The organism is Streptomyces sp. BK340 (assembly GCF_007827595.1).
Lineage (GTDB): Bacteria > Actinomycetota > Actinomycetes > Streptomycetales > Streptomycetaceae > Streptomyces.
Window position 1 is genome coordinate 1 of sequence record NZ_VISR01000003.1, and the last position, 55,288, is coordinate 55,288.

A 55,288-nucleotide genomic window follows, 5' to 3' on the forward strand; every position below is an offset into this window, starting at 1 on the left:
CGAGGACTTCCGCCCGGCACGCCGAGAGCACGCACCAGACGCCGCGAGGCCGCCCTTCGGGCGACGACGGGAATTTGACGACAGGACCTAGGGGCCGGCACCGAAGGCACGGGCGACGGCGAGGCTGTCCTCGTAGACATGGTGGCGCACGACCAGGCCGTCCCGGACGGTGAGGTGCGGGGCGAACCGGGCGGTGTAGGAGCGGCCGGTCGGTTCGGCCGTCTGCCGGATGGCGCCGAGGACGACCGCGTCGTCGCCGTCGACCAGGATGCGCTCGATCCGGGTGTCCGCCTTCTCCGGGATGTGGTGGGCGGCCAGCTCGCGGTAGTGGGCGACGGCGTCGGCACGGGTGGAGCGGTGCCGGATCCACGGGGTGTCGGCGCGGCCGTGCTCCTCCTCCGGCCAGCTCAGCTTCCAGTCGCTGTGCTCCGCGTACAGCTCGCCGATCCGCTCGGGGTCGCCCCGGCCGATCCGGCGGAGCAGTTCCTCCACGACGGAGCGGGTCGGGGTGGTGCAGGTGGGAAGCATGAGCGCCGAGCCCCTTTCTCGTCTTCTCGTCTTCTCTTCTCCGGGCCGGCCGCGGCGGGCGCGTGGTGATCACCCGGGATCACTGTGCCCCAGCCGTCCGGGGCGGCGCGATGACCCGCGGGGTAATCACCCGCCCGGGCGAATCGGCCTGCGGTACGGATGATCCGGGCGGCCGCGGGTGTTGTAGCCGGTCGCAGTGAGTCGTTGGACCGACCGAGGAGACGGTTGCCATGCCGCTTGAGGGCGAGTACGAACCCAGCCCGACGCAGTGGGTGCGCGAGCAGGTCGAGCTCTACGAGAGTTCGGGCGGGACGAAGGGCACGACGCTGATGGACACCGGGATGCCGGTGATCATCCTGACCACCCGGGGCGGCAGGAGCGGAAAGATCCGCAAGACGCCGCTGATGCGGGTGGAGCACGAGGGACGCTACGCCGCGGTCGCCTCCCTCGGCGGCGCGCCCAAGCACCCCGTCTGGTACTTCAACGTGAAGGCCGACCCCCATGTGGAGCTGCAGGACGGTGCGACCAGGCAGGACATGAGGGCCCGTGAGGTCACCGGCGCGGAGAAGGCCGAGTGGTGGGAGCGGGCCGTGGCCGCGTACCCGCCCTACGCCGACTACCAGAAGAAGACCTCGCGGGAGATCCCGGTGTTCGTCCTGGAGCGGTTCGGCGGGAGCTGATTCAGGCCGGGAAACGGCCCGTTCCAGAAAAATCTGTGTCCGGGAGGCATGAACCGGCTTCCGGCCGGGCAGTCGTGCGTCAGGGCCCCGCCGCGTTCCCCCGTCGCGGCGGGGCCCTTCTGTGCGTGTCGGCGAGAGGCCGTCGGACGCCGGCAGCGCCGATCGCGACGAGACGGCAACATCCCGCGTGACCTGGCCGATCACCATCTCAGCGCCGCGTCGCGCAGCCGCGCCCCTGTCCGGGCGGATCACACCGTGCCGGCGGACGAAAACGGGGAACGCGTCTGACGAGACGGGGAACGCGTCTGACGAGGAGGAGCCGACGCAGCGAGGAGGAGACATGCGTGGCGACGGCAACAGGTCGTACGGCCACAGGACGTTCACCCGGTCCAAGAGCCACTTCACGGACCGGATCACCTCCGACGGCAGGGACGGATGGCCGGTGGAAGCGGGACGGTACCGCCTGGTGGTCTCCCGTGCCTGTCCATGGGCCGGCCGGGCGGTGATATCGCGGCGGCTGCTGGGGCTGGAGGACGTGCTGTCGATGGCCGTCGCCGACCCGATCCAGGACGACCGCAGCTGGCGCTTCACCCTGGACCCCGGCGGCCGCGACCCGGTGCTCGGCATCCGGTTGCTCAGCGAGGCCTACGACAGGCGGGAGACGGACGCTCCGGGCGGGGTGAGCGTGCCCTCCGTCGTGGACGTGCCCAGCGGGCAACTGGTCACCAACGACTTCCAGCGCATCACCCTGGACCTGGCCACCGAGTGGACGGCCCTGCACCGCGCGGGCGCACCGGACCTGTACCCGGCCGGCCTGCGCGAGGAGATCGACGAGGTGATGGCGGAGGTGTACGAGGACGTGAACAACGGCGTCTACCGCGCCGGATTCGCCACCCACCAGGCGCAGTACGAGGAGGCGTGCGCGGCGCTCTTCCGGCGGCTGGAACTGCTTGCCGCGCGGCTGGCCGGGCAGCGCTACCTGGTCGGCGACACCATCACGGAGGCGGACATCCGGCTGTTCACCACACTGGTCCGATTCGACGCCGTCTACCACGGCCACTTCAAGTGCAACCGCTGGAAGCTGGCGGAGAACCCGGTGCTGTGGGCATACGCCCGGGACCTCTTCCAGACACCGGGCTTCGGCGACACCGTCGACTTCGACCACATCAAGCGGCACTACTACCAGGTGCACACCGGCATCAATCCCACCGGCATCGTGCCGCTCGGCCCGGATCTGGCCGGCTGGCTGACCCCGCACCACCGGGAGCGGCTCGGCGGCCGGCCGTTCGGGGACGGGACGCCGCCGGGCCCGGTGCCCCCGGGTGAACGGGTGGCGCCACGAGGACGCCCCGCATGAGGGCCGCGAGGAAGGAGTCACCAGCACCATGACGAAGAACAAGAAGAAGAAACTCCCGCTCGTCTACCAGCCGCTCGGCTTCGTGCTCAGCTGGGCGGGCGGGGCGCTTGCGGGGATCGCCTTCCGCAAGGCGTGGATGGCGATCCGCCATGAGGAGGACGCCCCCGACGCACTGGACCAGGACCGCGGCTGGGGCGAGATCCTGCTCGCGGCGGCGGTCCAGGGCGCCATCTTCGCGGTGGTGCGCAGCGCCGTCGACCGCGGCGGCGCCAAGGCCATCGAGCGGTCGACGGGTGCGTGGCCGGTCACCGACAAGGGCGGCCGGGACTGAGCCGGGGCCGCACGGCGCGCTCAGCCCTGCTTGGGTGCCGTGGGCCGGACCAGACGCAGGGTGAAGGAGTGGCCGGCGGGGTCGGCGTAGCCGCGTGTCTCGTGCGGCCCCGCCGGGTCCCCCGTGTCGACCGGCCGGCCACCGAGTCCGACGATACGGCGCTCGACCTCGTCCAGATCCTCCACCAGGAAGTCCAGGTGGGCCTGGAGGGAGTTCTCCGGGCGCGGCCAGCTGGGCGGCGTCGCGTTGACGTCACGCCGGAAGGCGAGCCGGACTCCGTCGGCACCGCGGATCTCCACCAGGTTGGCGGAGGCGTCCGTCTGGACACCCTCCAGCAACTCCAGGTAGAAGGCGGCGAGCCGCTCGGGCTCCGCGCAGTCGAGCACCACGACGCACGCCTTGACCATTGTCATGTTTCCTCCCAGGGGCTGTCCTCTCCCCTGCGGATGTCCCCGGACGCCGGTTTCAGTCGGCGACCAGCCACACTCCCTCGCGCATCAGCTCCCGCCCCTGCAGCTCGTTCTCCTCGCGCCAGGCCTGGACACGCTGCGGGAGGACGTTGAAGTACAGGTAGCGGGTGGTGAGTCGGCGCGGGTCGAAGCCGGTCTTGCCGGCGAAGATCTCGGCGTCCTCCTCGGGCAGGTCCTCGGGGGTCACGGCCCGGACGACGCCCTCGATGATGACGACGTCCCGGGTCGGTCCGATGCCGATCCTGGCCTTGCCGGTGGCCACGAGGTTTCGGCCGGTGGGGCTCGCGGCCGGGGTGGCGATCAGCAGTGTGGCGCCGTCCCAGACGAACGACAGCGGGACCAGATAGGGCGCGCCGCCGTCCTCGCCCGCCGTGGCGACCCAGGCGTCCTCGTCGTGCTCCAGCCGGTGGAGAGTGTCCTTCTTGCGCTGTTCCGCGGTGCGGGCGGGCGGCGGGGTCATGTCGTACGGCCTCCTCGGGACGGGCTTGTGCTCGTATGACGTGTGAACGGCGTCCAGTGTGACCGTCAGCCTTCCGTCTGCGCACGGAAGTGATCAAGGCGTGTCTGTGCCGCCGTCAGCAGCAGCTCCAGTGCGGCCGGGTAGGAACTGGTCCGCATGGAGGCGACGAGGTGGCGGGCGGTGGCCGCGATGTTCGGGTGGGTGTCGGCCGGCAGCCGGGCGTAGGTGTCCTGCCACACCTCGGCCTCCGCCTGCTGGGCGGCCCGGGGCAGGGCGGTGACGGCGGAGTCCAGGGCGCCGAAGGCGAGGGCCTGGTCGACGAAGGCGTGGTAGATCCGTACCGCCTCCGGATCCGGGAACCCGGCCCGGCGCAGCACGCCGATCATGCTCTCGACCGCCTGGATCTCGTGCACCCGGCCGGTCACCCGGTGGGCGCTGAGCATCGCCGCCCGGGGGTGGGCGAGGGCGCCCGCGTGCATGCGCAGGCCGAGGTCGCGCAGGTCTGCGCGCCAGTCGCCGGTGGGCCGCCAGACCCGCAGGGTACGGCCGATCAGCTCGTCGGCGATGGCGAGCATCAGGTCGTCGGTGTGCCGGAAGTACCGGTACAGGGAGCTGGGGTCGGCGCCCAGGGCGCGCCCGAGGCGCCGGACGGAGAGGGCGTCGGCGCCGTGCTCCTCGATCAGCCGGAGCGCGGTCTCGACGATCAGATCGGCGGAGAGCACGACGCCCTGTTTGGTGGGGCGCCTGCGCTGCCGGCCGGCGGCCGGGACGACACGGTCGGTCATGGGAGCCCTCCCTGGTGTGTGCCCGGCACCTTATGACAACACCGTTGACCTGTGAAGTCCACGGGCGGTTTCATCTGCGGTCACCGGGGCCGACCAGGCCCCCCGGTGCGAGCGGAGAACCGGCGATGAGCGAGACCCCCTTCGGTGTGGATCCACCCGCGCAGCCCGAGCTGCGCAAGTCCCTGAGCGTGCTGGACGGCGTCGCCGTCGCCGCCTCCAGTACGGCCGCGACCACCAGCATCGGCATCGGCCTCGGCGTGACGGCCGGTGTGGTCGGCCTGCATCTGCCGGCCATCATGCTGCTGGCCTTCGTGCCGATCCTCGGCATCGCCGGTGCCTACTCCCGGCTGAACCGGGTGGAGCCCAACGCGGGCAACGGCTACGTGTGGGTGGGCCGCAGCCTCAGCCCCTGGCTCGGCTTCATGGTGGGCTGGGTGAACTTCGTGGCGAGCGTGGCGTTCCTCGCGTACACCACGGCGGTCACCGGTTCCGCGATGCTGCAGCTGGCCGGGGACGCGGGCCTGCACCGGATCGGCTCGCTCGCCCTGGACCCGGACTCGACCGCGCAGACCACGGCGGTGGGCATCCTGGTCCTCGTCGTGGTGACCGTCACCGCCGTGACCGGCGTCCGCACCGCGGCCCGGCTGCAGACCTGGCTGCTGGTCTTCGAGTACACCGTGCTGCTGGGCTTCTGCGGATACGGCATCGTGGCCGGCCCGCACCCCTTCCGGCTGTCCTGGTTCAACCCGTTCGAGATCCCCTCGGCGACCGGACTGGCGCAGGGTCTGCTGCTGTCGGTGTTCTGCTACTGGGGCTTCGACGCCGCGTTCACCGTCAACGAGGAGGTACGCGACCCCCGGGACGCCTCCAGGGCCGGGACCATCACCCTGGTGACCATGCTCGGGCTCTTCCTGCTCGGCTCGATCGCCTTCCAACGGGTGCTGTCCGAAGGCGAGTTGGCCGGACACGGAGCACAGGGCCTGGCGTACTTCGGTGACCGGCTGGCCGCTCAGCCGCTGGCCGCACTGCCCCTGGTGGCGCTCATGTTCTCGGCGGTGGCCTCGCTGCAGGCCGGGGTCATCCCCACGGCCCGCGGCATGTTCGCGATGAGCCGGGACCGTACCCTCGGACCGGTGTGGTCCAAGGTCAGCCCCCGGTACGGGACGCCGGCGGTCGGCACGCTGCTGATCGGGGCCCTGGCCACGGCGGTCGCGGTGCTCGCGCTGGTGATCCCGCGCCTGTCCGACATGATCAACGCGACGGTGAACGCCGTCGGCATCGTCGTCGCCCTGTCCTACGCGCTCACCGCGCTCGCCGCCGCCGCGCGCTTCCGGTCCCTGCTGCGCGAGGACTGGCGCCAGGGGGTACGGGCGGTGGTGCTGCCCACGCTGAGCGCCCTCGCCCTGCTGGGTCTCGGCGGCTACCTCGGCTGGTCCTTCTACACCTCCGCCGACCACTTCGAGGTCAGTGCGGACAACGGCTGGTTCCTGCTGCTCATGCCGCTGCTGATGATCGCGTCCGGGTTCGTCGTCGCCGCGTGGGCGAAGTGGGTGCGCCGATCACCGTACTTCCGTACCGGCGTCGGTACCGACGCCGACTCCCAGCGGCTTCTGACCACCGCCAACTGACCTACCAGGAAAGGCATCATGCACGCTGATCTGCTCTTCACCGGCGGCCCCGTCCTCACTCCGGACGGCCGCACCGCAACCGCCGTGGCGGTCACCGGGGGCCGCATCACCGCCGTCGGGCACGACGAGGTGCGCGAGCTGGCCGGGCCGCGCACGGAGGTGGTCGACCTGGCCGGGCGGCTGCTGCTGCCGGGCTTCCAGGACGCGCACGTCCACCCCGTGCCGGCCGGCCTCGAACTGTCCCAGTGCGACCTGAGCGGCAGGACGACCGCCGAGGACACCGTGGCCGCCGTGCGCGCGTACGCCGCGGCCCACCCCGAGCGGGAGTGGATCCTCGGGGGCGGCTGGTCGATGGAGGCGTTCGAGGGCGGTACGCCGACGAAGGAGCTGCTGGACGCCGCCGTCCCGGACCGGCCGGTGTACCTGCCCAACCGGGACCACCACGGCGCCTGGGTGAACAGCCGCGCGCTGGAGCTGGCCGGCATCGACAGGAACACCCCCGACCCGGCCGACGGACGGATCGAGCGGGACGCCTCGGGCGAGCCGAGCGGCACGCTGCAGGAGGGTGCGATGCAGCTGGTCGGCCGGCTGACCCCGCCCGCCACCGCGGCGGACCGGCTGGCCGCACTGCTGCACGCCCAGCGGCATCTGCACGCGCTCGGCATCACCGCCTGGCAGGACGCGCTGGTCGGGGACTTCCTCGGCATGGACGATCCGGCCGGGGCCTATCTGACGGCGGCCCGGGACGGCTCGCTGACGGCCCGGGTTACCGGCGCCCTGTGGTGGGACCGGGAGCGCGGGGGCGAGCAGATCCCCGAACTCGTCGAGAAGCGGGCCGCGTCGAGCCACGGCCGGTTCCGCGCGGGCACCGTGAAGCTGATGCTGGACGGGGTCGCCGAGAACCACACGGCCGCGCTGCTCGACCCCTACCTGGACCGGTGCGGCTGCGCGACCGCCAACCGCGGCAAGAGCTTCATCGATCCGGCCCGACTGCCGAGGTACGTGACCGAGCTGGACGCGCTCGGCTTCCAGTGCCACTTCCACGCGCTGGGCGACCGGGCCGTACGGGACGCGCTGGACGCCGTCGAGGCGGCGCGCGCCGCCAACGGGCCGAGCGACACCCGGCCGCACCTGGCGCACTTGCAGGTGGTGCACCCGGACGACGTGCCGCGCTTCGCCCGGCTCGGCGCCACCGCCAACATCCAGCCGTTGTGGGCCGCGCACGAACCGCAGATGGACGAGCTCACCATCCCGTTCCTCGGGCCCGAACGGGCCGCGTGGCAGTACCCGTTCGGGGCCCTGCTGCGCTCCGGGGCGCGGCTGGCGGCGGGCAGTGACTGGCCGGTGAGCAGTCCCGATCCGCTCCAGGGCATCCATGTCGCGGTCAACCGCGTGGAACCGGACGGCACCGGGCCGGTGTTCCTGCCGGACGAGCGGATCAGCCTTGCGGACGCGCTCACGGCGTACACGGCCGGGTCGGCGTACGTGAACCATCTGGACGACACCGGCCGGGTGGCCGTCGGGGCACTCGCCGACCTGGTGGTGCTGGACCGGGATCCGCTCGCCGGGCCGCCGGAGGCGATCGCGGAGACGAGCGTGGCGCTCACCTACGTGGAAGGCGAACGGGTGTACACGTCCGGTGCGTGAGGTGCTCCGTTTGTCACCGGCGCTCAAGCACCGCACGGACAACTGTCCCTGAGTGATGAGCCCGCGGGAGTTACCCGCGGGTATCGTCACCAGAGTGCCGAAGAGAGCCGCGGCGGCGGGCATGGACACGGGCGGCCCCTTCAAGGCGTTGCCCCCGGGCCTGCCGGACCGCCTCAGACCGTATGTCCCCGAGATCACCGAGGAGGTGGTCCGCGCGATCGGGACCGGGATCCCCGAGTACGCGCGCCCGATGGACGACACGTACATGCAGGCCGTGAACCGGGGTGTGGACCACGCGCTACGCGGACTGCTGGAGCGGATGGCCCAGCCGGACACCGACTGGGAGCCGGTGCGGGAGACGTACGAGCGCATCGGCCGCGGGGAGGCCGAGGAGGGCCGCAGCCTCGACTCGTTCCAGTCGGCGCTGCGGCTCGGCGCCCGGGTGACCTGGCGCCGGGTCAACGCCCTGGTGGACGGCGGGCTGCTGCCCCGCAATGTGCTGGGTGCCTTCGGCGAGGCACTGTTCCTGCACCTGGACGAGATGGCGGCCGCGGCGACCGCGGCCTACACCGAGGCCCGGCTGCACGCGGCCGGTGAACTCCAGCAGCGGCGGGCCCGGTTGGCCGATCTGCTGACCGCGGATCCCCCGGCCTCGGCCGGGGCGATCAACGATCTCGCGCACGCCGCGCGCTGGACGATGCCGCGGGCGGTGGCGGTGGTGGCCGTGGACCCCGGCCCCGGGGCGGGGCCGATCGTGCCGCCGGAGTTCCTCACCCGGTTCGACGTCCAGCCCGCGCTGCTGGTGGTGCCCGACCCGGAGGGGCCGGGCCGGGCGCGGGCGGTGGCCGGGGCGCTGCAGGGGCTGCGCGCGGCGATGGGGCCCACGGTGGCGCTGCACGAGGGTGCGCGCTCGCTGCGCTGGGCCACCGAGGCGCTGGACCTCGTACGGCGCGGTGTGCTCTCCGGCACGGATCCGGCCGGCGGTGTGGTGCGCTGCCAGGACCACCTGTCCACGCTGCTGCTCCTGCGCGACGACGCGCTGCTGGACGCGATGGCCGAGCGGTGGCTGCGTCCGCTGGAGCAGGTGCGCCCGCCGCAGCGGGAGCGGCTCGCGGAGACCCTGCTGGGCTGGCTGCAGTCCGGCCGCGGGGTCGCGGAGGTGGCCGTGCGTCTGGCGGTGCACCCGCAGACGGTCCGCTACCGGATGCGGCAGCTCGACGAGTTGTTCGGTGAGCTGCTGCACGACCCCGCGGCCCGCTTCGAGATCCAGCTGGCGTTACGGGCCCGGGAGCTGCGCAGGGGTGCCGCGGCCGGGGTGTGGACCCCCGAGTGACTTCTTGGACAGGTGTCCGGCTATCCTGGACACCTGTCCAAGTAGATGAGGGGGCCGCCGGTCATGGAGATCGTGGCGAACGTGCTGGTCGGCCTGGTGGCCGCGCTGCACGCGTACATCCTGGTGCTGGAAATGTTCCTGTGGCAGAAGAAACCGGGGCGCGGGCTGCACGGGTTCGATCCGGACATGGCCCGGGCGACCGCGCCGCTGGCCGCCAACCAGGGCCTCTACAACGGCTTTCTGGCCGCGGGCCTGGTGTGGGGGCTGATCGCCGACGATCCGACCGGGTTCCGGGTGCAGGTCTTCTTTCTGTCGTGTGTCGTGGTGGCGGGCGTGTTCGGCGCCGTCACGGCCAACCGCCGCATCCTGTTCGCCCAGGCGCTGCCCGGCGCGCTGGCCCTGGCTGCCGTGCTCGTCGCGCGATGACCCCGGCGCCCCAGGAGGACCCGCGGGCCGCGCGCACCCGCGCCCGGCTGCGCGCGGCCCTGCTCGCGGAGTGCGCCGAGCGCCCGCTGGAGGAGGTGGGGGTGGCCGCGCTGGTGCGCCGGGCCGGGGTGGGCCGGGCCACGTTCTACGTCCACTACGACGGGCTGGAGGCGCTGGCGGTCGACACGTGCGCGGACGTAGTACGGCAGGCGGTGGACGCGCTGCACGCCTGGCGGGGGCGGCCCGACCCGGTCAACTCACCGCCCGCCCTACGGGAGTTCTTCGCGGGCCTCGCCCCGCACGCGGCCCTGTACCGGTCGTTGCTCGCGCCGGGCGGCGGCGGGCCGCTCGGCCGGGTGCTGCACCGGGATCTGCGGGCCCGCAGCCTCGCCGAGCGCGAGCTGGCGGGTGCGGCGGACGCCCCGCTGGTCGCCTCCGCGGTCGCGGCGACCTTCGCGGGGGTCCTCGCGGACTGGCTGCACGGGCTGTTGACGGCCGGGCCGGAGGAAGTCGCGGACCAGGTCTGGCAGTTGCTGGTCGCGCTCCACCGGAGCCGGTGACGGGTCACTTGCAGGCGGTACCGTTCCTCGTCCGCGGCCAGGCCTCCACTCCGCCGGAGGTACGGACGTAGGCCGTGTCCTTGTCGTCGGTGAGCCACAGGCGCCGGTCGCGGTGGTGGTACCCGGTGTCACGAGCGCCCGCAGGCATGCTCACTTGCTCGCGGTACGACGCCGTGAGCAGGCCGGCACGGCGAAGGACCCCCTCGGGGTCGCGGGCGTACTGGCGGCCGTCCAGGTCGAGGAAGTGCGCCGACTGCCAGTCGCAGTGTTCCGGGCCGCCCGAACCGCTGAGCCGGCTCACCGGCACCCGCCGGCCGCTGCGGTCCGTCCAGACCTCCCAGCCCTGGGCGGCCGCGAACTTCGCCGGGAGTTCGGCCGGATCGCAGGAGGCGTTCGTCTCCGGGCCCCAACCGGGCCGGTTCTTCTGGTCCTCGGCCACCACGACGGCCACTTTGGTGCGCCCCTTGACGTCGAAGGAGTACAGCACGCGGTCCGCCTCCTTGCGCTCCACCCGGTAGCCGTGGTCGGGCTGGACCGGCTGGAACATGTCGAAGTAGAGCTTCAGACCCTCCTCGGGTGTGCGTCCGCCGTCCGACGCGGACCACCCGTCGGGGCCGCCACCGTCGAAGATCTCCCCGTCGCACTCCAGCGCCCGGCCCGCGGCTCCGGAGGCCAGGCGGAGGGACCGGGGGCTGCCGTCGTCCACTGCCCTGGTGCCAACGTGGAGCGGACCGCTGTAGGGGGTCGCCGGTGGGGTGCCGTCGACCACCACCCGCACTCCGGTGCCGTCGTCGCACCCCACCGCCGTCACGGCTGCGAGTACCGCCACGGCCACAAGTCCCCTGCGCATGCCCGCCCCTGTCGACTGGACTGTCGTTACGCTCCTCCGACGCGGGGACGGGCCGGAACGTTCGGAGCCCGGCGAGCCTGCCGGACCATCCGGCGACGGCATGGCACGCGCTGTCCCCGCCGCCCTGGAACCCTGCCGTCCACATCACGGAAGGACACGCGGCGACAAACTCGAAGACATATGTCAATCGAACATGCTCAAATTCCTTCTATCGAGGGTAACTTGACGGTCGAGAGACGGTTTCCAGGCGCGCGTGGGAGGTGATGCCGTCGTGCAGGAGGGGCCCACGCCGTTCACTCGGCATCTGCGCATACGCGAGGACCGCGGGCACACGGTGCTGGAGTTCCGCGGCGAGATCGACATCGCGGCGGCGACGGAGATCGCTCCCGCCCTGGACCGGATCACCGACCGGCCCGGGGTCCGGATCGTGATCGACCTGCGGTCCGTGGAGTTCTTCGACTGCTCGGGTTTGCGCCTGCTCTACCGGGCCCGCAGCCGGGTGCTGGAGCGGGGCGGGCGGCTGCAGCTGGTGTGCACCCACCCGCTGATCCTGCGCGTCTTCCGGGTCACCGGGCTGTCCCGGCTGCTGCCGCCGCAGGCGACACTGGAGGCGGCTCTGGAACGACCCGAGGCCGCCTCCGGCTCGCTGTGACGACGGCCGCTTCCCGGCTAGGCGCCTCGCGGCTCCTCGAAGAGGGCGCTCACGGACTCACCGTTGTGAATGCGGCGTACGGCCTCGGCGAGGGCGGGGCCGATGGACAGCACGCGCAGCTTGCCGGTGTGCTCGTCCAGAGGTACGGGGACGGTGTTGGTGCACACGATCTCCAGCACGTCGGGCTGCTCGCTCAGCCGCTTGAGCGCACCGGCCGCGAACAGACCGTGCGTACAGGCCACCCGGATCGAGCGCGGACCCAACTCGCGTAGCCTCTCGAGGAGTTCGATGACGGTGCTGCCCTTGGCGATCTCGTCGTCCAGGACGATGACGTCCCGGTCGGCCACGTCCCCGATCACGGCGCTGATGCTCACCCGGTCGTCGGCGAACCGCTGCTTGGCCCCGGCCGCCACCTGCGCGCCGATCAGCCGGGCGAAGGCGGCGGCCTCCTTGGCGTTGCCGAGGTCCGGGGAGACGACCGTGGTGCGCGAGAGGTCGTACTGCCGAAAGTGCGCGGCCAGTTCGCGCAGTGCGTGCAGATGGTCCACCGGCACCGAGAAGAAGCCGTGCACCTGCGGTGCGTGCAGGGTCATGGCGAGGACCCGGCCGGCGCCCGCCGCCACCAGCAGGTCGGCGACCAGCCGTCCGCCGAGCGAGATGCGGGGCGCGTCCTTCTTGTCGGAGCGGGCGTAGGAGTAGTGGGGCATGACGACGGTGATCCGGCCGGCCGAGGCACCCCGGGCCGCGTCGCACATCAGCAGCAGCTCCACCAGGTGCTCCTGGACGGGTCTGACCAGCGGCTGGATCAGGAAGACGTCCCGTTCCCGGCAGTTGGCCTGAAGCTGCACCTCCAGACAGTCGTTGGCGAAGCGGCTGACCCGGGTCGGGCTGAGCGGCACGCCCAGGTGGGCGCAGACCTCCTGAGCCAGTTCGGGATGGGCACTGCCACTGAAGACGGCGATGTCTCGCACGATCCGCTCCTCGCATGATCAGCACGGGCTGCGTCGATCATGCTACTGGCGACGCGAGTCGGCCCGGCACGCACGTCATTCGGTGCCATTCCGTCAACGCAGCGGTCTGGAACCGTATGTGGTGGGAATCCAGTGAGGAGGAAGGAGGACTGTCGACATGACGACTTCCGAAACGCGGCTCCCCCGACGCATGCCAGGCTGGGCACAGGCGCTCACGGCGTTCGTGCTGGTACTCGCCGTGCTGTTCGCGGGGATCAGGCTGGCCGTGCTCCCGAGCGTCAAAGACCTGTTCGGCACCGAGTCGCACGACCGTTCCGGCCCCGCACTCCTCAAGTCCATTCGGGACATGAGCCGTTACGACGCCGCCTCCGGCACGTTCCAGGTCGTCGTGGACCTGGAGAAGAACGCCAAGTACCTGCCCGACGCTCTCCACGGCAGCCGCACCCTGTACGTCGGCGCGGGCACCGTGGAGGCGTACGTCGACCTCGGCCGGGTCGGCGAGAAGGACGTGTCGGTGAACGACGACCGCACCTCGGCCACGCTCCGGCTGCCGCACGCCCGGCTCGGCAGGCCGGCCCTGGACCCCGACCACTCCTACGCCGTGTCCAAGCAGCGCGGTCTGTTCGACCGGCTCGGCGACCTGTTCTCGGACAACCCCAACAGCGAGCAGGCGGTGCAGAGGCTGGCGGTGCTGCACATCGGCGATGCCGCGCGCAGCAGCGGGTTGACGGCGCGGGCCGAGACCAACACCACCGGCATGCTGCAGGGCCTGCTGCGCTCTCTCGGCTTCACGGAGGTGCGCGTCCTGTACGGATCCTGATCCGCTCCCGCCGATCAGCCGCCCAGCACGCCCGGCAGGGTCAGCACGCCCAGCGCGGTGGCGCCGACCAGCAGCCAGGCCACGTAGTCGCCGATGTGGCCCGACTGCAGGCGGCGCAGGGGCAGCGCCCAGTCCGGGGTGGCCAGCCGGCGCGGGTGGGTCACGGCGAGGGCGGCGAGGCCCACGGCGAGCAGGGTGGAGACCAGGCCCAGCAGGATGCCGTGCGGCGTCCAGTGGACGGAGGCATGCGCGCCGCCCGACCCGGCCTCGTTGACCGAGCGGGCCACCACTGCCGCGAGGCCGGGGGCCACGCCGACGGCGAAGGCGCCGGCGAGCAGCACGGCGGGCACCGCGGTCATGGAGTCGGGGATGCGGCTGAGTCTCCTGCCGGTCTCAGGCCGCTCCTCTGACCCACTGGTCTCGTACGCGGCGTCCTCCGGGCGCGGCCCGAGCCCCAGGAACACCCGGGCGGTCACCCGCAGGACGGCGCCCGCGGTCACCGCGGAGGCGAGCAGGTACACCAGGGTGAGCGGGCCGCCGGCCGCCTCCTCGGTGATCGCCTTGCCGAGACCCGTCCCGAAGGGCGGCAGGCCTGCCAGCGCGAGCCCGCCGATCGCGAACATCACCCCGAACGCGCGCATCCCGCGCGCCCTGCCGTGCAGCGCGTGCTCGTCCACGCTGCCGAACCGGTCCAGGAGAGCGCCGGTGCAGGCGAACAGCGCCGCCTTGACTCCGGCGTGCCCGAGGAGGTACAGGGCGATCCCGTCGTCGCCCTCGGGGGTGAGCACGCCGAGGCCGACGAGGAACAGGCCGGTGTGCGCGACCGTGGAGTAGGCGAGCAGCCGCTTGATGTGCCGTTGGTACCAGCACATGACGGCGCCGATCGCGGCGGTGAGGACGCCCAGGGTCACCAGGGCCCGGGTCAGGTCGGCCGCGGGGACGCCGCCGGGTCCGGCGAAGACGGTGCCGTAGACGCGCCAGATGCCGTAGGCGCCGAGTTCGACCATGACGCCGGACAGCAGCATGCACACCGGGGTGGGGGCGACCGCGTGCGCGTCGGGGAGCCAGAAGTGGAACGGCACGGCGGCCGCCTTCACCAGCAGTCCGGTCATGACCAGCACGAAGGCGGCGAGGACGAGGGCGTCCGGCCCGCCCTGCGCGGCCGCGCCGTCCAGGCCGCGCCCGATCTTCGTCATGGCCAGTTCGCCGGTGCGGGCGTACAGCAGGCCGATGCCCGACAGCATCGCGTACGCACCGAGGGAGTTGACGACCCCGAAGGTCAGCGCGCCCTGCACGGCCTTCGCCTCGTCGATCCGGTAGCCGGTCAGCGCATAGGCGGCGACGCTCATCAGCTCGAAGAACACGAACGCGTTGAACAGGTCGCCCGCGAGCGCGAAGCCGCACATCGCCCCCTGGAAGACCAGCATCAGCGCGGGGTACGAGCCGGCGTGGCCGCGCGGCGGCTCGTCGAAGTAGCGCCAGGAGTACGCGAGGGCGGACAGGGTCAGCAGCGAGACGAGCGCGGCCATGGCCAGCGCCGGACCGTCCCCGACCAGCACGATGCCGACGCTCTCCCCGTCGACGGGTTGCCAGCCGCCGACCCATTCCACCAACGGGGGTGAGGAGTTGAGGAGCAGCACGAGCGCGAGGGCGGCCGTGGCGCCGGAAACGGCACACCCGGTGGTCTCGGCCACGACCCTGGACAGCCGGCGGCCCGTGGCCACCAGCAGGGCGGCCCCGAGCAGCGGCACCGCGAAGAGCAGCGGGAGCAGGTGGTGCATCAGCCGCGCAACTCCCTCAGCTCGTCCGGGTCGAGGGTGCCGTGCCGCTTGGCGACCTGCAGGACCAGGGCGAGCAGCAGCGCGGTGACAGTGGCGCCGACGACGATGTCGGTGAGGGTGAGGGCCTGCACGACCGGGTCGACGACCGGCCGGGACCCCGGTGCGAGGTCGGAGAAGACCGGCGCGGTCGCCCCGTCGCGGTAGCCGACGGCCAGCAGCAGGACGTACGTGGACGACTGGCACACGGCCAGGCAGCCCACGGTGTGGATCAGGTTGCGGCTGGTGGCGAGGCCGTAGCAGCCGGTCAGGAAGACGTAGGCGGCGATCAGGTAGGGAAGGACATGCATCACGGCGTACTCAACTCCCGTGTTCCTCCTCGATATCGACGGCCTGGTCCAGGAAACTCGCGAGCAGGAGGACGACCGCACTGGTGACCTCCATGCCGACGGCCGCGTTCAGCAGGGGGACGGTGCCGCCGGAGGACAGTGTGTTGGAGGTGCCGTACGGCAGCAGTGTGTTGGCCAGGAACGCGGTGCCCGCGAGGAGGCCGGCGAGGCCGAGGACGGCGTAGGCGGAGACGGCGAGCGCGTCGCAGACGGCGAACACGCCGAGGGGGCGGACGCGTTCCAGGGCGTGGTAGTCGGCACCGAGGTACAGCAGGTGCAGGGCGGTCGCGGCGACGACCCCGCCCTGGAAGCCGCCGCCGGGGCTGAGCTGGCCGTGGGCGATGACGTAGAGACCGGTCAGGAGGGCGACGGGCAGCACGATCAGGGCGTAGCGGCGGACGGGCAGGGCCACTTCGGCGGGTTGCGGCTGCGCCCGGTGCTCGTCGCGGGCCTCGCGCAGGAGCACCAAGCAGCCCAGCACGGCGGCGAACAGGATGCTCGTCTCGCCGAGGGTGTCGTAGGCGCGCTGGTCGAAGTTGACGGAGGCGATGGTGTTGGCGGTGTGCCGGGCGAGGGAGGCGCGGACGGCCCGCTCGCCGTACGGGTGCCACCGGCCGCCGAAGGCGGGCAGGTCCAGGCAGGCGGCGACGAGCAGGGCGGCCACCCCCGCGCCGCCGACAGCGAGCAGCCACAGCCGCAGCCGCCGGCTCACCGCGCGCGGTCCTTCGTCCGGGCCTGCCGTCTGACCTTGCGTACCGACAGCATGATGAGCAGCGGGGTGAGCGCGGAGCCCACGGCCAGTTGCGACAGGCCGACGTCCGGTGCCTGGAGCACGGTGAACAGGACGGCCAGGACGACCCCGAGCACGGACAGCACCAAGGCCTGCCGGGCCGGTTCGCGCTGGGCCACGGCGGCGGTGGCGGAGGCGGCCACGAGCAGCAGGGCCACGACGATCACGGCATCAGCCATGCCGCACCTCGCTCCCACCCCGCACGGCTCCGGCGTCAGGCACCGCCCACCGCCCGGAAGCCGCCCGCCAGGGCCCGCGACGCGATGACGTTGCCGCCGATCAACAGGACGCCGATCAGCAGCAGTTTCACCATCGCCCGGCTCGGGCCGGTGGCCACGCACACCGCCACCACGACCGTCGTGGCCAGGCCGACGGCCGCCCAGGTCAGTGCCCAGGCGCGCGGCGGCTCGGCCGCCAGGTCGTCGGCGAGCAGTCGGGCGAAGACGAGGGTCCCGACCGGGCCCAGCAGGGCCATGAGCAGGGCGAGGTCGACGTAGGAGGGGCGGCCGTAGCCCTGGGCGAGCAGCAGCAGGGCCGGGCAGACCGCGGAGGTGGCCAGGTTCTGGGCCATGACCCGGCGGGGCAGCGGGCCGGTGGCCACCCCCCACAGGGCGGCTGCCCCTGCCCCGCCCAGCTCGACCGTCGCCGCGAGGATCCAGCCGTTCACCACCAGGTCACCGCCCGCCGCCCGGCCCGGGCCGCCAAGGCCCCCACGGCGGCGGCGCTCGCGCCGACGATCCGCTCCAAGGCGTCGACCGACGAGACGAGCACCAGCCACAGCAGGGCGAGTCCGGCCCACCAGGCCAGGAGTTCGCCCACGACGAGAAGCGTGGTACGCCGCGCCATCCGCCACCTCCTCGCTCCGCTCTGCCCGACTGCGCGGGCCTGTGTCCGCCCAGCCGCTCGGGGCATCCAAGCACCGCCGGGCCGGGGGCGGGGCGGCGGCGCGCGGACCCGGGTCCCGAGTGCCCCGAGAGCGTGAACCGAATCCGCCGACGCGCATCCGGCGCAGTCCGGGCGGCGGCATCCCGGGCCGTTGTATGGGTAACCGCCTTACAACAGCGGGAAGTTGAAGACCGGAGGATCTCATGGCCCGTACCGCCCTGCGCCTGCCCGGGTTACTGCGCGCCCCGAAGAAGCGGGAGCGGGCCGAGGAGGCTCGCCCTCCAGCCGGGCGGCACGCGCTCATGCTCCCCGTGCGACTGCTGGTGATGCTGGTCGCTTTCGCATTCATGGTGGCCTTCGCCGCGGTCCTGGCCCGGCTCACGCTTCAGCCGTCCCCGGCGTCGGTGCCCCTGACGCACAGCAATCTGCACCCGGGCCGCTCGCTGCGGGCGTACGCGGATCACGCACAGGTACGGGACGCCGTCCGGCAGATCGGCGGGAACGTGCTGCTCGGTGTGCCGTTCGGGGTACTGGTGCCGGTCCTCGCGCCGCGCGCGCGAGGGGTGCTCCAGGTGCTGGCGTTCACCGCGCTCGTGATGCTGATGGTGGAGCTGGTCCAGGGGGCGCTGGTCACCGGGCGGGCCTTCGACATCGACGACGTCATCCTCAACTCCGCGGGAGCTCTGATCGGGTGGCTGCTCCTCGGGCGGCGGCTCGGGCGTGCGGTGCATGCGCGCGTGCGCAGGACGTCGGCCGAGTGATCGTCAGCGAGAGGTCCGTACCAAGGTATTGACGCTCACTTATCTCACTTCTTAAATCAAGAGGCATCACGTATGCCTGTCCACGTATCACACACCCCCCACATGAACGGAGAGTCATGGCCTCCCCACGCCTGCTCCGCAGATGTCTGTTCGCCGCTCTGTCCGCCGCGCTGGTCGGCTCGGCCGCCGTCGGTCCGGCCCGGGCGCAGGCCGCGGCCCCGGCGGCCGCGGCCGTGACCACCTTCTCCGACAGCTTCGACGGGCCCGCGGGCGCCGCGGTCGACTCCTCGAAGTGGACGCTGGAGACCGGCGACAACGTCAACAATCACGAGCGGCAGTACTACACCTCCGGGACCAGGAACGCGGCACTGGACGGCCAGGGCCATCTGGTGATCACGGCCCGCAAGGAGAACCCGGCCGGCTACCAGTGCTGGTACGGCAGCTGCCAGTACACCTCCGCGCGGATGAACACCGCCGGGAGGTTCAACGCGCAGTACGGCCATGTCGAGGCCCGGATGAAGATCCCGCGCGGGCAGGGCATGTGGCCCGCGTTCTGGATGCTCGGCACTCCGGTGAACTGGCCGGACTCGGGAGAGATCGACGTGATGGAGAACGTCGGCTTCGAGCCCTCGACCGTGCACGGCACCATCCACGGCCCGGGCTACTCCGGTTCGGGCGGTATCGGCGCCGGCTACACCCTGCCGAACGGGCAGGCCTTCGCCGACGCGTTCCACACCTTCGCCGTCGACTGGGCGCCCGACTCGATCACCTGGTCCGTGGACGGGAACGTCTACCAGCGGCGCACGCCCGCCGACCTGGGCGGGAAGACCTGGGTGTTCAACAAGCCGTTCTTCCTGATCCTGAACCTTGCGGTCGGGGGCTACTGGCCCGGCGACCCGGACAGCTCCACGCAGTTCCCGCAGCAGCTGGTCGTCGACTCGGTGTCGGTGACGACGAGCGACAGCGCGGCCGGTGTCCCGATCCGGGGACTGGCGGGCAAGTGTGTGGACGTGGCCGGCGCGAACTCCGCCAACGGCACCCCGGTCCAGCTCTACGACTGCAACGGCACGGGCGCCCAGCAGTGGACCGTCGGCTCGGACGGCACGATCCGGGCGCTCGGGAAGTGCCTGGACGTCACCGGCAACGGTACGGCGGACGGCTCGACCGTCCAGCTGTGGGACTGCACGGGCGGCCCCAACCAGAAGTGGGCCGTCTCGGCCGCGCACGACGTCGTCAATCCGCAGGCGGACAAGTGCCTCGACGTGACCGGGAACAACTCGGCCAACGGCACCCGGCTGCAGATCTGGACGTGCACCGGCGGCGGCAACCAGAAGTGGACGGTCGGCTGAGCCGCATCCGGATCAGATGGGTGTCCAGTGGTACTGGCCGCCGCCCACCCAGCGGACCGAGTCCGGATCGTTCAGGTCGTGGATCGTGATGCCGTGGGCGGCGGCGACCTCCAGCACGTCGGTCGCGGTCCTGGCCCGGCCGACCACCTCGCCGTCGATCTCCACCACCCGGAAGGGCGGCTCCCCCGGCCTGCCCGCGCACACGCCGTGCACCAGGACCCGCGGATGGGAGATGTAGGGCACTGCTTGTTCGGTCATGCAATAGAGCGTAGAACGCAACCGGGGCCGACGACTCGTCCGAGCCGCCGTCCAGGCCCTCGGCCCTTCGGGGCCGGGCCGGCGGGCGTGCGGAGCGGGTCAGGCTGGGGAACCCTGGAGGGGCATCGCGCGCTGGAGGTGACCATGGATCCCGTCGCGGCCCTCGACCGGATCGCCTTCCTGCTGGAGCGGTCACTGGCGCCCACCTACCGGGTGCGGGCCTTCCGGACCGCCGCCCGGGTGCTGTCCCAGCTGCCCGAGGACGAGGTCGCCGCGCGTGCGGCGGCCGGGACGCTGGAGTCGCTGAAGGGAGTCGGGCCGAAGACCGCGCAGGTGGTGCGGGAGGCACTGGCCGGTGAGGTGCCCGGCTATCTGCGCAGGGTGGAGGAGGAGAACGGCGGACCGCTCACCGCCGAGGGCGGCGGCGCCGAGCTGCGAGCGCTGCTGCGCGGTGACTGCCACACGCATTCGGACTGGTCGGACGGCGGCAGCCCGATCGAGGAGATGGGACGTGCGGCGGCCCGGCTGGGCCACGAGTGGACGGCCCTGACCGACCACTCCCCCCGGCTGACCGTGGCCCGGGGCCTCAGTCCGGAGCGGCTGCGCGAGCAGCTGGAGGTCGTGGCGGAGCTGAACGCGCGGTGGGCGCCGTTCCGGCTGCTCACCGGCATCGAGTGCGACATCCTGGAGGACGGCTCGCTGGACCAGGAGCCCGGGCTGCTGGAGCGCCTGGACGTCGTGGTCGTGTCCGTGCACTCCAAGCTGCGGATGGACGCCCGCTCGATGACCCGCCGCATGGTGGCCGCCGTACGCGATCCGCACGCGGACGTCCTCGGCCACTGCACGGGACGGCTGGTCACGGGCCGTGGCCGGCCGGAGTCGGAGTTCGACGCGGACGAGGTGTTCGCCGCCTGCGCCGAGTCGGGTACGGCCGTGGAGATCAACAGCCGTCCCGAGCGGCTGGACCCGCCGCGGCGGCTGCTGCGCCGGGCCGTGACGGCCGGGGTGCTGTTCTCGATCGACACCGACGCGCACGCGCCCGGCCAGCTGGACTGGCAGATCCTCGGCTGCGCCCGGGCCGAGGAGTGCGGGGTGCCCGCCGAACGGGTGGTGACGGCCTGGCCGGCCGAGGATCTGCTGGCCTGGACCCGCGAGGGCCGTACGCCCGCCCGGGCGTCCTGAGAAAGCCCGGCCGCGACGGGGGAATCACGGCCGGGGCGGCCAGGTGGTGGGGACGGACGGCGGTCGCCTCTCGGCGAAGGGCACCACAGGGCTTCAGCCGGACGATCGTCCCTGCGGGCGGATGGTGAGGCCCGGGGACACTGTCCCGTCCGCACCCACGGCTGGTTCGACGGGCAACCGTCTCGTGGTGTTCCAGCCGGGGTCCGAGAGGTGTGTCACGAGGGTCAGCGCGGTGTCCGTTCCTCCAGCGCGGCCCGCCAGGCGGGGTGCCGGTCCTCGGTCGCCTGTTCGACGCGGCGGCCGCCGCGCGCGAAGAAGTCGGCCAGGGGCAGGATCGCCGCGCCGACGGTGACCGCGTCGGGACCGAGCCGGCCGAGATCGATGGTGACCTGGTCCGCCGGGTACCGCAGGGCGTACGTCGACGCGTGGCGGCGTACGGCGGGCAGGAATCGGGTGCCGAGCTGGAGTCCGGCCCAGCCGCCGATGAGGATGCGCTCGGGCTGGAAGAGGTTGATCAGGTCGGACAGGCCGGCACCCAGGTACTCGGCGGTCTCCTCCAGGACGGCGAGCGCGACCGGGTCGGGGTCCCTGCCCTCGGTCGGGTAGGCGGCGGCGAGCATCGCGGTGAGCGCGGTCTCCTCGTCGGCGCCCTCGGGCGGCCGTCCGCCCTCCTCGCTCCAGCGGGCGAGCAGCGACTCGGCACCGGCGTAGGCCTCCAGGCAGCCCGGCGCACCGCACCGGCAGCGGCGCCCACGGACCCGTACGGTCAGATGGCCCCATTCGACGGCCCGCCCGTACTCCACCTCGGGGGTGACCAGGCAGGCGCCGACGCCGGAGCCGAAGAGCACGACCACCGCGTTGCGGGCGCCGCGCCCGCCGCCGAACCACATCTCGGCCTGGCCCAGGGTCTTGGCACCGTTGTCGATGAAGTACCGCACGGTGTCCGGCAGTCGGGAGGTCGAGCGGAGCAGCCGCTCCAGCGGCACCGCGTCCCAGCCGATGGTCTGCCCGTGCACGACGGCGCCCTGGTCAGGCGTGTGCTCGACGATGCCCGGGACGCCGACGCCGACGCCGAGCAGTCGCTCGGGCGCGGCTCCCTCGGCCCCGAGGACCTCGGCGATGCCGTCACGGATGTGCCCGACGATCACGTCGACGTCGTAGCCCTGCTGAGCGAGCGGGCGTTCGGTGCGGGCGAGTTCGGTGAGGGCCAGGTCGAACAGCTCGACGCGGACGCGGGTCTCGCCGACGTCGACGCCGATCATCTGGCCGCTGTGCGGGGAGACGCGCAGCAGGGTGCGGGGGCGGCCGCCGTCGGAGTCGACGCTGCCGGCCTCCTCGACCAGTCCGTCGGCGACCAGGTCCGCGACCACGTTGCTGACCGAGCCGGAGCTCAGCCCGGTGACCGGGCCCAGTTCGAAGCGGCTGAGCGGGCCGTCGAAGTAGAGCCGTTGCAGCACGGCCGTGCGATTGCCCCGTCTGAGGTCGCGTACCGTTCGCCCGTTCCGCCCCGCCATGTGGCTCCCTTCGAACCATGTCCCGACCTGCAACATACCCCTCGGAACAGGCTGCACGCGACTTTCGAACAACCCTTATTTCATGTGATGAGCTAAGTGTCGGCCGCTTTGCTCCCGTCCAGCGCGGCGACGAGCCCGGGAGCGGCGGTGTCCTGGGCCCAGCGGGAGTGCCCCTCGTCGGCCGCTCGCGGGACCGTCTCGACCAGCATGATCAGGTACAGGTACGCGCGGTAGAGGCCGAGCCGGAGGCGTCCCGCGCTGAACACCGCGCCGGAGTGCAGCAGCCGGGTCTCGTGGCGCGGGCCCGCTGCCGCCGGCGCGGTCTTCAGGACGCAGCGGGTGCCGTCGGTGAGCCGCGGTTCCTCGACGGTGTTGAAGGTGCCGCCGCCCAGCGGGCGCACCGCGGCCGGCCGGCCGGGGTCGACGCCCGCCGCGGCCAGGACCCGCCGGGCCCGCTCCTCCGGCTCCCGCATCGTGCGTCCCCTTCCCCTGGCGGTCAGCCCGCCGCGTACACGTCCTCGACGTAACGCCCGTCCGCCATCAACGAGTCGAGCCACCGCCCGGCGGCCGCCTCGTCGGCGCCGGGCGTCCGTTCCCGGTACAGGGTACGGAACACCTCGCGAACTCCGGGTGCCATGCGGGAGCCGTCGCCGCAGACATGGACCCGGGCCCCTGCGCGAAGCAGTTCCCAGACCTCGTCGGCCTCGGCGGCGATGCGGTGCTGCACGAACGGCGCGCCGTTCTCGGGGGCGGCGCTGAAGGCCGGGCGCAGGCGGACGGCTCCGGCGGCTTCGGCGGCCCGGAGTTCACCGGCGTGCAGGAAGTCGGCGTCGGGGGCGTCGCAGCCGAAGTAGAGCAGCGCCGACGGGAGTTCGGCGCCGGCGGCACGGGCCGCGCTGCGGTCGGCGACGACTCCGCGGAACGGGGCGAGGCCGGTACCCGCGGCGATCATCACGACGGGTGCGCCGGCGTCGGTCCGGAACACCTCCCGGCAGGGCTGGACGCGGGCGTACACGGTGTCACCGGGCCGCAGGGCGGCGAGGTACCCGGAGCAGGTGCCCCGGTAGCGGTCCCTGCCCATGGGGATCCCCCCGGTGGAGCGCAGCCGGGAGTGCGAGCGTGCGGGGGCGTCCAGCACGGAGACCATCAGGTCGGCGTGGCGCGGGTCGGCCGCCGGGGACGAGGAGATGGAGTAGTGGCGCGGACGCAGCGGGGTCAGCAGGTCGAGGAGGTGCGGCCAGTCCAGTGCGCCGCGCAGGGCGGGGTGGTCCTCGGCGATCTCCACCAGGGTGCGCGGATCGTCGCCGGCCAGGGCCGCGAGGGCGGCGCGCTCGGGCGGGCAGGGGTTGGCCCCGGCGAGCAGGGCCAGCCGGCGTGCGGTCGGCCGCTCCTGCAACTCGACGTGGTGCGTGAGCAGTTGCCGTACGGTGAGCGGACGGTCCACGGCGAGGCCGTCGCGGCGCGGGCGGGTGGCCCGGATGTCCAGGACGGCGTCGAGGTCGACGCCGAACGCGGCGGCGGCACGCTCCACGAGGCCGGGGGCGTTGACGGGGAGCACGGTCAGGTGGTCGGCGGTGCGGTAGGCGACGCCGTCGGGCAGGGCGATGCGCAGGAACCGCTTGGCGCGCGGGTGTCCGGGCGCGGTGAGGTCGTACGCCTCGGTGACGGTCATGGGGACCAGCCCGTGCCGCTCGGCCACGGCGTCCAGCCGACCGCCGGTGACGGTGCGGACCTCGTACGCCGTGACGGGCTCCTCCTCGGGGCCGGTGACGGCGTCCGGGTCGCCGTACTCCTGGAGCAGGGCGGTCCGCAGCCGGGCGGTGAAGTCGCGGACGGTGCCGCTCAGGTCGCCGGAGGCGTCGGCGGCGGCGCGGCCGGTCCACGCGTTTGCCGCTGACCTGGCTGTTCCTCTTGGATGGTCCGGACGTCGGGAGGTGCGGATGGACCTGGGCCGGAGCGAGGCCGTGGTGTGGCGCAACCGTGCGCTGACCCTCTTCGACCGGGTCTCCGTACCGGTCGCGGTCTGCGACGTGCACGGCCGGGTCGGACTCGCCAACCCGGCGATGGCCGCCGAGTGCGGTACGACCCCGGGGCGACTGCGGGGCCGGGACGTGCTGGAGCTGTTCCGGCCGCAGGAGGCCACTCAGGTCGACCGGATCGCCGAGGCGCTGCGGCTGCGGCACCGCTCGCGCTATCAGGTGTCGGTCTGCTGGCGCTCCCCCGGCGGGGCCGAGCGGTACGGCGAACTGACGGCGGACCCGGTGAGCGACAGCGTGGACGAGACGCCCGCCCTGCTCGTGATGCTGCGCGTCCAGGGCGAGCGCGAGGCCCGGCGCGAGCCGGAGCCGCCGCCGGTCACCCCGGTGGAAGGCCAGGTACTGGCTCTTCTGGCCGGGGGTGCCACCACGACCCGGGCGGCGCGTGAACTGGGCCTGAGCAGGGACGGCCTCACCTATCACCTGCGCCGGCTGTCGGCCCGCTGGGGCGCGGCCAACCGCACCGAACTGGTCGCCCGCGCCTACGCCTCGGGGGTGCTCGCACCGGGCGTGTGGCCGCCGGAGGCGACGGCCGCCGAGGCGGAGTAGGACATGACACCGGCCGCCCGGAAAAACCGTTCGCCGGCCCTCCCCTTGGCTGCCTAGGCTAGCCATGAACCTAGAGCCTCTAGGTTCATGGCATCGGACCTGGAAGGCCTCCCCCATGAAGTCCCTCACCGAGCAGGACATCCGCAACTCGTTCGTCAACTGCTCCAAGGGCGACGCCAAGCGCCTGGCGATCCCGCGCGACCTCGGTGAACAGCCGTGGGACGACCTGGACTTCCTCGGCTGGCGCGATCCCGGTGCGCCCGACCGCAGCTATCTGGTCACCGGACGGGAGGGCAGACTCGTCGGTGTCGCGCTGCGTTTTCCGGCCTCGCGGCGCGGGTTCCTGCAGCGCAGCATGTGTTCCGTGTGCCTCACGACGCATCCCGGCGGCGGGGTGTCGCTGATGACCGCCCGGAAGGCCGGCGCGGCGGGACGGGAGGGCAATTCGGTCGGGCTGTACATGTGCACCGACCTGGCGTGCTCGCTGTACGTACGCGGGAAGAAGGTGCCGGAGTCCGGGAGCCGGTTCGAGGAGAGCCTGACCCTGGAGGAGCAGATCGCCCGCACCACGGGCAATCTGTCCGCCTTCCTCGACAAGCTCTACGTCTGACGTTCCCGGAACCCGCCCCGCCTGACGTCGGCAGGCTCGGCGCCCGACGCTTCCCGGCCCCGTTCAGCCACCCGGGGTGAGCACGATCTTGCCCCGGTTGTCGCGGCTCTCCAGCCGCTCGTGCGCGACGCGCGCCTCGGACAGGGGCAGCACGGTCTCGACCGGCACCCGGTAGGCACCCGCGGCCACCCGCTCGGCCAGCTCGCGCAGGTCGGGGCGCGGATCCCAGCCGTGGATCTGCAGGTTGGTGAGCTGGAAGCCGAGGATCGCGATGTTCTTCGGGTAGAAGTCGCGGGTGTCGACGGTGCTGGACTCCAGGGCGACGTTGGCCAGGGAGACCACCCGGCCGCCGTGCGCCGTCTCGCGCAGACTCCGTCCGAAGGCCCGGCCGCCCACGGTGTCCAGGACGACGTCGGCGCCGCGCCCGCCGGTGAGCCGCAGCACCTCCTCGACCTCGGCCGCGTCGGCGTGCCGGGATGTGTCGACGACCTCGGCCGCCCCGAAGCCTCCTGCCCAGGCGGCCTTCTCGGCCGATCCGGCGAGGGCGACCACCCGGGCGCCGGTCTCGGCGGCGATCTGCACCGCCGCGGTGCCGACGCCGCTCGCGGCGGCCTTGACCACGACCGTGTCCCCCTTGGCGACCCGGGCCAGTCGGCGCAGGCAGTACCAGGCGGAGAGCCAGGCGACGGGCAGGGTCGCCGCCTCGGTCGGGTCCAGCCCGTCGGGCAGTGCCGTGACGCGCGTGGCGGACACGGCGGCCAACTCGGCGTAGAACCCGGGTGAGTCGATGCCGTCGAGTGCCATCACCCGCTGTCCGACCTCGAACCCGCTCACCCCCTCCCCGAGCGCCGCCACCGTCCCGGCGGCCTCCGCGCCGGGGATCAGCGGGGGCCGCCCGGCCCGGTGGTAGGCACCGGCCCGGACCAGGGCGTCCGCGCGGTTCACCCCCGCGGCCTCGATCCGCACCAGCACCTGCCCGGGTCCGGCCACCGGGTCCGGCACCTCCACCGGCACCAGCACCTCGGGCCCGCCGAACTCCTCGATCCGCACCGCACGCATCCCGTACCGCCTCACTCGCGAAACAGCTCTCTGACACCACATGAACAAGTGTCACGATGCGACACCTGTTCATGTGGTGTCAAGTCACCTCATGAAGCAGTGTCGCGAGGTAAGCTGCACGCATGACCCAGCCATCCGACCCGGCTCTCGCCTTCCCCTTCCTGGGCGGCCGCTGCTGCCTGGACTTCGTCGCCACACTCGGCAAACGGCACGCGACGCCCCTGGAGCGGATTCCCGATCCCGGGGCCCTGGGCCGTTGGATCACGGAGGCGGGCCTGGCCGCGGAGGACGGCCCGCTCGCGGCCACCTCGCGGGAGCTGGCCGAGGCCCGCACCCTGCGGGAAGCCGTGTACCGCGTCGTACGGTCGGCGATGGCCGGGCAGGAGCCGGACGCGGACGACGTGCAGCTGGTCAACGAGGCGGCGGCCCGGCCGGATCTCGCGCCCCAGCTGGGCCCCCGGCCCTGGACGGCGCGGCACCCGGTGCGCGCCGCCCTGGCGACCGTGGCCCGGGACGCCGTCCGGCTGGTCGGCGGCCCGCTCCTGGACCGCGTCAAGGAGTGCGGGAACCCCGACTGCTCGCTGCTGTTCCTCGACGACTCCCAGGCCCGGCGGCGCCGCTGGTGCTCGATGGAACGGTGCGGCAACCTCGCGAAGGTCGCCGGCTACCGGTCGCGCAACCGGGCCGCCTCGACGCGCTGACCCACGCCCGCATGGCCGACGCCGAGCCGGTCATGCGGGAAGACGCCGTGCACCCTCGGGTAGTGGACCTCCAGCGCGAGGCGTAAAGGTCGTCGCGGACAGATCCGGCCCTCGGCCGAGCACGTTCGGCCCACCGCCGGAATGGGAACAGGCCAAGGGATGCACGACGTACGCAAATGGAGCGAGCCACTCCTGCGCCTGGTGGGACGCCGCGGTGAACCGGTGGTCGTACAGACGCTGCGGTCGGCCGCCGCGGCCACGATCGCCTACGTCATCGCGCTGCGCCTGAGCCCCGAGCCGGCCCCGCTGACCGCGCCCCTGACCGCCCTGCTGGTCGTCCAGGTCACCTTCTACGCCACGCTCACCAACGGCATCCGCCGGGTGAACTCGGTGGTGGCCGGGGTGCTGGTCGCCATCGCCTTCAGCCTGCTGGTGGGGCTCACCTGGTGGAGCCTCGCGCTGCTGATCGTCGCCTCACTGGCCGTGGGGCACCTGGTGCGCGTCGACGAGTACGTGGCCGAGGTGGCGATCAGCGCCATGCTGGTGCTCGGGGTGACCACCGTCGGCTTCACCGCCTGGGCGCGCATCGTGGAGACGCTGATCGGCGCGGTCGTCGGCATGGCCTGCAACCTGCTGCTCCCGCCCCCGGTCTGGGTGGACGAGGCCGGCCAGTCGATCGAGGGCCTGGCACGCCGGGTACGGCAGTTGATGCTGCGGATGGGTGAGGAGGCCGCGGGCCGCACCCCCTGGCAGCAGGCGGCCGAGCGGCTGCACGAGGCACGCCGGCTGGACCATGACATCGTCCGGGTGGACGCGGCGCTGCGGCAGGCCGAGGACAGCCTGCGGCTCAATCCGCGCGTCAAGGAGGGCCTGCTGCACCGGGTGGTGCTGCGCACCGGACTGGACACGCTGGAGATCTGCACGGTCGTGCTGCGGGTGCTGGCCCGCACCTTCACGGACCTGGCGAAGACCCGCGGCTCCGAGGAACTGTTCCCGCCCCGGGTCGGGGCGACCGTGGAACAGCTGCTGTCCGAGATCGCCGACGCGGTGGTCAGCTTCGCGGTGCTGGTGACCACCCATCTGAGCGAGAACGCCGAGTCGGCGGAGGCGCGCCTGTCGGCCGAGCTGACCACGGCGGCCGGCACCCGCGACCGGCTGGCCGAGCTGCTCCGGGAGGAGATCGGCGAGGACCCGGCGAACTGGCACCTGATGGGTGCCGTACTGACCGAGGTGAACCGGATCATCGACGAACTCGACACCGAGCACCGCACCCGCCGCCTGCTGGAGGACCTGGACCGGGTGTCCCGGGAGCAGCGGGCCAAGCTGCCGAGGATGAACCGGCTGCGCGAGCGCCTCGGCGTCCAGGAGGAGCTGTGGCGGAACCGTACGGGGGTCAGCGGGCGTTCTCGGTGAGGGAGCGCCGGGGCGGGGCCGGCACCGAAGGGCGAGGGAGCGGATCTGTGGCCGACACCGGGGTACGCATCGACGGGAACACACTGCGGCTGCCCGGTGGGGTGGCGGTGCGGTTCATCCGCACGCTGCGGCTGCCGGAGACGGGCACGCATCCGCTGCCGCCGGGGCTCGGCGAGTTCCCGGTCAGACGGGTGTCCGACTACGCCGACCGGGTCCCCGCGCAGTGGCGGGCGCGCGGTGGCGTGATGCTGCCCGTGTATCTGCGCGAGGCGATGTGGCTGAGTTTCGCCGGCACGCAGGAGCCGGCCGCCCTCCAGGTCGGCGTGGGCAAGGTGTGCGCCGTCTCCGGCAAGCCGTGGCGCGACCGTCTCTCCCGTGACCCGCAGAACTACGTGGTGCTGCCCCGCCAGCCCTGGCTGGACGGCATCAACTCGGGCAAGGGGACGGTCCGCCAGTTCGTCGCCGTACCGCTCGGTCTCGGCGCGACCGTGGAGGGGCAGGTCACCGGCGAGGAGGTGTGGGGCGGCGTACAGCTGCAGTCGTTCCCGCTGACGGACGGTGCCCTGGGTGAGTGGCGGCGCCTGGAGCGGGAGCGGAAGGCGCGGGCGGCCGGGAAGTTCCACGGCTACGGCGCGCCGCACCCCATGGCCGCCGCCGCACCCGGCGGACCCCTGCCGCCTCCCTCCGCCCCGGGCGCCGTGGCCGCCCCCGGCGGGCCGGCCGCGGCGCCCCCGCGGCGCGCGGCGGCGATGGGCCTGGGGGTCGGCGGCTCGATGCGCCAGGAGGTCTACGAGGACGACCGGCCGCTCACGGACTGGTGCGGGACTCCCTCGGGGCGGGTGTTCGTCCACCTGGTCACGCCTCCGGAGTGGCGCCGCATCACGGGCGAGGCGCCGCCGCCGTCACCGGTGGACCGGGCGGCCTACACGAGCGCCGGCCTGCCCTGGTTCGACTACTACGACGAGGACGCCGAGGACCTCGCTCCCACGGAGACCCTGGAGGGGGTCAAGCCGGTCGGCGACTGGCTCGGGGACGACCTGGAGCCCTGGCAGGAGCCGCACCCGGACCAGGTGGCACCGCTGAAGGACGCGCCGGGCAAGGCGATCGAGGACGGGGAGTGGTAGCCGGGACAGGCATTGCATCCCGCGCAACACGTGTTGCCGTTCTTGCCTTTCGCGCCGGATCCACGCCAAGGTGGCTGTCACGAGCGGGGCAACCGATGACCTGAGGTGCGGGATGGACAGGGACGCGCGAGCGGCGCGACGGGCGTCCCTCCTGCCCGAGCGCGGCCGGGAGCCCGGGGGCAGCTGGACCAGGCGCCGGTTCGTCGGAGTGGTGGCGGGCGCGGCCGCCGTGGTGGCGGTGCCCGCACCTGCGGCCCCGCCTGCGGACGGCGCACCGGCGGCGGCCGAGGGACCGGCGACGCGGCCGGCGGCCCGGCCGGGTCGGAAGGACCCCCTCCCCCACCCGCTCTACCTCGGCACCTACACCTCCGTCGAGGGCGGCGGCACCGGGATCGGACTGGCCGCCTACGATCCGGCGTCGGGCCGGATCACCGGCTCGGGGACGATTCCCCACGTGCCCGACCCGTCGTATCTGGCGCTGCACCCGGACGGCCGCACGCTGTACGCGGTCGACGAGCGCCAGGACGGCGCGGTCACCGCCGTACGCGTCGCCGACCGGCGGATCCTCGGCAGCCGGAGCACCGGCGGGGCGGGCCCCTGCCATCTGTCGGTCCACCCGGGCGGCCGCTGGCTGCTGAGCGCCAACTACGCGTCGGGCAGCGTGGCCGTGCACCCGATCGATTCCTCGGGCGCCCTCGGTGAGCGCACCGACCTGGTCACGCACACCACCCCGGCACCCGGCCCCGGCCAGCAGGGCCCGCACGCGCACCAGTTCCTCACGAGCCCCGACGGCGGTCATGTCCTCGCCGTCGATCTCGGCACCGACACCGTCTACACCTACCGCCTCGACCCGGCGAAGGGCACGCTCACCGAGGCGGCCCAGGCGCACGCCCGGCCGGGCGCGGGCCCGCGCCATCTGACCTTCCATCCCGGTGGCCGGTACGCCTATCTGGCCAACGAGGTGGACGACACCGTCACCGTCTGCGCTTACGACCCGGCCACCGGGCGCCTCACCATCGGCGCCCCGCAGCCCACGGGCTCCGGCTCCGGCACCAACTACCCGGCGCAGATCCTGGTGACCTCGAACGGCTCGTACGCCTTCCTGGCCAACCGCGGCCACAACAGCATCGCGCGCTACGCCGTCGAGGCGGAGGGCGCCCGGCTGCGGCTGCTCGGCACGGTGCCGGTGGCCGGGGACTTCCCCCGCCAGATCGCCTTCTCGCCGGACGGCCGGTTGCTGTTCGCGGCGAACCAGCGCTCCGGCACGGTCAGCGTCTTCCAGGTGGACGTCGAGAGCGGCGAACTGCAGCTGACGGGGGAGCCGTTCGCGTCGCCGGTCGCTGTCTGCGCGTTGCCGCTGTAGCGCCGTCGAGGGAACGCACCGCAACCGTCCGGCGCCTGCCGAGCGGCCGCCGGACGCGGCGGACCTCCCCTCACGCGCGGGCCGTTCGCCTCACCTGTCGCCCTCCGCACGCTGCCGCTGCAGTGCACGCGGGCAGGCCGCGGCGCTCGCCTGGGCCAGTAGGGCGTGCATGCGTTCGGTGAGCTGGGTGACGTCGTCGGCGGGCGTGTGGAACGTCAGGCGCACATCGCCGTGGGAGCGGGTGCGTTCGACGCGCAGGGTGAGGCCGTGCCGGTCCACGGCGAGGGGCGTCACCCGGGTCGCGGCGTGCAGGCTCTCGGGCCGCACGAGCCGGGTGAGCCGTTCGACGGCGTCCGGGTGTGCGTCGGCGAGGTGGGTCAGCAGCCGGGCCTCGGCGAGTGCCAGCGGGTCGGGCCGGGCGGCGGCGAACTCGTCCAGGTCGACGAGGACGGCACCGGACGGCTGCCGCAGCACCGCCCGCGTGGGCCGCAAGAGCAGCGAGCCGTCGTCGGCGGGCGCGAACCAGCCGGCCAGCCACAGCCTGGCCCGGATGCGCTGCCGTACCGGGACGGGGGCCACGTCGGCGAACTCCAGCACGGCCGACGGCTCCCCGCGCGGGGCGCACAGCGCGGCCGCGAGCAGGGCGCCGTCCTCGGGCACGTCGAGCAGCACCCCGCCGTCCTCCGTCACGGAGTGCGCGCCGACGTACTCCTCGCGGGCGCCGTCCGCGGTCACCCGGCACGACCACGCGGCGGCGAGCACCGACCGCGCCCGCTCCGCCGCGCCGGGTCCGGCCGCCCAGTCCTGCGTGTCACCCATCCCGAGACCTCCTTAGGTAAGCCTTGCCTAACCTATCGGAGATCCGGGTGCGCGCCAACCACGCCCGGCAAGGGCGGGGAGTTACGCGAGGACACCCAGCAGGGCACGCGCACACAGGTCGCGCACCTGTTCCCGGGTCAGCCCGCCGTCGCGCAGCCACTCCAGACAGACGGCCGTGGTGAAGGCGAGCCAGCCGCGCACGGCCAAGCGCATGTGCGGGGCACTGTCGAGGACGGGACCGAACTCCGGGTCCGCGGCCAGCGCGGCGAGGATCTGCTGCTCCTGGGCGGCGAGGGCCCGCTGGTAGACGCGGCGCACGGCCTGGTCACCGGCCGCGTCGGCGCGATGGAAGGCGCGGAAGCCGTGGGCGTGGGCCTCGACGTGGCCGAGATAGATGTCGAGGCCGGCGGCCAGCTGCTCGCGCACCGGCACGCCGGGGACCGCCGCCGTCATGCGCAGCATCCGCTCGCTCTCGCGCTCCACGACCGCCGCGAAGAAGTCCCGCTTGGTCGGGAAGTAGTGGTACAGCAGCCCGCGGGAGACTCCGGCGATCTCGGCGACCTGCTCGATCCACACGTCGTCGTAGGGGCTCTCCGAGAACAGGCACGCCCCGACCGACAACAGCTGCTCACGGCGTTCCTCGGTGCTGAGTCTGCGCCGGGCTCGCTCCCCCTGATTCGCGGCCATGCCGTCACCTTACTTGACGCGGGTTCAACAAGCGGACCACACTGAAACGCGTTATTGAACTCACGTACAACACGCACGCGTCACAGGTTCGACCATCCGCTGGATCAAGGGAGATCGCGTCATGGCGGGGACGAGGGAGGCCGGGCTGCCCAAGGGGTTCCGGGGAGCCGAGCAGGGCTGGCCGGAGCTGCACCGCATCCCGCATCCGCCGCGCCGGCTGCCGCTGGCCGGTGATGTGCTGGGCGTCGACCGGCGCCGGCCGGTGCAGGACTCGATGCGGTTCGGGCGGGAACTGGGCCCGGTCTTCCGGCGCCGGGCGTTCGGGAACGAGTTCGTGTTCCTGTGGGGCTCACGCCTGGTCGCCGATCTCGCCGACGAGTCCCGGTTCGCCAAGCACGTGGGCCTCGGGATCGCCAATCTGCGCCCGGTCGCCGGCGACGGCCTGTTCACGGCGTACAACCACGAGCCGAACTGGCAGCTGGCCCACGACGTCCTCGCGCCCGGCTTCACCCGGGAGGCCATGGAGGGCTACCACGGCATGATGCTGGCGGTCGCCGAGCGGCTGACCGGCCACTGGGACCGGGAGCTGGCGGCCGGGCGGGCGGTGGACGTGCCAGGCGACATGACCAAGCTGACCCTGGAGACGATCTCGCGCACCGGGTTCGGGCACGACTTCGGCTCCTTCGAGCGGGACCGGCCGCACCCCTTCGTGTCGGCGATGGTGGGCACGCTCAGCTATGCCCAGCGGCTGAACAGCGTGCCCGGGCCGCTGGCGCCGCTGCTGCTGCGCGGCGCCTCCCGGCGCAACGCGGCCGACATCGCCCATCTCGACCGCACGGTCGACGAGCTGGTGGCGGCCCGGCGCCGCACCGGCGGCGGGGACGGGGACCTGCTGGACCGCATGCTGGCGACGGCCCACCCCGAGACCGGGGAGCGGCTGTCGCCGGAGAACGTCCGCAAGCAGGTGATCACGTTCCTGGTGGCGGGCCACGAGACCACCTCGGGCGCGCTCTCCTTCGCCCTGTACTACCTGGCCCGGCACCCGGAGGTCGCCGCCCGCGCCCGCGCCGAGGTGGACCGCGTCTGGGGCGACACCCCGGAACCCGGCTACGACCAGGTCGCCAAGCTGCGCTACGTCCGCCGGGTGCTGGACGAGTCCCTGCGGCTGTGGCCGACCGCGCCGGGCTACGCCCGGGAGGCCCGCCAGGACACGGTGCTGGCCGGCGAGCACCCCATGCGGCGCGGCGCCTGGGCGCTGGTGCTGCTGCCGATGCTGCACCGCGACCCGGAGGTGTGGGGCGAGGACCCCGAGCGGTTCGACCCGGACCGGTTCGACGCCGCCGCCGTACGCGCCCGTCCCCCGCACACCTTCAAGCCGTTCGGGACCGGCGCGCGGGCCTGCATCGGCCGCCAGTTCGCCCTGCACGAGGCGACTCTCGTCCTCGGTCTGCTGCTGCGCCGCTACGAGCTCCGGCCGGACCCGGACTACCGGCTCCGCGTCACCGAGCGTCTGACACTGATGCCGGAGGGCCTGCGGATGCACCTGGAGCGGCGCACCGCCCCGGTGCCGGCCGCACCGGTCACGGTCCCGGACGACGGCTCGGGGTCAGCCGGCCGCTGCCCAGTGCACGGGGCGGGCCAGTGACTCCGGCAGCCTGGTGCCCACGCTCCCCCGGGCCGCGTTCAGCTGCGGCTGGGTGAGGAAGAAAGCGCCGGTGAGGTCCGCGTCGGTCAGGTCGGCGTCGCGCAGGTCGGCGCCGATCATGTCGGCTCCGCGCAGGTCGGCGCCGGTGAGGTCCGCGGCGATCAAGTAGGCACCGCGCAGACTGGCACCGCGCAGGTCGGCGCCCCTGAGCCGGGCCCCGATGAGGTCGGCGCCGCGCCGGTCCTTCCCCTTGCCCTTCCTGCCCTTGCTCCCCTTGGCGTCGGTGACGCTCGCCCGGACCAGTTCGCTGGTCCGCAGCAGGAGCACGTTGACCTCCTGCCGGTGGGCGGCCACGTCCAGCGCGGCCAGCTCCTCGGGGCCCTGCCGGGTGAGCCGCTCGGTCTCCTCCAGCGCCCGGCGCAGACCGGCGTGGACGGGCCGGGCGGCGTCGAGGCCCAGTGCCTCGGCCAGGTACCAGAGCAGTTCGTGCAGCTGGCGCACGACCGGGAACACGTCGAACATCCGGCGGGCGTGCTCCTTCGGGCCCGTACGCCAGTCCTGCCCGCCGAAGGTGATCTGCGAGACCTTCTGCCCCGCGCCGAAACAGTCGTAGACCGTGCAGCCGGTGAAGCCCTTGTCCCGCAGGTCCGCATGGATGCCGCAGCGGTGGTCGCCCCGGAGGTTGGGGCAGGGCTTGCCCGCGGGCTTGTCGAGGGCGAAGTCCGCGGAGGCCGCGAAGGGCAGGGCGACGCAGCACAGCCCGAAGCACTGGGCGCAGTCGCCGCGCAGGGCGGAGCGGTCGGTGGTCTGATCCGGCATGCCGTCCAGCCTACTGACCTGCGGAACCGTCCTGACCACGGCGGTACGGTCAGCCCTCCAGCTCGGGCAGGTCCAGCGCGGCGATGCGGTCGGGGTCGGCGAGGATGTACAGGCCGGTGATCCGTCCGTCCACGATCGTGAACGCCGTGACCGACACCGGCCGCCCCTCGGGCGCGGTGACCAGGCCCACCGCACCGTTGACCAGCGCCGGGCGGGCGTGAACCGCCAACCGGGAGAACATCGAGGCCTGTTCGGCGACCGTCCACGCCCCGTGCACGGTCTTGGAGGCGGCCGCACCGCGCACCAGGGACCCGGCGTCGGCGCGCAGCGTAGCGTCCGGGTGGAGCAGGGCGAGGAGCGCGTCGAAGTCGCCGCCGCGCGAGGCCGCCAGCCAGGCGTCGACCACCTGCCGCTGCCTGCCGAGATCCGGGTCGACCGCGGGGGCCGCCCCCTGCACCCGGCGGCGGGCCCGGCTGGCCAGCTGCCGGGTCGCCGCCGGGGTGCGCTCCACGATCGCCGCGATGTCGTCGAAGGGCACCGCGAACATGTCGTGCAGGACGAACGCCAGCCGCTCGGCCGGGTCCAGGGTCTCCAGGACGACGAGCAGGGCGAGCCCGACCGAGTCCGCCTCCAGCACCTCCGCCTCCGGATCCACCTGGGACAGCGGGCGGACCATCGGGTCGGGGACGAACGTGTCGTCCATCGGCTCCTCGCGGCGGGCGGAGCGCGAGCGCAGCATGTCCAGGCAGACCCGGCCGACGACCGTGGTCAGCCAGCCGCCGAGGTTCCTGATCTCCTGCGTGTCGCTGCGGCCGAGCCGCAGCCACGCCTCCTGGACCGCGTCCTCGGCCTCGGCGAGCGAGCCGAGCATCCGGTAGGCCACCGCGCGCAGTTGCCCGCGGTGCTCCTCGAAGCGGTCGGCCAGGAGGTCGGTGCCGTTCATGGGGTCCCCGTTCGGTGGTGGTTCGCCGGCTCGGCTATCGGTGGAACAGTTCGAAGGCCACCGCCGGCTTCCCGCCGAAGCGTTCCCCGGTGGCGGTGGTCGTCTCGGTCAGGAATTCGCGGACGTACGTCTCCGGGTCCTGTTCGGTCAACGCCTCTATGTAGGTGCGGTGTTCCAGCAGGGAGCCCATCGCGCGCTCCAGGCCGGCCGTCGCGTCCACGGCGTGCGTGGGGCTGCTGGAACCGGCGACGGCGACCCAGCGGACGCCGTTCCAGGGCTCCAGTCCCTGCTCGGCGAGTTCCGGGAAGATCCAGCGGTTGCCGGCGTCCGCGGCCGCGTCCAGGGTGGCACGGCCCACGGCGACGTGATCGGGGGTGTTCCAGGCGACACCGCCCCATGTGTCGCGGTGGTTCAGGGTGACGACGAGTTCCGGGCGGTGACGGCGGATCGCGGCGGCTATGTCGCGGCGCAGCGCCTGGCCGTACTCGATGACACCGTCCCGGTGGCCGAGGAACTCCACGGTGGTGACGCCTACGACGGCCGCGCTCGCCCGCTGCTCGCGTTCGCGCAACGGACCGCAGGTCGCGGGGTCGAGGGTGTCGATGCCCGCCTCGCCACTGCTGGCCAGGACATAGGCGACCGACCGGCCGGCGTCGGTCCAGGCGGCGACCGCGGCCGAGCACCCGTACTCCAGGTCGTCGGGGTGCGCGACCACCGCGAGGGCGCGCTGCCAGTCGTCGGGCAAAGGCTGGAGCTGGGTGATCTTCGGCTCGCTCATGGGCGCAGACTATGCGGCCGAGCCCATGCCGCAACTCCTTTTTCAGCGTGGGTTTCTCGCGGTCGGTACGGCGGCGGTGTGCGGATCGGCGGACGCTCCACCGGTGTTCAGCAGGACGGCCACGGGGGCCGGGCCGGGGCCCGGTGCGGTACGGCGCTCTCCGGCGCCCGTGCCGCACCCTGCCTCACACCTCGTCGCGGGTCAGCGCGAGCAGCCGGTCCAGGACCCGGGGTGCTCCGGCGCGCAGGCCGTCGTGCTCGAACTCGTCGGTCACCCAGGTGCGCAGCCCTCGGACGGCGCGGGCGGTCTGCAGGGAGTGGGCGGTGTCCACGTACATGTCGTCGTGGTAGACCGCCGCGGCGACCGGGACCTCGTTGACGGCGAGGCGGGCGGGGTCGTACAGCGGCTGCCAGTCGGTGCGGGCGGCGAGCAGTTCGGCGGTCTCGCGCAGCGGGCGCAGGGCCGGGTCGGTGTCGAACATCCAGGGGTGGACCGTCTCGCCCGTGAACAGCACCGGGGCGTCGCCGGCGATCGCCTTGGCCGCGTCGAACTGCGGGAACTCCGTGCGGACCCGCTCGGCGGCCCAGGCGGTGGGGCGGGCGTCCTGGCCGTAGATCGCCTCGTGGACGAGCGCGTACAGCGGGTGCCCGGCATACGACAGCAGGCCCTGGACCTCTTCCTGGAAGGCGTCGGACAGGTCGAAGCCGCCGGGGGTGCGGACGAAGGCGTCCTCCAGGAGGTAGTGCAGCCGGTGGCTGCCGTCGCTCGTGCCGAGCATCAGGCCCAGGGACTGGAACGCCTCGACCGTGAGGCGGTAGCCGCCCGGCAGCACGACGTCGTGGGTGAGGAGGTGGTCGGCGATCCGGCGGGCCCGCTCCACGTCCTGGGGGTAACGGGCGTAGTGCGCGGCGACCTTGCGCTCGATGCGCGGGTAGGCGGCCCGGTAGACGTCGTCGGCGTGGGCGTGGAGGGAGGGCAGTCCGCCGGTGATGACGGCGGCGCTGAGCCCCTCGGGGGCCGTGGAGAGGTACGACACCGCGCAGAAGCCGCCGAAGCTCTGGCCGAGCACGGTCCAGGGGGCGCCGCCCGTCACCTCGGTGCGGATGGCCTCGCAGTCGCGGACGATCGAGTCGGCGCGGAAGCGGGTGAGGTAACCGGCCTGCTCGGCGGATCCGCCGCGCAGCGGGAGCGTCTGCCGGGTGGCGGGGGCGGAGCGGCCGGTGCCGCGCTGGTCGAGCAGGAGGACCCGGTAGTCCTCGAGGGCGCGGTCGAGCCAGGCCTGCCGTCCGGCGAAACGGTTCGCCCCGAAGCCGGGCCCGCCCTGCAGATACACCAGCCAGGGCAGATCCTGGCCCGCCTTGTCACTGGCGACGGCCTCCCGGGCGTACAGCTCGATGGTCTCGCCGTCCGGATCGCCGTGGTCGAGGGGCACGGTGAAGTGACGGTCGGTGAGGACGACGCCGGGCTGGCGGTAACTGATGCTCAACGGGTCTCCCGGGACGGATGGGTCGGACGCGTCCCAGTTCAGCACATGGACGGCGGTGAGCCGAGCCCCGGGATCATGGTTCGTTACTGAACTTCCGGTCAGCGGGCGGCCAGGCTCGAGCGGCGCACCACCAGCTCCGGCTGGAGCACCACGCGCCGGTGTTCATGGGCGCCGGCTCCGCCCTCGGTCTCGGTCTCCTCCAGCAGCAGCTCGGCGGCGAGTGCGCCCATGGTGACGGCGGGCTGCCGTACTGAGGTCAGCGGTACGGCGGCCGCGGCGGCGAACTCGATGTCGTCGTAGCCGACGATCGCGAGGTCGTCCGGAACGGTGACGCCCGCCGCGTACATGGCCTGCAGGACTCCGAGCGCGAGCAGGTCGTTGGCGCAGAAGACGGCCGTGGGGCGGTCGGCGAGGCCGAGCAGGCGGGCGCCCGCGTCCCGGCCGGCGGCCACGTCGAGACGCTCGGTGGGCAGCTCGCGCAGCGCGTCCGGGCCGAGTCCGGCCTCGGCGAGGGCGTTCAGCGCGCCGGTGCGGCGGTCGCGGACCTGGTTGAGTCCGGGCGGGCCGCTGACGTAGGCGACGGAGCGGTGCCCGGCGTCGACCAGGTGCCGGACGGCGAGGGCGCCGCCCGCCACGTCGTCCACGGAGACCGAGCACTCGGTGGTGCCCTCGGCGACCCGGTCGACCAGCACGAACGGGATGCCGTGCCGGCGGAAGGTCGCGATGTTGCGGCCGGTGGCGTCGGCCGGGGTGAGCAGCACCCCGCGCACCCGCTGCTCGGCGAAGAGGGAGAGGTACTCGGCCTCCTCGGCCGCGTTCTGCGCGCTGTTGCAGACCATCACGCCGACCCCGGCCTCGCGTGCGGCCCGCTCGGCCCCGCGTGCGACGTCGACGAAGAAGGGGTTGCCCATGTCCAGGACGAGCAGGCCCATGATCCGGCTGCGGCCCGCGCGCAGCTGGCGTGCGGACTCGCTGCGGACGTAGCCGAGGCGGTCGATCGCGGACAGCACCCGGGCCCGGGTTTCGCTGGCGACGGTGTCCGGGCGGTTGATGACGTTCGACACCGTGCCCACCGACACTCCGGCGGCGCGGGCGACGTCCTTGATACCCACCGACTGGGCCATCGGGCGGGGACCTCCAGGAGAACGAGGGGCGGCGGGAAGGCCTTCACATTACCGTCATCGCCGCCCAGAACAGACCGGTCACGCGGGGAGTGCGAAGTCCACGACATGCAGCGGCGAGGGGGTGGTGCCGCTCGACTTCTCCTGGTACATGAAGGACAGCACGTTGTCGGCCTGCACGCGCATCTCGTCGATCACGACCTCCCCGAACGCGTTCAGGTCACGGCCGTCGTACAGCAGCGCCCAGTCCGTGTACCCGGAGGACTTCGAGGCACCGGCGATCCGGCCGTACGGGAGGATCGCGTAGGCGTTGTCGTGTCTGTCCAGGACCAGCTTGGTGCGCTGGCTGGAGTTCAGTGCGACGGGGATCTCGGTCTTCTGCCAGCTGCCTGCGGAGTTCTTGCGGAGATGGAAGGCGCGGCCGCCCGCGGTGCGGTCGGCGGCGTAGTCCGTGGTGCACGGGCCGAAGCGGCCGGGGACGTGGCTGATGATCGCGTGCGGCAGGCCGGACGAGTCGGTGGTCTGGCTCTCCTGGTTCATCAGGCAGTGGTCCGGGTCCAGGGCGTCGACGACGAGTCCGGCGTCGCCGACGGCGACCGTGTCCGGGGTGCCGGTGGTGCCCACGACCGTGCCCGCGTCGTTGCGCCAGGTGCGGCCCCGGTCGGTCGAGTGGACGTAGCCGGTGTCGTGGTTCGGGATGCCGCCGCTGTGGCACATCACGGCCGCGTTCTGCTCGCGCCAGGTGAAGAAGACGTGCAGCCGGCCGCTCGCGTCGTAGTCGATGCCGTGCAGGTACATGTTGCGGGCGGTGCTGGAGCCGTGCGGGCTGGAGTAGGTGCCGGTGGAGCTGGTCCACTCACCCAGCGCGGTCCAGGCCGAACCGTCGTACTCGGCGAGGGCGTTGCAGCCGTTGCCGGAGACACCCACCCGGTAGCCGAGCTGGAGCCTGCCCTCGGGCGTGCAGACGAACTGGGGGTAGGTGAACTGCGGGGTGAGCGCGAGTCCGTCGAGGGTCGTCCGTACGGCGCCGAAGACGGACGAGGCCCAGAGCGTGGACGCGGGGTCGTCGAGGAGCCCGGCGACCGACTTGACGTAGAAGAAACCGTCGCTGTGCGAGTCCATGACGAGGTGGAGACGGCCGTCGGTCCTGGAGACACCCATGGAGATGACGTTGTGGGAGTCGTCGCTCTTGAGGGTGTGGGACAGGGTGACGGCCGACCATGTCGAGCCGCCGAGGACGCGGCGGGCGACGACGGCGTTGCGGGTCGAGGTGTACCAGGCGGCGTACTGGTGCCCCTGGTAGGTCAGCAGACCGTTCTTCTGGAAGGAGTTGTTGTTGACCAGGCCGTCGTAGGAGACGAAGTAGACTGCCCGGCCGTCGAGCCGTGTGGTGCCCTTCTTGGTGACGGACGGGCCGGGGGCCGCCGCGGCGGCCGGGCGGGCGGACGCCGGCACGGTGCGTCTTCTCATCAGCGAGTGCACACGCCGCTGCATCAACAGCCCCTCGGTGACTAGAAGTTGAACTGGTCGATGTTCTTCGCGTCGAACACGGTCGGCTTGCCCAGGTTGATCACGCCGTCCTTGCCGATGGTGTACGTGGTGTCGCCGGCCTTGAAGGTCTCGCCCTCCTTGCCGGTGATCTGCCCGGACACCAGGGCGACGGCGGTGCGGGCGGCGAGGTCGCCGAGCTTGGCCGGGTCCCACAGCTCGAAGGCGTCGACGGTGCCGTTCTTGACGTACTTGCGCATGTCGTCGGGCGTGCCGAGGCCCGTCAGCCTGACCTTGCCCTTGTACTTGGAGCCGGACAGGTACTGCGCGGCCGCCTTGATGCCGACGGTGGTCGGGGAGATGATCCCCTTCAGGTTCGGGTGCTCCTGGAGCAGGCCCTGGGTCTGCTGGAAGGACTGCTGGGCGTCGTCGTTGCCGTAGGCGATCTTGACCAGCCTGATGTTCTTGTACTTGGGGTCCTTCAGCTCGTCCTTCATGTAGCCGATCCAGGTGTTCTGGTTCGTCGCGGTCTGTGCGGCGGACAGGACCGCGATCTCGCCCTCGTAGCCGATCTGCTCGGCCAGCAACTGCACCTCGGTGCGGCCCAGGTCCTCGGCGGACGCCTGCGAGACGAAGGCGTTGCGGCAGCCGGGGTCGGTGTCGGAGTCGTAGCTGACGACCTTGATGCCGTTGCTCATGGCCTGCTTGAGCGCGGTGCACAGCGCCCCCGGGTCCTGCGCGGACACGGCGATCGCGTTCACCTGCTGCTGGGTGAGGGTGTTGACGTAACTCACCTGTCCGGCGGTGTCGGTGGCGCTGCTGGGGCCCACCTCCTTGTACCTGGAGCCGAGTTCGGCGAGGGCCTTCTCGCCGCCCTTGTCGGAGGTGGTGAAGTACGGGTTGTTGACCTGCTTGGGCAGGAAGCCGACGGTCAGCCCCTTCTTGGTGACCGCGTTCGGGTCGGCCTTGCCGGCGGAGGCGGCCGAGGCGTTGTCGTCCTTGACGTCCTTCTTGGTGGTGCCGCCGCAGGCGGTGAGGGCGAGAGCGAGAGAGGTGAGCGCGGCGAGGGCGGCGCCGGAGCGGCGGAGGGCTGCTGTGCGCATGGCGGGGTCCTTTGGTACGAGGGTGAGTGGACGCGCCCCAAGGGGCGCGGGGAACTGCGCGACCGGCCGCAGACGGCCCGCAGCTTTCGAACGGCCTATCCAGCGGAGCGAGTCGCCCTCGCGATGGCCACCTGGCGTGCGACCCGCGGGCCGAGCACGGATACGACGAGCAGAACACCGGTGACGACGGTCTGCGACTGCGCGGAGACGTTCGACAGGCTCATCACGTTCTGCAGCGCCCCGAGCAGGAAGACACCCGCGATCGCACCGCCCAACGTGCCCTTGCCTCCGTCGAAGTCGACCCCGCCGAGCAACACCGCGGCGACGACGGAGAGTTCGAGCCCGGTGGCGTTGTCGTAACGGGCGCTGGCGTAGTGCAGGGTCCAGAAGATCCCGGTGAGCGAGGCCATCAACCCGGTCACCGTGAAGAGGGTCAGCCTGTGCCTCTTGACCCGGATGCCGGCGAACCAAGCCGCCTCCTCGTTCGCGCCGATCGCGAACAGCGACCGCCCGAACGGGGTCGCGTGCAGGACGACCACTGCGATGGCGAGCAGCACGACGAAGGGCAGGAAGGCCCGTGGGATGAACGTGTTCCCGATCCGCCCCGCAGCGAAGTCCAGATACCGCGTGGGAAAGTCGGTCACCGCGTCCGAGCCGAGCACGATCTGCGCTATGCCCCGGTAGGCGGCGAGCGTGCCGATGGTGACGGCGAGGGAGGGCAGCCCGAGCCGGGTGACGAGCAGACCGTTGCCCAGCCCGCACACCACGCCGAGCAGCAGACAGACCGGGATGATCGTCTCGATGGCCATGCCTTCGTTCCACAGTCTGCCCATCACCGCACCCGACAGGCCGGCCGTCGAGGCCACGGACAGGTCGATCTCTCCGGCCACCACCAGGAGGGTCATCGGCAGGGCGATCAGGGCGACGGGCAGCGTGTTGCCGATCAGGAACGACAGGTTGAGGCCGTTGCCGAAGCCGTCGACCGTGCCGAACGACACCAGCGACAGGAGGGCCAGGAGCGCGCCGACCACGGTGTCCCAGCGGACCGCGCGTGTCAGGGACTCAGGCATGGCGGGCCTTCCTCTTCTTCAGGGCGGCAGCCACCCGCAGCGCGACGATCCGGTCGACGGCGATGGCGAGGAGCAGCAGGACGCCGTTGATGGCGAGCACCCAGACCGAGCTGACCCCGAGGGCGGGCAGCACGCTGTTGACGGAGGTGAGCAGGAGTCCGCCGAGGGCGGCGCCGTAGACGCTGCCGGAGCCGCCGGTGAAGGCGACGCCGCCGACCACGACCGCGCTGACGACGGTGAGTTCGTAGCCGTTGCCGGTGCCGGAGTCGACGTTGCCGAACCGGGCCAGGTACAGGGCTCCGGCGAGTCCGGCCAGTGCGCCACAGAGGGTGTAGGCGGCCAGGATCCGCTTGCGGACGGGGATGCCGGCGAGGCGGGCGGCCTCCGGGTCGGAGCCGAGGGCGTACAGTTCACGCCCGCTGCCGAAGTGTCTGAGGTAGTAGGCGGTGGTGACGAGTACGGCGAGGGCGATCAGGGCCGGCCACGGGATCGCCGAGAGTCCACCGGAGCCGAAGTCGACGAATCCGCCGGGGAGATCGGCCGCGGTGATCTGCCGGGAGCCCACCCAGACCGAGTCGATGCCGCGGATGATGTAGAGGGTGCCGAGGGTGACGACGAGCGCGGGCACCTGGCCGAGGCTGACGAGCAGGCCGTTGAGGAGACCGCAGCCGACGCCGAGCAGGACGGCGAGGGCGATCGCGACGACGGGGTTCCCGCCTCCGTGGAGGTAGGTGCCGGCCGCGAAGGCGCTGATGCCGAGGGTGGAGCCGACGGACAGGTCGACGTTCCTCGTGATCACCACCAGGGACTGGCCGGTGGCGACCAGCACCAGGATCGTGGCGTTGAGCAGCAGGTCCTTGACGCCCTGCTCGGACAGGAACTCGCTGTTGCCCGCCTGGGTCACCGCGATCATCACCAGGAAGACGACCAGGATGGCGAGTTCGCGCATCTTGAGGACGCGGTCGACCAGGCGGGTACCACCGGACCCCGGCACCTCGGCGGGCGGTGCGTGGTCGGGTGCGGTCACCGTCATGCGGCGGCCCTCCCGGTGGCTGCGGCCATCACGGTTTCCTCGGTGGCTTCGGAGCGGGGGATCTCGGCGGTGATCCGGCCCTCGTGCATCACCAGCACGCGGTCGGCCATGCCGAGGACCTCGGGCAGATCCGAGGAGATCATCAGGACGGCGACCCCGTCGGCGGCGAGCTGCGACAGCAGCCGGTGGACCTCGGCCTTGGTGCCGACGTCGATGCCGCGGGTGGGCTCGTCCACGATCAGGACCTTCGGGCCGGTGGCCAGCCACTTGGCGAGGACGACCTTCTGCTGGTTGCCGCCGGAGAGGGCGGAGACGGCGTCGGTGATCCGGGCGTACTTCACCCGGAGCCTCACCGCCCAGTCGAGGGACCGGCTGCGCTCGGCGCCCCGGTCCACCAGCCCGGCCTTCACCGTCGTACTCAGCCCGGTCAGGCCGATGTTGCGTTCGATCGACATGCCCATCACCAGGCCCTGCGCGCGCCGGTCCTCGGGGACCAGGGCGAGTCCGGCGGCCATCGCGGTGGAGGGCGCGCCGCTGGTGAGCCCGCGGCCGTCGACCTCGACCTCCCCCGCGTCCCAGCGGTCGACGCCGAAGATTGCGCGGGCGACCTCGGTGCGACCGGCGCCGACGAGCCCGGCGAGGCCGACGATCTCACCGCGCCGGACCTCGAAGGAGACGTCGGTGAAGACGCCCTCCCGGGTCAGCCGGCGCACGCTCAGGGCGACTTCGCCGGGTGCGACGTCCTGCTTCGGGTACAGATCGTCGAGGTCGCGGCCCACCATGCGGCGGACCAGGTCGTCCTCGGTCATGCCGTCGAGGAGCTCTCCGGCGATCCACGCCCCGTCCCGCAGCGTCGTCACCCGCCGGCAGATCTGGAAGATCTCCTCCAGCCGGTGGGAGATGAACAGGACGGCGGCGCCCTGCTCGCGCAGGGCGCCCACGACACCGAAGAGGCGGGCGACCTCACTGCCGGTCAGGGCGGCCGTGGGCTCGTCCATGATCAGGACACGGGCGTCGAAGGAGAGGGCCTTGGCGATCTCCACGATCTGCTGGTCGGCGATCGACAGACCACGGGCCGGGCGGTCGGGGTCGAGATCCACGCCGAGCCGCCGCATCAGGGCCGCGGTGGCCGCGCGCGTGGCCTTGTGGTCGATCCGGCCGAGGGCGCGGCGGGGCTGCCGGCGCATGAAGATGTTCTCGGCGATCGACAGGTCGGGGAAGAGGGTCGGTTCCTGGTAGATCACGGCGATACCGGCGTCGCGGGCGTCACCGGGTCCGTGGAAGACGACGGGCTCGCCGTCGAGCAGCACCTGACCGGCGTCCGGTCGGTGCACGCCGGCGAGCGTCTTGATCAGGGTCGACTTGCCCGCGCCGTTCTCCCCGGCGAGGGCGTGCACCTCGCCGGGGAACAGTTCCAGGGAGACGCCGCGCAGGGCGCGTACGGCGCCGAAGGACTTGGACACGTCCCGCAGGGCCAGCACCGGGGCCGGTCCCGGGTCGGGCGGGTGGGTCATGGATGGCTCCTCGACGACGCCCGCGGCGGTCCCCACGACGTCGTGAAAGGTTTCAACTCGATGGCCGGGACGTTAGGCATCCCGGCCATGTCACGTCAATGGGTCCGTGTCGAAAAGATTTCGATAGCCGAAGTTCACGACCGGAACACGGGAAACAGGGCCGACCGGAGCGCTTGACACCCCTCGGGAGGGCTCATAGCTTGCCGTTCTGAATCGTTTCACATGTTCCGTCGTTCGACCGGACCCCACAGGAGCCCTTCAGTGACCGACCTCGCCGCGGTGAAGGCCGCGCTCAAGACCCAGGCCGTCGAGACACCGTCATGGGCGTACGGGAACTCGGGGACCCGGTTCAAGGTGTTCACCCGGCCGGGCGTGCCACGCGATCCGCACGAGAAGCTGGCGGACGCGGCACAGGTGCACGCGCTCACCGGCGTGGCCCCGACCGTCGCCCTGCACATCCCCTGGGACGAGGTCGAGGACTACGCGGCCCTGGCGAAGTTCGCCGGGGAGCATGGCCTGAGGCTCGGCGCGATCAACTCCAACACCTTCCAGGACGACGACTACAGGCTGGGAAGCATCTGTCATCCGGATGCGGCGGTGCGCCGCAAGGCCGTCGGTCATCTGCTGGAGTGCGTCGACATCATGGACGCGACGGGCTCCGCCGATCTCAAGCTGTGGTTCGCCGACGGTACCAACTATCCAGGGCAGGACGACGTACGGGCGCGGCAGGACCGGCTCACGGAGGGGCTCTCCGAGGTGTACGCACGACTCGGGGACGGGCAGCGGATGTTGCTGGAGTACAAGCTCTTCGAGCCGGCGTTCTACACGACCGACGTCCCGGACTGGGGTACGGCGTACGCCCACTGTCTGAAACTCGGGCCCAAGGCACAGGTCGTGGTGGACACGGGGCACCATGCGCCCGGGACCAACATCGAGTTCATCGTGGCCACGCTGCTCAGGGAGGGGAAGCTCGGGGGGTTCGACTTCAACTCGCGGTTCTACGCGGACGACGACCTGATGGTGGGGGCCGCTGACCCCTTCCAGTTGTTCCGGATCATGTACGAGGTCGTGCGTGGGGGTGGGTTCACCTCCGAAGTCGCGTTCATGCTCGACCAGTGCCACAACATCGAGGCGAAGATCCCGGCGATCATCCGGTCGGTGATGAATGTGCAGGAGGCCACGGCGAAGGCTCTGCTCGTCGACCGGTCGGCGTTGGCCGCGGCGCAGGTCTCCGGTGATGTGCTGGGCGCCAATGCCGTGTTGATGGACGCGTACAACACGGATGTGCGGCCGTTGCTCGGCGAGGTCCGGGAAGAGATGGGGTTGGACGCGGATCCCTTGGCCGCGTATGCGCGGTCGGGGTGGGCGGAGAGGATCGTTGCCGAGCGGGTTGGTGGGGAGCAGGCGGGGTGGGGGGCCTGAGCGCAAGCGTCTGCCGGGTTCTGTTCATTGCGGGGTGCGGGTCCGTTGTGGCTGGTCGCGCACTTCCCCGCGCCCCCAGGGAAATGCACTCGCCCTCTTTCGGACAAGGACTGGAAGTTCATGGCACCGCACCACGAAGCTGCTGCTCTCCTCGCCCGGTCTCACCGGCTCGGCTCCGATCCCCGAAACACCAACTACGCCGGCGGGAACGCCTCCGCCAAGGGCACCGGCACCGACCCGGTGACCGGCGGTGACGTCGAGCTGATGTGGGTGAAGGGGTCCGGTGGTGACCTCGGCACGCTCACCGACGCGGGGCTCGCCGTGCTGCGGCTGGACCGGCTGCGGGCACTCGCCGGTGTCTACCCGGGTGTCGGGCGCGAGGACGAGATGGTCGCCGCCTTCGACTACTGCCTGCACGGCAAGGGCGGGGCGGCTCCCTCCATCGACACCGCCATGCACGGACTCGTGGACGCCCCGCACGTCGACCATCTGCACCCGGATTCCGGCATCGCGCTCGCCTGCGCCGCCGACGGGGAGAAGCTGACCGCCGAGTGCTTCGGGGACAGCGTGGTGTGGGTGCCGTGGCGGCGGCCCGGGTTCCAGCTGGGGCTGGACATCGCCGCGATCAAGGAGGCCAACCCGCAGGCCGTCGGATGCGTCCTCGGCGGGCACGGGATCACCGCCTGGGGATCGACGTCCGAGGAGTGCGAGCGGAACTCGCTGTACATCATCCGCACCGCCGAGGCCTTCCTGGCGGAGAGGGGGAAGGCCGAGCCGTTCGGAGCGGTGATCGAGGGGTACGAGGCGCTGCCCGAGCGCGAGCGGCGGGAGCGGGCCGCCGCCCTCGCGCCGTACGTGCGGTCCATCGCCTCCCAGGACAGGCCGCAGGCCGGGCACTTCGACGACTCCGAGGTCGTTCTCGACTTCCTGTCGCGGGCCGGGCATCCCCGGCTCGCGACACTGGGCACCTCCTGCCCCGACCACTTCCTGCGCACCAAGGTACGGCCGCTCGTGCTGGACCTGCCGCCGAGCGCGCCCCTGGAGGAGGCCGTCGCCCGGCTGCGGGAACTGCACGCCGCCTACCGGGCGGAGTACGCCGCCTACTACCGGCGGCACGCGCTGCCCGACTCCCCCGCCATGCGTGGGGCCGACCCGGCGATCGTGCTGATTCCCGGCGTGGGCATGTTCTCCTTCGGCAGGGACAAGCAGACCGCCCGGGTGGCCGGTGAGTTCTACGTCAACGCGGTCAACGTGATGCGTGGGGCCGAGGCCGTGTCCACGTACGCGCCGATCGAGGAGTCGGAGAAGTTCCGCATCGAATACTGGGCGCTCGAAGAGGCCAAGCTCCGGCGGATGCCGAAGCCCAGGCCGCTGGCCACCCGGGTGGCCCTCGTGACCGGTGCGGGCAGCGGGATCGGGAAGGCGATCGCGCACCGGCTCGTGGCCGAGGGGGCGTGTGTGGTCGTCGCCGATCTCGACGGCGTGAACGCGTCCGCCGTGGCGGCGGAGCTGGGCGGCCCCGACAGGGCCGTCGCCGTCACCGCGGACGTGACGGACGAGGCACAGATCGCCGGTGCGTTCGAGGCCGCCGCGCTCGCCTTCGGCGGCGTCGACCTGGTGGTGAACAACGCCGGCATCTCCATCTCCAAGCCGCTGCTGGAGACTTCGGCCGGGGACTGGGACCTCCAGCACGACATCATGGCCCGTGGTTCCTTCCTCGTGTCGCGGGAGGCGGCCCGCATGATGATCGCGCAGGGGCTGGGCGGGGACATCGTCTACATCGCCTCGAAGAACGCCGTCTTCGCCGGCCCGAACAACATCGCCTACTCCGCCACCAAGGCCGACCAGGCTCATCAGGTACGGCTGCTGGCTGCCGAGCTGGGTGAGCACGGGATCCGGGTGAACGGGGTCAACCCGGACGGTGTGGTGCGGGGGTCCGGGATCTTCGCGGGCGGCTGGGGTGCTCAGCGGGCCGCCGTGTACGGGGTGCCGGAGGAGAAGCTGGGCGAGTTCTACGCACAGCGGACCATCCTGAAGCGGGAGGTGCTGCCCGAGCATGTGGCGAACGCGGTGTTCGCGCTCACCGGCGGGGACCTCACGCACACCACCGGGCTGCACATCCCGGTCGACGCGGGTGTGGCGGCCGCGTTCCTTCGGTGAGCGCGGGCGTGAAGTCGTACGCCGCCGTCGATCTGGGCGCGTCCAGCGGGCGAGTGATGGTCGGGCGGGTCGGGTACGACACGCTGGAGCTGAGCGAGGCGCACCGCTTCCCGAACCGGCCGGTGCGGGTCCCGGAGGGGCTGCGCTGGGACGTCCTCGCGCTGTACGCAGGTGTGCTGGACGGGCTGCGGGCGGCCGGTGCCCACTGCGGTGGACGACCCGACTCCGTCGGCATCGACAGCTGGGCCGTTGACCACGGTCTGCTGGACGCCGACGGGGCCCTGCTGGGCAACCCGGTGCACTACCGCGACGCCCGCACCGAGGGTGTCGCGCAGAAGGTGTGGGCGAGCGTGCCGGCCGCCGAGCTGTACGCGGCGACCGGGTTGCAGTACGCCCCCTTCAACACGCTGTACCAGCTCGCGGCGGCCCGCTCGACCGCCCGGTTCGCCCACGCGAGGCGGCTGTTGCTCATCCCGGACCTGCTGACGTACTGGCTGACCGGCGAGCAGGGCACCGAGCTGACCAACGCCTCCACCACCCAGCTGATCGATCCCCGGACGCGCTCGTGGTCGTACGACGTCGCCGAGCGGCTGGGGATCGACCTCGGGCTGTTCGCGCCGCTGCGGCAGCCGGGCGACCCGGCGGGTGTGCTGCGGGCGGCGGTGCTGGCGGAGACGGGGCTCACGGGTCCGGTGCCGGTGACGGCCGTCGGGTCGCACGACACCGCTTCGGCGGTGGCCGCGGTGCCGGCAGCCGGTGAACGCTTCGCCTACATCTGCACCGGCACCTGGTCCCTGGCCGGCCTGGAGCTGGACGCGCCGGTGCTCACCGAGGAGAGCCGGGCCGCGAACTTCACCAATGAGCTGGGGCTCGACGGCACGGTGCGCTATCTGCGCAACATCATGGGGCTGTGGCTGCTCCAGGAGTGCGTACGGGCCTGGGGCGAGCCCGGTCTGGGGCTGCTGCTGCGCGAGGCCGCCGGCGTGCCGGCACTGCGGTCGGTCGTCGACGCGGGGGACGAGGCGTTCCTGGCTCCGGGGCGGATGCCGGAGCGGATCGCCGAGGCGTGCCGGGCCTCGGGACAGCCGGTGCCCGGCACACGGGCCGAGATCACGCGGTGCATCCTCGACTCGCTGGCCCTCGCCCACCGCAGGGCCGTCGAGGACGCGCAGCGGCTGGCCGACCATCCGGTGGACGTCGTGTACGTCGTCGGGGGCGGAACGCGTAATGCGCTGCTGTGTCAGCTGACGGCCGACGCGTGCGGGTTGCCCGTGGTGGCGGGCGCCACGGAGGCGGCGGCCCTCGGCAACGTCCTCGTACAGGCCCGCGCCCACGGGCTGGTCGGTGACCTCGGCGGCATGCGCCGGCTGCTCGTCCGTACCCAGTCGCTGACCCGGTACGCGCCCCGGGGCGACACCGCGCGCTGGCGGGAGGCCCAGGCCCGGCTCGCCACGCGGTGAGTCGCCCTCTGCCCCCGGCGGTGTCCGCCCATTACCCTGCACTCGTCCGATGACCGACCCCGAGGAGCCGCGATGCGTGTCGCCCTGTTCCTGACCTGTGTCAACGACACGCTCTATCCGGACACCGGCCGAGCGGTGGTGAAGCTGCTGACCAGGCTGGGTGTCGAGGTCGACTTCCCGATGGCGCAGACGTGTTGCGGGCAGGCGCACTACAACACCGGTTACCGGCATGAGGCGGAACCCCTGGCCCGGCATTTCTCCGATGTCTTCGGGGAGTACGAGGCCGTCGTGACCCCGTCCGGGTCGTGCGGGGCGATGGTGCGGGAGCTGTATCCGAGGATGGGCGAGCGGGCGCGGGCCGAGGGGCGCGGGGACGGCCTCGCCCGGACGCTGGCGCCCGTGGTCCCCAGGACCTTCGAGCTGACCGAGTTCCTGGTGGACGTGCTGGGCGTGACGGACGTGGGCGCGTACTACCCGCACAAGGTCACCTACCATCCGACCTGTCACGGCCTGCGCGGTCTCGGGCTCGGCGACCGGCCCCGGCGGCTCCTGCAGGCCGTCGGGGGGCTGGAGTTGGCCGAGCTGCCGGGGGCCGAGGAGTGCTGCGGGTTCGGCGGGACCTTCGCGTTGAAGAACGCCGAGGTCTCGGCGGCGATGGGCGCCGACAAGGTCCGCAACGCGGAGTCGACCGGCGCCGAGGTGCTGTGCGCGGCCGACAACTCGTGCCTGATGCACATCGGCGGGACCATGACCCGGCTCCAGGTGGGCATGCGGCCGGTGCACATCGCGGAGATCCTGGCGAGCACGGAGGAGGAACCGGCGGTATGAGCGGGACGTTCGTCGGCATGCCGGCCTTTCCGGAGGCGGCGCACGATGCCGTCGGCAACCAGACCCTGCGCGGCAATCTCCGCCACGCCACGCACACCATCCGCGCCAAACGGGCCAGGGCGGTCGCCGAGTTGTCCGACTGGGCGGAGCTGCGGGAGGCGGGCCGGGCCGTCAAGGACCACACCCTGCGCCATCTGGACCGCTATCTGGTGCAGTTGGAGGAGGCGGTCACGGCCGCCGGGGGTACGGTCCACTGGGCGGCGGACGCCGACGAGGCGAACCGGATCGTCGCCGAACTCGTCCTGGCCACCGGCGAGTCGGAGGTCGTCAAGGTCAAGTCCATGGCCACGCAGGAGATCGGTCTCAACGAGGCTCTGGAGGCGGAGGGCATCCGCGCCTACGAGACCGATCTCGCCGAGCTGATCGTGCAGTTGGGCAAGGACCGGCCCTCGCACATCCTGGTCCCGGCCATCCACCGCAACCGGGGCGAGATCCGGGACATCTTCCGCAGGGAGATGGGCGAGTGGGGCCGCCCCGCCCCCGAAGGCCTCACCGACACACCCGCCGAACTCGCCGAGGCCGCGCGGCTGCACCTGCGGGAGAAGTTCCTGCGCGCCGAGGTCGGCATCTCCGGCGCCAACTTCATGGTCGCGGAGACCGGAACGCTGGTGGTCGTGGAGTCCGAGGGCAACGGCCGGATGTGCCTCACCCTCCCGGAGACGCTGATCTCGGTCGTCGGCATCGAGAAGATCGTCCCCACCTGGCGCGACCTGGAGATCTTCCTGCAGACCCTCCCCCGCTCCTCCACGGCCGAGCGCATGAACCCGTACACGAGCATGTGGACGGGCACGACGGACGAGGACGGACCGCGGACCTTCCACCTGGTCCTGCTCGACAACGGCCGCACCGACACCCTCGCCGACCGGGTCGGCCGCCAGGCGCTTCGCTGCATCCGCTGCTCGGCCTGCCTGAACGTGTGCCCGGTGTACGAGCGGGCGGGCGGGCACGCGTACGGGTCGGTCTACCCGGGCCCGATCGGGGCGATCCTGAGCCCCCAGCTCCGGGGCACGGCGAGCGAGATCGACGCCTCGCTGCCGTACGCGTCCTCGCTGTGCGGCGCCTGCTACGAGGTCTGCCCCGTCGCCATCGACATCCCCGAGGTGCTGGTGCATCTGCGGGAGCGGGTCGTGGAGGGCGGTCCGGCGGTCCGGGAGGGCAACAGGGTGGTCCTGAAGCCCGCGAAGGGGCACGCGGCCGAGCGGGCGGCCATGCGGGCGGCCCGCTGGGCGTTCGCACATCCGGGGGCGTTGCGGGCGGGGCAGCGGATCGCTTCGCGGACCCGCCGTTTCCACCCACGATCACTCCCCGGCCCCGGCAAGGCCTGGAGCGCCTCCCGCGACCTGCCACCGGTGCCCGCGGAACCGTTCCGGGACTGGTGGCAGCGCACGGACGGCGGAAAGAAGGGCGCGAAGTGAGCAGCAGAGAGCGGATCCTGGGCCGCGTACGGCGCGCCCTGGCGGACGTGCCACCGGACGACACGCCGTACGAGCGGGCAGTTTCCCGGGAGTATCTGCGGGAGCACGGCGAGCGCACCGTCGAGGAGACGGTGAACCTGCTCGCGGAGAACCTGGCGGACTACCGGGCGATCGTGCACCGCACCACTGACGAGGAACTCCCGGACCTCATCATGCGGTTGCTCGCCCAGCGCGGGTCGCGGTACGTGCTCGTCCCCCCTGGGCTCCCGCCGGAGTGGATGTCGGCCGCCGGTCCCACTCGGGTCCACGACCGTGCGGTGAGCACGCCTCACGAGTTGGACGGGGTGGAGAGCGTGGTCACGGGCTGCGCGGTCGCGATCGCCGAGACCGGCACGATCGTCCTGGACGGCGGTCCCGATCAGGGCCGGCGCCGGATCAGCCTGATCCCCGACCACCACATCTGCGTCGTCCGCGTCCCCGAGCAGGTCGTTCCCTCTGTCCCCCGGGCCCTCGACCGTCTTGATCCGGCCCGCCCGTTGACCTGGATCTCCGGCCCGTCGGCCACGAGCGACATCGAACTGGACCGGGTCGAGGGTGTGCACGGCCCCCGCACCCTGGAGGTCGTCCTCCTGGGCTGACACTCCGCCGCCCTCTCCTTGGCGCGCCGGCGCGAGCGGTCCCGCTAGCGTGAGGGAATGATCCGGTTCGAGCAGGTCACCAAGCGGTATCCGGACGGTACGACGGCGGTGGACGGCCTCTCCTTCGAGGTGTCCGAAGGCGAACTCGTGACGCTCGTGGGTCCCTCGGGCTGCGGCAAGACGACGACCATGATGATGGTGAACCGGCTGATCGAGCCGACCTCCGGCCGGATCTTCGTGAACGGTGAGGACGTCGCGCGGGTGGATCCGGTGCGGCTGCGCCGCCGGATCGGCTATGTCATCCAGCAGGTGGGCCTCTTCCCGCACCGCACGGTGCTGGACAACACGGCGACCGTGCCGGCGCTGCTCGGCTGGAAGCGGGCGAAGGCGCGGGCCCGGGCGGCAGAGCTGCTCGATCTGGTGGGCCTCGACCCGAAGACGTACGGGCCGCGCTATCCGGAGCAGCTCTCCGGCGGCCAGCGGCAGCGCGTGGGCGTGGCGCGGGCGCTCGCGGCCGATCCGCCGGTGCTGCTGATGGACGAGCCGTTCGGCGCGGTGGACCCCGTGGTGCGGGAGCAGTTGCAGGACGAGTTCCTGCGGATGCAGGCCGCGGTGCGCAAGACGGTGCTGCTGGTCACGCACGACATCGAGGAGGCGGTCCGGCTCGGTGACCGTATCGCCGTGTACGGACAGGGGCGCATCGAGCAGTTCGACACGCCGGGTGCGGTGCTCGGCTCGCCCGCCACGCCGTACGTCGCCTCCTTCGTGGGCACGGACCGGGGGCTGAAGCGGCTGTCGGTCACCGAGATCGAGCCGGACGATCTCGAACAGCCGCCGGTGGCCCGGCCGGCCGAGTCCGCCGAGCGTGCCGTGCAGCGGCTGCGGGCCGAGGGTGCCCGGTGGGCGGTGGTCCTCGACGCGCACGGCGATCTGCACGGCTGGGTCGGCATCGACGAGCTGGCCGCGGGCGGCACGGTCGGGGACCGCGCGCACCGGATGACGGCATGGGTGCCGGTGGGTGCCCCGCTGAAGCAGGCGTTCGGGGTGATGCTCCAGTACGACGCCGGGTGGGTCGCCGTGCTGGACGGGGCCCGCTTCCTGGGCGTGCTGACCCCGGCGAAGCTGCACGAGGCGCTGCGCCGCTCGGTGGACGCGGACGCCCGGGGTGTCGCGCGGGGGCAGGTGGCGTTCGACTCGGTCTCGGACGCGTGAGGCGGGCCGTCACTTCAGCAGGCCCTTGTCCTGCAGGTAGGTCCGGGCCACCTCGGCAGGCAGCCGGCGCCAGCTGTCGACCTGCCGGTTCATGTCCGCCAGGTCCGCGGTCGTGAGGACGTCGTTGAGCCTGCCCAGCGCCTTGGCCACGCCCGCGCTGCCCGCGCGGGCGCGGTTGACGACCGGGACGACGTGGTCGGCGTTCTGCAGGTGCTTGTCGTCGGCGAGCAGGACCAGGCCGAACCGGTCGAGGGTGGCGTCGGTCGAGGTGGTCAGCACCATCTGGTCGCGGCCGTCCTGCACGGCCCGCTTGGCCTGGGTGGTGCCG

Annotated in this window: 56 protein-coding genes and 1 pseudogene (1 of these 57 cut by a window edge); 27 read left to right on the forward strand and 30 right to left on the reverse strand. The window is 72.4% G+C overall.

Features of this window, described 5'->3' with window-relative positions; genetic code table 11:
- Positions 1–87: 87 nt before the first annotated feature.
- Positions 88–528, reverse strand: coding sequence for a nuclear transport factor 2 family protein (locus tag FB157_RS06375; RefSeq protein WP_145876857.1), 441 nt, complete (start codon positions 526–528; stop codon positions 88–90).
- Positions 529–758: 230 nt separating this feature from the next.
- Here FB157_RS06375 and FB157_RS06380 point away from each other — a divergent pair, with 230 nt between their 5' ends.
- The 3 genes from FB157_RS06380 to FB157_RS06390 all read left to right on the forward strand — a co-directional run bounded on the left by FB157_RS06380 (position 759) and on the right by FB157_RS06390 (position 2,896).
- A complete protein-coding gene (locus tag FB157_RS06380) occupies positions 759–1,208 on the forward strand; it encodes a nitroreductase family deazaflavin-dependent oxidoreductase (RefSeq protein ID WP_145876860.1) in 450 nt (149 codons plus the stop codon).
- A 340-nt stretch (positions 1,209–1,548) separates the two neighbouring features.
- Positions 1,549–2,565 carry a glutathione S-transferase family protein gene (locus FB157_RS06385; protein WP_145876863.1) on the forward strand — a complete coding sequence of 339 codons (1,017 nt, stop codon included), beginning with the start codon at positions 1,549–1,551 and terminating at the stop codon, positions 2,563–2,565.
- Between the two features lie 28 nt (positions 2,566–2,593).
- On the forward strand, positions 2,594–2,896 hold the full coding sequence (locus FB157_RS06390; RefSeq protein WP_145876865.1) for a DUF4235 domain-containing protein: 303 nt from the start codon (positions 2,594–2,596) through the stop codon (positions 2,894–2,896).
- Positions 2,897–2,916: 20 nt separating this feature from the next.
- On the opposite strand, the gene FB157_RS06395 is transcribed toward FB157_RS06390, so the two are convergent.
- From FB157_RS06395 to FB157_RS06405, 3 genes are all read right to left on the reverse strand, one after another.
- The gene (locus tag FB157_RS06395) at positions 2,917–3,309 is read right to left on the reverse strand and encodes a VOC family protein (protein ID WP_145876867.1); all 393 of its coding nucleotides are present in this window, start codon (positions 3,307–3,309) and stop codon (positions 2,917–2,919) included.
- A gap of 52 nt (positions 3,310–3,361) precedes the next feature.
- Complete coding sequence (locus FB157_RS06400; RefSeq protein ID WP_145876869.1) at positions 3,362–3,826, reverse strand: pyridoxamine 5'-phosphate oxidase family protein; 465 nt, start codon at positions 3,824–3,826, stop codon at positions 3,362–3,364.
- 65 nt (positions 3,827–3,891) lie between these two features.
- Positions 3,892–4,611 carry a TetR/AcrR family transcriptional regulator gene (locus FB157_RS06405; RefSeq protein WP_145876871.1) on the reverse strand — a complete coding sequence of 240 codons (720 nt, stop codon included), beginning with the start codon at positions 4,609–4,611 and terminating at the stop codon, positions 3,892–3,894.
- Between the two features lie 125 nt (positions 4,612–4,736).
- Between FB157_RS06405 and FB157_RS06410 the strand changes: the two genes are divergently transcribed.
- From FB157_RS06410 to FB157_RS06430, 5 genes are all read left to right on the forward strand, one after another.
- Entirely contained in the window at positions 4,737–6,239 is a 1,503-nt protein-coding gene (locus FB157_RS06410) for an APC family permease (RefSeq protein WP_145876873.1), read from the forward strand.
- 18 nt (positions 6,240–6,257) lie between these two features.
- Positions 6,258–7,886: an amidohydrolase gene (locus tag FB157_RS06415; RefSeq protein WP_145876875.1), complete on the forward strand. Its 1,629-nt coding sequence runs from the start codon at positions 6,258–6,260 to the stop codon at positions 7,884–7,886.
- Positions 7,887–7,980: 94 nt separating this feature from the next.
- On the forward strand, positions 7,981–9,219 hold the full coding sequence (locus tag FB157_RS06420) for a helix-turn-helix domain-containing protein (RefSeq protein WP_261386190.1): 1,239 nt from the start codon (positions 7,981–7,983) through the stop codon (positions 9,217–9,219).
- Positions 9,220–9,282: 63 nt separating this feature from the next.
- Complete coding sequence (locus FB157_RS06425) at positions 9,283–9,645, forward strand: DUF1304 domain-containing protein (protein WP_145876877.1); 363 nt, start codon at positions 9,283–9,285, stop codon at positions 9,643–9,645.
- Complete coding sequence (locus FB157_RS06430; protein WP_145876878.1) at positions 9,642–10,205, forward strand: TetR/AcrR family transcriptional regulator; 564 nt, start codon at positions 9,642–9,644, stop codon at positions 10,203–10,205. The genes FB157_RS06425 and FB157_RS06430 overlap by 4 nt, the downstream gene beginning before the upstream one ends.
- Positions 10,206–10,209: 4 nt before the next feature.
- Here FB157_RS06430 and FB157_RS06435 read toward each other — a convergent pair whose 3' ends face one another.
- A complete protein-coding gene (locus FB157_RS06435) occupies positions 10,210–11,055 on the reverse strand; it encodes a hypothetical protein (RefSeq protein WP_145876880.1) in 846 nt (281 codons plus the stop codon).
- A gap of 271 nt (positions 11,056–11,326) precedes the next feature.
- Between FB157_RS06435 and FB157_RS06440 the strand changes: the two genes are divergently transcribed.
- Entirely contained in the window at positions 11,327–11,707 is a 381-nt protein-coding gene (locus FB157_RS06440; RefSeq protein WP_145876882.1) for an anti-sigma factor antagonist, read from the forward strand.
- 17 nt (positions 11,708–11,724) lie between these two features.
- Here FB157_RS06440 and FB157_RS06445 read toward each other — a convergent pair whose 3' ends face one another.
- Entirely contained in the window at positions 11,725–12,678 is a 954-nt protein-coding gene (locus FB157_RS06445) for a ribose-phosphate pyrophosphokinase (protein WP_145876884.1), read from the reverse strand.
- Positions 12,679–12,835: 157 nt separating this feature from the next.
- Between FB157_RS06445 and FB157_RS06450 the strand changes: the two genes are divergently transcribed.
- The gene (locus FB157_RS06450; RefSeq protein ID WP_145876886.1) at positions 12,836–13,498 is read left to right on the forward strand and encodes a DUF4230 domain-containing protein; all 663 of its coding nucleotides are present in this window, start codon (positions 12,836–12,838) and stop codon (positions 13,496–13,498) included.
- Between the two features lie 14 nt (positions 13,499–13,512).
- Here the strand turns inward: FB157_RS06450 and FB157_RS06455 are convergent, their stop codons facing one another.
- The 6 genes from FB157_RS06455 to FB157_RS06480 are packed head-to-tail and all read right to left on the reverse strand — an operon-like array spanning position 13,513 to position 17,301.
- On the reverse strand, positions 13,513–15,279 hold the full coding sequence (locus FB157_RS06455; protein WP_145876888.1) for a complex I subunit 5 family protein: 1,767 nt from the start codon (positions 15,277–15,279) through the stop codon (positions 13,513–13,515).
- Complete coding sequence (locus FB157_RS06460) at positions 15,279–15,626, reverse strand: sodium:proton antiporter (RefSeq protein ID WP_145877853.1); 348 nt, start codon at positions 15,624–15,626, stop codon at positions 15,279–15,281. Before FB157_RS06460 ends, FB157_RS06455 begins: the two co-directional genes overlap by 1 nt.
- Positions 15,627–15,636: 10 nt before the next feature.
- Positions 15,637–16,377: an MnhB domain-containing protein gene (locus FB157_RS06465; protein ID WP_145876890.1), complete on the reverse strand. Its 741-nt coding sequence runs from the start codon at positions 16,375–16,377 to the stop codon at positions 15,637–15,639.
- Positions 16,374–16,634: a hydrogenase subunit MbhD domain-containing protein gene (locus FB157_RS06470; protein ID WP_145876892.1), complete on the reverse strand. Its 261-nt coding sequence runs from the start codon at positions 16,632–16,634 to the stop codon at positions 16,374–16,376. The genes FB157_RS06465 and FB157_RS06470 overlap by 4 nt, the downstream gene beginning before the upstream one ends.
- 35 nt (positions 16,635–16,669) lie before the next feature.
- Positions 16,670–17,122 carry an MrpF/PhaF family protein gene (locus FB157_RS06475; RefSeq protein WP_145876893.1) on the reverse strand — a complete coding sequence of 151 codons (453 nt, stop codon included), beginning with the start codon at positions 17,120–17,122 and terminating at the stop codon, positions 16,670–16,672.
- Entirely contained in the window at positions 17,119–17,301 is a 183-nt protein-coding gene (locus tag FB157_RS06480) for a hypothetical protein (RefSeq protein WP_145876895.1), read from the reverse strand. Before FB157_RS06480 ends, FB157_RS06475 begins: the two co-directional genes overlap by 4 nt.
- A gap of 242 nt (positions 17,302–17,543) precedes the next feature.
- On the opposite strand from FB157_RS06480, the gene FB157_RS06485 reads away from it, so the two are divergent.
- Together FB157_RS06485 and FB157_RS06490 are read left to right on the forward strand one after the other, a co-directional pair.
- A complete protein-coding gene (locus FB157_RS06485) occupies positions 17,544–18,101 on the forward strand; it encodes a VanZ family protein (protein ID WP_145876897.1) in 558 nt (185 codons plus the stop codon).
- 116 nt (positions 18,102–18,217) lie between these two features.
- Positions 18,218–19,450, forward strand: coding sequence for a ricin-type beta-trefoil lectin domain protein (locus FB157_RS06490; protein ID WP_145876899.1), 1,233 nt, complete (start codon positions 18,218–18,220; stop codon positions 19,448–19,450).
- A 12-nt stretch (positions 19,451–19,462) separates the two neighbouring features.
- Here the strand turns inward: FB157_RS06490 and FB157_RS06495 are convergent, their stop codons facing one another.
- Positions 19,463–19,708, reverse strand: coding sequence for a hypothetical protein (locus FB157_RS06495; RefSeq protein ID WP_145876901.1), 246 nt, complete (start codon positions 19,706–19,708; stop codon positions 19,463–19,465).
- 144 nt (positions 19,709–19,852) lie between these two features.
- Between FB157_RS06495 and FB157_RS06500 the strand changes: the two genes are divergently transcribed.
- Complete coding sequence (locus tag FB157_RS06500) at positions 19,853–20,890, forward strand: PHP domain-containing protein (protein ID WP_145876902.1); 1,038 nt, start codon at positions 19,853–19,855, stop codon at positions 20,888–20,890.
- A 224-nt stretch (positions 20,891–21,114) separates the two neighbouring features.
- On the opposite strand, the gene FB157_RS06505 is transcribed toward FB157_RS06500, so the two are convergent.
- The 3 genes and pseudogenes from FB157_RS06505 to FB157_RS06515 form a co-directional block, all read right to left on the reverse strand.
- Positions 21,115–22,404 carry an ROK family protein gene (locus FB157_RS06505; RefSeq protein ID WP_145876904.1) on the reverse strand — a complete coding sequence of 430 codons (1,290 nt, stop codon included), beginning with the start codon at positions 22,402–22,404 and terminating at the stop codon, positions 21,115–21,117.
- Positions 22,405–22,496: 92 nt separating this feature from the next.
- Positions 22,497–22,877: a hypothetical protein gene (locus tag FB157_RS49380; protein WP_145876906.1), complete on the reverse strand. Its 381-nt coding sequence runs from the start codon at positions 22,875–22,877 to the stop codon at positions 22,497–22,499.
- A 23-nt stretch (positions 22,878–22,900) separates the two neighbouring features.
- Positions 22,901–24,286: pseudogene (locus tag FB157_RS06515) on the reverse strand (reductase); the annotation flags it as partial.
- 58 nt (positions 24,287–24,344) lie between these two features.
- Between FB157_RS06515 and FB157_RS06520 the strand changes: the two are divergent.
- Positions 24,345–24,989, forward strand: coding sequence for a PAS domain-containing protein (locus FB157_RS06520; RefSeq protein WP_145876908.1), 645 nt, complete (start codon positions 24,345–24,347; stop codon positions 24,987–24,989).
- A gap of 115 nt (positions 24,990–25,104) precedes the next feature.
- On the forward strand, positions 25,105–25,599 hold the full coding sequence (locus FB157_RS06525; protein ID WP_145876909.1) for an FBP domain-containing protein: 495 nt from the start codon (positions 25,105–25,107) through the stop codon (positions 25,597–25,599).
- A 63-nt stretch (positions 25,600–25,662) separates the two neighbouring features.
- On the opposite strand, the gene FB157_RS06530 is transcribed toward FB157_RS06525, so the two are convergent.
- Positions 25,663–26,658 (reverse strand): NADPH:quinone oxidoreductase family protein, encoded by a 996-nt coding sequence (locus FB157_RS06530; protein WP_145876911.1) that lies wholly within the window; start codon positions 26,656–26,658, stop codon positions 25,663–25,665.
- A 122-nt stretch (positions 26,659–26,780) separates the two neighbouring features.
- Here FB157_RS06530 and FB157_RS06535 point away from each other — a divergent pair, with 122 nt between their 5' ends.
- From FB157_RS06535 to FB157_RS06550, 4 genes are all read left to right on the forward strand, one after another.
- On the forward strand, positions 26,781–27,359 hold the full coding sequence (locus FB157_RS06535) for an ABATE domain-containing protein (protein ID WP_145876913.1): 579 nt from the start codon (positions 26,781–26,783) through the stop codon (positions 27,357–27,359).
- Between the two features lie 159 nt (positions 27,360–27,518).
- The gene (locus tag FB157_RS06540) at positions 27,519–28,772 is read left to right on the forward strand and encodes an aromatic acid exporter family protein (protein ID WP_186581379.1); all 1,254 of its coding nucleotides are present in this window, start codon (positions 27,519–27,521) and stop codon (positions 28,770–28,772) included.
- 47 nt (positions 28,773–28,819) lie between these two features.
- Positions 28,820–29,896 carry a hypothetical protein gene (locus FB157_RS06545; RefSeq protein WP_145876915.1) on the forward strand — a complete coding sequence of 359 codons (1,077 nt, stop codon included), beginning with the start codon at positions 28,820–28,822 and terminating at the stop codon, positions 29,894–29,896.
- 112 nt (positions 29,897–30,008) lie between these two features.
- Positions 30,009–31,259: a lactonase family protein gene (locus FB157_RS06550; RefSeq protein ID WP_186581380.1), complete on the forward strand. Its 1,251-nt coding sequence runs from the start codon at positions 30,009–30,011 to the stop codon at positions 31,257–31,259.
- Between the two features lie 90 nt (positions 31,260–31,349).
- Here FB157_RS06550 and FB157_RS06555 read toward each other — a convergent pair whose 3' ends face one another.
- Positions 31,350–32,078, reverse strand: a complete 729-nt coding sequence (locus tag FB157_RS06555) for a DUF2470 domain-containing protein (protein WP_145876917.1) — start codon at positions 32,076–32,078, stop codon at positions 31,350–31,352.
- Between the two features lie 81 nt (positions 32,079–32,159).
- Entirely contained in the window at positions 32,160–32,765 is a 606-nt protein-coding gene (locus FB157_RS06560) for a TetR/AcrR family transcriptional regulator (protein ID WP_145876919.1), read from the reverse strand.
- Positions 32,766–32,886: 121 nt separating this feature from the next.
- Here FB157_RS06560 and FB157_RS06565 point away from each other — a divergent pair, with 121 nt between their 5' ends.
- Positions 32,887–34,410 carry a cytochrome P450 gene (locus FB157_RS06565; protein WP_145876921.1) on the forward strand — a complete coding sequence of 508 codons (1,524 nt, stop codon included), beginning with the start codon at positions 32,887–32,889 and terminating at the stop codon, positions 34,408–34,410.
- On the opposite strand, the gene FB157_RS06570 is transcribed toward FB157_RS06565, so the two are convergent.
- The 10 genes from FB157_RS06570 to FB157_RS06615 form a co-directional block, all read right to left on the reverse strand.
- A complete protein-coding gene (locus tag FB157_RS06570; RefSeq protein ID WP_145876923.1) occupies positions 34,372–35,229 on the reverse strand; it encodes a pentapeptide repeat-containing protein in 858 nt (285 codons plus the stop codon). The two genes, FB157_RS06565 and FB157_RS06570, sit on opposite strands and share 39 nt — an antisense overlap.
- A gap of 49 nt (positions 35,230–35,278) precedes the next feature.
- A complete protein-coding gene (gene sigJ, locus FB157_RS06575; RefSeq protein WP_145876925.1) occupies positions 35,279–36,172 on the reverse strand; it encodes an RNA polymerase sigma factor SigJ in 894 nt (297 codons plus the stop codon).
- A 34-nt stretch (positions 36,173–36,206) separates the two neighbouring features.
- Positions 36,207–36,950, reverse strand: a complete 744-nt coding sequence (locus tag FB157_RS06580) for a PIG-L deacetylase family protein (RefSeq protein WP_145876928.1) — start codon at positions 36,948–36,950, stop codon at positions 36,207–36,209.
- Between the two features lie 184 nt (positions 36,951–37,134).
- Positions 37,135–38,436 (reverse strand): alpha/beta fold hydrolase, encoded by a 1,302-nt coding sequence (locus FB157_RS06585; protein ID WP_145876930.1) that lies wholly within the window; start codon positions 38,434–38,436, stop codon positions 37,135–37,137.
- A 98-nt stretch (positions 38,437–38,534) separates the two neighbouring features.
- Entirely contained in the window at positions 38,535–39,560 is a 1,026-nt protein-coding gene (locus tag FB157_RS06590) for a LacI family DNA-binding transcriptional regulator (protein ID WP_145876932.1), read from the reverse strand.
- A gap of 78 nt (positions 39,561–39,638) precedes the next feature.
- The gene (locus tag FB157_RS06595) at positions 39,639–41,027 is read right to left on the reverse strand and encodes a BNR repeat-containing protein (protein WP_145876935.1); all 1,389 of its coding nucleotides are present in this window, start codon (positions 41,025–41,027) and stop codon (positions 39,639–39,641) included.
- Between the two features lie 41 nt (positions 41,028–41,068).
- Complete coding sequence (rhaS, locus tag FB157_RS06600; protein ID WP_145876937.1) at positions 41,069–42,148, reverse strand: rhamnose ABC transporter substrate-binding protein; 1,080 nt, start codon at positions 42,146–42,148, stop codon at positions 41,069–41,071.
- A 95-nt stretch (positions 42,149–42,243) separates the two neighbouring features.
- Entirely contained in the window at positions 42,244–43,218 is a 975-nt protein-coding gene (locus tag FB157_RS06605; RefSeq protein ID WP_145876939.1) for an ABC transporter permease, read from the reverse strand.
- Positions 43,211–44,251 (reverse strand): ABC transporter permease, encoded by a 1,041-nt coding sequence (locus FB157_RS06610; RefSeq protein WP_145876941.1) that lies wholly within the window; start codon positions 44,249–44,251, stop codon positions 43,211–43,213. Before FB157_RS06610 ends, FB157_RS06605 begins: the two co-directional genes overlap by 8 nt.
- Positions 44,248–45,765 (reverse strand): sugar ABC transporter ATP-binding protein, encoded by a 1,518-nt coding sequence (locus FB157_RS06615; RefSeq protein ID WP_145876943.1) that lies wholly within the window; start codon positions 45,763–45,765, stop codon positions 44,248–44,250. Before FB157_RS06615 ends, FB157_RS06610 begins: the two co-directional genes overlap by 4 nt.
- Positions 45,766–46,026: 261 nt before the next feature.
- On the opposite strand from FB157_RS06615, the gene rhaI reads away from it, so the two are divergent.
- The 7 genes from rhaI (at position 46,027) to FB157_RS06650 (ending at position 54,960) form a co-directional block, all read left to right on the forward strand.
- Positions 46,027–47,187, forward strand: coding sequence for an L-rhamnose isomerase (rhaI, locus tag FB157_RS06620; RefSeq protein WP_145876945.1), 1,161 nt, complete (start codon positions 46,027–46,029; stop codon positions 47,185–47,187).
- 120 nt (positions 47,188–47,307) lie between these two features.
- On the forward strand, positions 47,308–49,347 hold the full coding sequence (locus tag FB157_RS06625) for a bifunctional aldolase/short-chain dehydrogenase (protein ID WP_145876947.1): 2,040 nt from the start codon (positions 47,308–47,310) through the stop codon (positions 49,345–49,347).
- Positions 49,344–50,807: a rhamnulokinase family protein gene (locus tag FB157_RS06630; RefSeq protein ID WP_261386191.1), complete on the forward strand. Its 1,464-nt coding sequence runs from the start codon at positions 49,344–49,346 to the stop codon at positions 50,805–50,807. The genes FB157_RS06625 and FB157_RS06630 overlap by 4 nt, the downstream gene beginning before the upstream one ends.
- A gap of 72 nt (positions 50,808–50,879) precedes the next feature.
- Entirely contained in the window at positions 50,880–51,635 is a 756-nt protein-coding gene (locus FB157_RS06635; RefSeq protein WP_145876949.1) for a (Fe-S)-binding protein, read from the forward strand.
- A complete protein-coding gene (locus FB157_RS06640) occupies positions 51,632–53,110 on the forward strand; it encodes a LutB/LldF family L-lactate oxidation iron-sulfur protein (RefSeq protein WP_145876951.1) in 1,479 nt (492 codons plus the stop codon). The genes FB157_RS06635 and FB157_RS06640 overlap by 4 nt, the downstream gene beginning before the upstream one ends.
- On the forward strand, positions 53,107–53,748 hold the full coding sequence (locus tag FB157_RS06645; RefSeq protein ID WP_145876953.1) for a lactate utilization protein C: 642 nt from the start codon (positions 53,107–53,109) through the stop codon (positions 53,746–53,748). The genes FB157_RS06640 and FB157_RS06645 overlap by 4 nt, the downstream gene beginning before the upstream one ends.
- Positions 53,749–53,805: 57 nt before the next feature.
- On the forward strand, positions 53,806–54,960 hold the full coding sequence (locus FB157_RS06650) for a betaine/proline/choline family ABC transporter ATP-binding protein (RefSeq protein ID WP_145876954.1): 1,155 nt from the start codon (positions 53,806–53,808) through the stop codon (positions 54,958–54,960).
- Positions 54,961–54,969: 9 nt separating this feature from the next.
- Here FB157_RS06650 and FB157_RS06655 read toward each other — a convergent pair whose 3' ends face one another.
- Positions 54,970–55,288, reverse strand: partial view of an ABC transporter substrate-binding protein gene (locus FB157_RS06655; protein ID WP_145876956.1) — the 3' portion only. Its footprint extends 623 nt past the window's final position; the window shows 319 of its 942 coding nt (coding positions 624–942); the start codon falls outside the window, past its right edge; the stop codon is at positions 54,970–54,972.

Bases quoted from the DNA above. Each gene is read 5' to 3' on its own strand.
- FB157_RS06410 (WP_145876873.1), top strand. From the start codon at position 4,737: ATGAGCGAGACCCCCTTCGGTGTGGATCCACCCGCGCAGCCCGAGCTG.
- FB157_RS06550 (WP_186581380.1), top strand. From the start codon at position 30,009: ATGGACAGGGACGCGCGAGCGGCGCGACGGGCGTCCCTCCTGCCCGAG.
- FB157_RS06540 (WP_186581379.1), top strand. From the start codon at position 27,519: ATGCACGACGTACGCAAATGGAGCGAGCCACTCCTGCGCCTGGTGGGA.
- FB157_RS06470 (WP_145876892.1), bottom strand. From the start codon at position 16,634: ATGGCTGATGCCGTGATCGTCGTGGCCCTGCTGCTCGTGGCCGCCTCC.
- FB157_RS06405 (WP_145876871.1), bottom strand. From the start codon at position 4,611: ATGACCGACCGTGTCGTCCCGGCCGCCGGCCGGCAGCGCAGGCGCCCC.
- FB157_RS06615 (WP_145876943.1), bottom strand. From the start codon at position 45,765: ATGACCCACCCGCCCGACCCGGGACCGGCCCCGGTGCTGGCCCTGCGG.
- FB157_RS06570 (WP_145876923.1), bottom strand. From the start codon at position 35,229: ATGCCGGATCAGACCACCGACCGCTCCGCCCTGCGCGGCGACTGCGCC.
- rhaS (WP_145876937.1), bottom strand. From the start codon at position 42,148: ATGCGCACAGCAGCCCTCCGCCGCTCCGGCGCCGCCCTCGCCGCGCTC.
- FB157_RS06525 (WP_145876909.1), top strand. From the start codon at position 25,105: ATGAAGTCCCTCACCGAGCAGGACATCCGCAACTCGTTCGTCAACTGC.
- FB157_RS06505 (WP_145876904.1), bottom strand. From the start codon at position 22,404: ATGGCGGGGCGGAACGGGCGAACGGTACGCGACCTCAGACGGGGCAAT.
- FB157_RS06455 (WP_145876888.1), bottom strand. From the start codon at position 15,279: ATGCACCACCTGCTCCCGCTGCTCTTCGCGGTGCCGCTGCTCGGGGCC.
- FB157_RS06450 (WP_145876886.1), top strand. From the start codon at position 12,836: ATGACGACTTCCGAAACGCGGCTCCCCCGACGCATGCCAGGCTGGGCA.
- FB157_RS06520 (WP_145876908.1), top strand. From the start codon at position 24,345: ATGGACCTGGGCCGGAGCGAGGCCGTGGTGTGGCGCAACCGTGCGCTG.
- FB157_RS06490 (WP_145876899.1), top strand. From the start codon at position 18,218: ATGGCCTCCCCACGCCTGCTCCGCAGATGTCTGTTCGCCGCTCTGTCC.
- FB157_RS06400 (WP_145876869.1), bottom strand. From the start codon at position 3,826: ATGACCCCGCCGCCCGCCCGCACCGCGGAACAGCGCAAGAAGGACACT.
- FB157_RS49380 (WP_145876906.1), bottom strand. From the start codon at position 22,877: ATGCGGGAGCCGGAGGAGCGGGCCCGGCGGGTCCTGGCCGCGGCGGGC.
- FB157_RS06565 (WP_145876921.1), top strand. From the start codon at position 32,887: ATGGCGGGGACGAGGGAGGCCGGGCTGCCCAAGGGGTTCCGGGGAGCC.
- FB157_RS06650 (WP_145876954.1), top strand. From the start codon at position 53,806: ATGATCCGGTTCGAGCAGGTCACCAAGCGGTATCCGGACGGTACGACG.
- FB157_RS06435 (WP_145876880.1), bottom strand. From the start codon at position 11,055: ATGCGCAGGGGACTTGTGGCCGTGGCGGTACTCGCAGCCGTGACGGCG.
- FB157_RS06605 (WP_145876939.1), bottom strand. From the start codon at position 43,218: ATGCCTGAGTCCCTGACACGCGCGGTCCGCTGGGACACCGTGGTCGGC.
- FB157_RS06560 (WP_145876919.1), bottom strand. From the start codon at position 32,765: ATGGCCGCGAATCAGGGGGAGCGAGCCCGGCGCAGACTCAGCACCGAG.
- FB157_RS06480 (WP_145876895.1), bottom strand. From the start codon at position 17,301: ATGGCGCGGCGTACCACGCTTCTCGTCGTGGGCGAACTCCTGGCCTGG.
- FB157_RS06555 (WP_145876917.1), bottom strand. From the start codon at position 32,078: ATGGGTGACACGCAGGACTGGGCGGCCGGACCCGGCGCGGCGGAGCGG.
- FB157_RS06375 (WP_145876857.1), bottom strand. From the start codon at position 528: ATGCTTCCCACCTGCACCACCCCGACCCGCTCCGTCGTGGAGGAACTG.
- FB157_RS06460 (WP_145877853.1), bottom strand. From the start codon at position 15,626: ATGCATGTCCTTCCCTACCTGATCGCCGCCTACGTCTTCCTGACCGGC.
- FB157_RS06635 (WP_145876949.1), top strand. From the start codon at position 50,880: ATGCGTGTCGCCCTGTTCCTGACCTGTGTCAACGACACGCTCTATCCG.
- FB157_RS06430 (WP_145876878.1), top strand. From the start codon at position 9,642: ATGACCCCGGCGCCCCAGGAGGACCCGCGGGCCGCGCGCACCCGCGCC.
- FB157_RS06590 (WP_145876932.1), bottom strand. From the start codon at position 39,560: ATGGCCCAGTCGGTGGGTATCAAGGACGTCGCCCGCGCCGCCGGAGTG.
- FB157_RS06625 (WP_145876947.1), top strand. From the start codon at position 47,308: ATGGCACCGCACCACGAAGCTGCTGCTCTCCTCGCCCGGTCTCACCGG.
- FB157_RS06485 (WP_145876897.1), top strand. From the start codon at position 17,544: ATGGCCCGTACCGCCCTGCGCCTGCCCGGGTTACTGCGCGCCCCGAAG.
- FB157_RS06395 (WP_145876867.1), bottom strand. From the start codon at position 3,309: ATGACAATGGTCAAGGCGTGCGTCGTGGTGCTCGACTGCGCGGAGCCC.
- FB157_RS06390 (WP_145876865.1), top strand. From the start codon at position 2,594: ATGACGAAGAACAAGAAGAAGAAACTCCCGCTCGTCTACCAGCCGCTC.
- FB157_RS06380 (WP_145876860.1), top strand. From the start codon at position 759: ATGCCGCTTGAGGGCGAGTACGAACCCAGCCCGACGCAGTGGGTGCGC.
- FB157_RS06595 (WP_145876935.1), bottom strand. From the start codon at position 41,027: ATGAGAAGACGCACCGTGCCGGCGTCCGCCCGCCCGGCCGCCGCGGCG.
- FB157_RS06530 (WP_145876911.1), bottom strand. From the start codon at position 26,658: ATGCGTGCGGTGCGGATCGAGGAGTTCGGCGGGCCCGAGGTGCTGGTG.
- FB157_RS06415 (WP_145876875.1), top strand. From the start codon at position 6,258: ATGCACGCTGATCTGCTCTTCACCGGCGGCCCCGTCCTCACTCCGGAC.
- FB157_RS06500 (WP_145876902.1), top strand. From the start codon at position 19,853: ATGGATCCCGTCGCGGCCCTCGACCGGATCGCCTTCCTGCTGGAGCGG.
- FB157_RS06640 (WP_145876951.1), top strand. From the start codon at position 51,632: ATGAGCGGGACGTTCGTCGGCATGCCGGCCTTTCCGGAGGCGGCGCAC.
- FB157_RS06580 (WP_145876928.1), bottom strand. From the start codon at position 36,950: ATGAGCGAGCCGAAGATCACCCAGCTCCAGCCTTTGCCCGACGACTGG.
- FB157_RS06385 (WP_145876863.1), top strand. From the start codon at position 1,549: ATGCGTGGCGACGGCAACAGGTCGTACGGCCACAGGACGTTCACCCGG.
- FB157_RS06495 (WP_145876901.1), bottom strand. From the start codon at position 19,708: ATGACCGAACAAGCAGTGCCCTACATCTCCCATCCGCGGGTCCTGGTG.
- FB157_RS06425 (WP_145876877.1), top strand. From the start codon at position 9,283: ATGGAGATCGTGGCGAACGTGCTGGTCGGCCTGGTGGCCGCGCTGCAC.
- FB157_RS06610 (WP_145876941.1), bottom strand. From the start codon at position 44,251: ATGACGGTGACCGCACCCGACCACGCACCGCCCGCCGAGGTGCCGGGG.
- sigJ (WP_145876925.1), bottom strand. From the start codon at position 36,172: ATGAACGGCACCGACCTCCTGGCCGACCGCTTCGAGGAGCACCGCGGG.
- FB157_RS06535 (WP_145876913.1), top strand. From the start codon at position 26,781: ATGACCCAGCCATCCGACCCGGCTCTCGCCTTCCCCTTCCTGGGCGGC.